45 protein-coding genes (2 of these 45 cut by a window edge) are annotated in these 57671 nt (G+C 59.5%); 17 read left to right on the top strand and 28 right to left on the bottom strand.

Annotated elements, in window-relative coordinates:
- Window positions 1–72, bottom strand: partial view of an MFS transporter gene (locus H7A77_RS10960; RefSeq protein WP_108680707.1) — the beginning only. Its footprint begins 1128 nt before the window's first position; 72 of the gene's 1200 nt are visible here — the first part of the coding sequence; the start codon lies at window positions 70–72; its stop codon lies off the left edge, out of view.
- Window positions 73–169: 97 nt separating this feature from the next.
- Here H7A77_RS10960 and H7A77_RS10955 point away from each other — a divergent pair, with 97 nt between their 5' ends.
- Window positions 170–1111 carry a LysR family transcriptional regulator gene (locus H7A77_RS10955; RefSeq protein ID WP_182074174.1) on the top strand — a complete coding sequence of 314 codons (942 nt, stop codon included), beginning with the start codon at window positions 170–172 and terminating at the stop codon, window positions 1109–1111.
- Between the two features lie 6 nt (window positions 1112–1117).
- Here H7A77_RS10955 and H7A77_RS10950 read toward each other — a convergent pair whose 3' ends face one another.
- Together H7A77_RS10950 and H7A77_RS10945 are read right to left on the bottom strand one after the other, a co-directional pair.
- The gene (locus tag H7A77_RS10950) at window positions 1118–1411 is read right to left on the bottom strand and encodes a SelT/SelW/SelH family protein (protein WP_033643038.1); all 294 of its coding nucleotides are present in this window, start codon (window positions 1409–1411) and stop codon (window positions 1118–1120) included.
- Between the two features lie 127 nt (window positions 1412–1538).
- Window positions 1539–2774 (bottom strand): FAD/NAD(P)-binding oxidoreductase, encoded by a 1236-nt coding sequence (locus H7A77_RS10945; RefSeq protein WP_182074173.1) that lies wholly within the window; start codon window positions 2772–2774, stop codon window positions 1539–1541.
- Window positions 2775–2965: 191 nt separating this feature from the next.
- Between H7A77_RS10945 and H7A77_RS10940 the strand changes: the two genes are divergently transcribed.
- The 3 genes from H7A77_RS10940 to adhP all read left to right on the top strand — a co-directional run bounded on the left by H7A77_RS10940 (window position 2966) and on the right by adhP (window position 6271).
- Window positions 2966–3751 (top strand): sulfite exporter TauE/SafE family protein, encoded by a 786-nt coding sequence (locus H7A77_RS10940; protein WP_033650426.1) that lies wholly within the window; start codon window positions 2966–2968, stop codon window positions 3749–3751.
- 16 nt (window positions 3752–3767) lie between these two features.
- Window positions 3768–5057: a bifunctional sulfur transferase/dioxygenase Blh gene (blh, locus tag H7A77_RS10935; RefSeq protein ID WP_182074172.1), complete on the top strand. Its 1290-nt coding sequence runs from the start codon at window positions 3768–3770 to the stop codon at window positions 5055–5057.
- Window positions 5058–5254: 197 nt separating this feature from the next.
- A complete protein-coding gene (adhP, locus tag H7A77_RS10930; protein ID WP_033643042.1) occupies window positions 5255–6271 on the top strand; it encodes an alcohol dehydrogenase AdhP in 1017 nt (338 codons plus the stop codon).
- A gap of 60 nt (window positions 6272–6331) precedes the next feature.
- On the opposite strand, the gene H7A77_RS10925 is transcribed toward adhP, so the two are convergent.
- The gene (locus tag H7A77_RS10925) at window positions 6332–7852 is read right to left on the bottom strand and encodes an aldehyde dehydrogenase family protein (protein WP_042784478.1); all 1521 of its coding nucleotides are present in this window, start codon (window positions 7850–7852) and stop codon (window positions 6332–6334) included.
- A gap of 275 nt (window positions 7853–8127) precedes the next feature.
- Here H7A77_RS10925 and H7A77_RS10920 point away from each other — a divergent pair, with 275 nt between their 5' ends.
- Complete coding sequence (locus H7A77_RS10920; protein WP_069100347.1) at window positions 8128–9903, top strand: sigma-54-dependent Fis family transcriptional regulator; 1776 nt, start codon at window positions 8128–8130, stop codon at window positions 9901–9903.
- 57 nt (window positions 9904–9960) lie between these two features.
- Here H7A77_RS10920 and H7A77_RS10915 read toward each other — a convergent pair whose 3' ends face one another.
- A complete protein-coding gene (locus H7A77_RS10915) occupies window positions 9961–10878 on the bottom strand; it encodes an ABC transporter substrate-binding protein (RefSeq protein ID WP_182074171.1) in 918 nt (305 codons plus the stop codon).
- Window positions 10879–11027: 149 nt separating this feature from the next.
- On the opposite strand from H7A77_RS10915, the gene H7A77_RS10910 reads away from it, so the two are divergent.
- Window positions 11028–12221 carry an MFS transporter gene (locus tag H7A77_RS10910; RefSeq protein WP_149542910.1) on the top strand — a complete coding sequence of 398 codons (1194 nt, stop codon included), beginning with the start codon at window positions 11028–11030 and terminating at the stop codon, window positions 12219–12221.
- A 30-nt stretch (window positions 12222–12251) separates the two neighbouring features.
- On the opposite strand, the gene H7A77_RS10905 is transcribed toward H7A77_RS10910, so the two are convergent.
- The 7 genes from H7A77_RS10905 to H7A77_RS10875 all read right to left on the bottom strand — a co-directional run bounded on the left by H7A77_RS10905 (window position 12252) and on the right by H7A77_RS10875 (window position 21630).
- Window positions 12252–13064 carry a hypothetical protein gene (locus tag H7A77_RS10905; protein ID WP_072627656.1) on the bottom strand — a complete coding sequence of 271 codons (813 nt, stop codon included), beginning with the start codon at window positions 13062–13064 and terminating at the stop codon, window positions 12252–12254.
- Between the two features lie 22 nt (window positions 13065–13086).
- Window positions 13087–14259 (bottom strand): MFS transporter, encoded by a 1173-nt coding sequence (locus H7A77_RS10900; protein WP_182074170.1) that lies wholly within the window; start codon window positions 14257–14259, stop codon window positions 13087–13089.
- Window positions 14256–15065 (bottom strand): hypothetical protein, encoded by an 810-nt coding sequence (locus tag H7A77_RS10895; RefSeq protein WP_015377860.1) that lies wholly within the window; start codon window positions 15063–15065, stop codon window positions 14256–14258. Before H7A77_RS10895 ends, H7A77_RS10900 begins: the two co-directional genes overlap by 4 nt.
- A gap of 3 nt (window positions 15066–15068) precedes the next feature.
- Window positions 15069–16517, bottom strand: a complete 1449-nt coding sequence (locus H7A77_RS10890; RefSeq protein WP_142075508.1) for a radical SAM protein — start codon at window positions 16515–16517, stop codon at window positions 15069–15071.
- Complete coding sequence (locus H7A77_RS10885; protein WP_042784486.1) at window positions 16517–17794, bottom strand: glycosyltransferase family 2 protein; 1278 nt, start codon at window positions 17792–17794, stop codon at window positions 16517–16519. The genes H7A77_RS10890 and H7A77_RS10885 overlap by 1 nt, the downstream gene beginning before the upstream one ends.
- A gap of 76 nt (window positions 17795–17870) precedes the next feature.
- Window positions 17871–19247, bottom strand: coding sequence for a glycosyl transferase family 2 (locus H7A77_RS10880; protein WP_182074169.1), 1377 nt, complete (start codon window positions 19245–19247; stop codon window positions 17871–17873).
- Between the two features lie 277 nt (window positions 19248–19524).
- A complete protein-coding gene (locus H7A77_RS10875) occupies window positions 19525–21630 on the bottom strand; it encodes a bifunctional diguanylate cyclase/phosphodiesterase (protein WP_033650416.1) in 2106 nt (701 codons plus the stop codon).
- 817 nt (window positions 21631–22447) lie between these two features.
- Between H7A77_RS10875 and H7A77_RS25590 the strand changes: the two genes are divergently transcribed.
- Together H7A77_RS25590 and H7A77_RS10870 are read left to right on the top strand one after the other, a co-directional pair.
- Window positions 22448–22708, top strand: a complete 261-nt coding sequence (locus H7A77_RS25590) for a hypothetical protein (protein WP_255443863.1) — start codon at window positions 22448–22450, stop codon at window positions 22706–22708.
- Window positions 22674–25583, top strand: coding sequence for an autotransporter domain-containing protein (locus tag H7A77_RS10870; protein ID WP_255443862.1), 2910 nt, complete (start codon window positions 22674–22676; stop codon window positions 25581–25583). The genes H7A77_RS25590 and H7A77_RS10870 overlap by 35 nt, the downstream gene beginning before the upstream one ends.
- Before the next feature lie 443 nt (window positions 25584–26026).
- Here the strand turns inward: H7A77_RS10870 and H7A77_RS10865 are convergent, their stop codons facing one another.
- The 9 genes from H7A77_RS10865 to H7A77_RS10825 all read right to left on the bottom strand — a co-directional run bounded on the left by H7A77_RS10865 (window position 26027) and on the right by H7A77_RS10825 (window position 36054).
- Complete coding sequence (locus tag H7A77_RS10865) at window positions 26027–28462, bottom strand: glucose/quinate/shikimate family membrane-bound PQQ-dependent dehydrogenase (RefSeq protein ID WP_182074168.1); 2436 nt, start codon at window positions 28460–28462, stop codon at window positions 26027–26029.
- Between the two features lie 149 nt (window positions 28463–28611).
- On the bottom strand, window positions 28612–30921 hold the full coding sequence (gene pqqF / locus H7A77_RS10860; protein WP_182074167.1) for a pyrroloquinoline quinone biosynthesis protein PqqF: 2310 nt from the start codon (window positions 30919–30921) through the stop codon (window positions 28612–28614).
- 2 nt (window positions 30922–30923) lie between these two features.
- The gene (gene pqqE, locus H7A77_RS10855; RefSeq protein WP_147880521.1) at window positions 30924–32060 is read right to left on the bottom strand and encodes a pyrroloquinoline quinone biosynthesis protein PqqE; all 1137 of its coding nucleotides are present in this window, start codon (window positions 32058–32060) and stop codon (window positions 30924–30926) included.
- Window positions 32053–32331: a pyrroloquinoline quinone biosynthesis peptide chaperone PqqD gene (pqqD, locus tag H7A77_RS10850; RefSeq protein ID WP_033643059.1), complete on the bottom strand. Its 279-nt coding sequence runs from the start codon at window positions 32329–32331 to the stop codon at window positions 32053–32055. Before pqqD ends, pqqE begins: the two co-directional genes overlap by 8 nt.
- On the bottom strand, window positions 32331–33086 hold the full coding sequence (gene pqqC, locus H7A77_RS10845) for a pyrroloquinoline-quinone synthase PqqC (protein WP_042784491.1): 756 nt from the start codon (window positions 33084–33086) through the stop codon (window positions 32331–32333). The genes pqqD and pqqC overlap by 1 nt, the downstream gene beginning before the upstream one ends.
- A gap of 9 nt (window positions 33087–33095) precedes the next feature.
- Complete coding sequence (gene pqqB, locus H7A77_RS10840; RefSeq protein ID WP_042784492.1) at window positions 33096–34007, bottom strand: pyrroloquinoline quinone biosynthesis protein PqqB; 912 nt, start codon at window positions 34005–34007, stop codon at window positions 33096–33098.
- 58 nt (window positions 34008–34065) lie between these two features.
- Window positions 34066–34143, bottom strand: coding sequence for a pyrroloquinoline quinone precursor peptide PqqA (gene pqqA / locus H7A77_RS10835; protein WP_004937827.1), 78 nt, complete (start codon window positions 34141–34143; stop codon window positions 34066–34068).
- Window positions 34144–34260: 117 nt separating this feature from the next.
- Complete coding sequence (locus tag H7A77_RS10830) at window positions 34261–35310, bottom strand: dipeptidase (protein WP_182074166.1); 1050 nt, start codon at window positions 35308–35310, stop codon at window positions 34261–34263.
- 81 nt (window positions 35311–35391) lie between these two features.
- Window positions 35392–36054: an O-methyltransferase gene (locus tag H7A77_RS10825; protein ID WP_033650409.1), complete on the bottom strand. Its 663-nt coding sequence runs from the start codon at window positions 36052–36054 to the stop codon at window positions 35392–35394.
- A gap of 94 nt (window positions 36055–36148) precedes the next feature.
- On the opposite strand from H7A77_RS10825, the gene H7A77_RS10820 reads away from it, so the two are divergent.
- Window positions 36149–36790, top strand: coding sequence for a TetR family transcriptional regulator (locus H7A77_RS10820; protein WP_164106268.1), 642 nt, complete (start codon window positions 36149–36151; stop codon window positions 36788–36790).
- A gap of 40 nt (window positions 36791–36830) precedes the next feature.
- Here the strand turns inward: H7A77_RS10820 and H7A77_RS10815 are convergent, their stop codons facing one another.
- The 4 genes from H7A77_RS10815 to H7A77_RS10800 form a co-directional block, all read right to left on the bottom strand.
- Window positions 36831–37736, bottom strand: coding sequence for a LysR family transcriptional regulator (locus H7A77_RS10815; protein WP_047026114.1), 906 nt, complete (start codon window positions 37734–37736; stop codon window positions 36831–36833).
- 143 nt (window positions 37737–37879) lie between these two features.
- Window positions 37880–39349 (bottom strand): aspartate aminotransferase family protein, encoded by a 1470-nt coding sequence (locus H7A77_RS10810; RefSeq protein WP_182074165.1) that lies wholly within the window; start codon window positions 39347–39349, stop codon window positions 37880–37882.
- Window positions 39350–39367: 18 nt separating this feature from the next.
- A complete protein-coding gene (locus H7A77_RS10805; RefSeq protein ID WP_071845182.1) occupies window positions 39368–40750 on the bottom strand; it encodes a diaminobutyrate--2-oxoglutarate transaminase in 1383 nt (460 codons plus the stop codon).
- A gap of 505 nt (window positions 40751–41255) precedes the next feature.
- On the bottom strand, window positions 41256–42476 hold the full coding sequence (locus H7A77_RS10800) for an NADH:flavin oxidoreductase/NADH oxidase family protein (protein ID WP_103681784.1): 1221 nt from the start codon (window positions 42474–42476) through the stop codon (window positions 41256–41258).
- A 70-nt stretch (window positions 42477–42546) separates the two neighbouring features.
- Between H7A77_RS10800 and H7A77_RS10795 the strand changes: the two genes are divergently transcribed.
- From H7A77_RS10795 to H7A77_RS10760, 8 genes are all read left to right on the top strand, one after another.
- Window positions 42547–42954: a MerR family transcriptional regulator gene (locus H7A77_RS10795; RefSeq protein WP_089194745.1), complete on the top strand. Its 408-nt coding sequence runs from the start codon at window positions 42547–42549 to the stop codon at window positions 42952–42954.
- 301 nt (window positions 42955–43255) lie between these two features.
- Window positions 43256–45697, top strand: coding sequence for a glycogen/starch/alpha-glucan phosphorylase (locus tag H7A77_RS10790; protein WP_182074164.1), 2442 nt, complete (start codon window positions 43256–43258; stop codon window positions 45695–45697).
- 1 nt (window position 45698) lies between these two features.
- Complete coding sequence (locus H7A77_RS10785; protein WP_227414466.1) at window positions 45699–46586, top strand: hypothetical protein; 888 nt, start codon at window positions 45699–45701, stop codon at window positions 46584–46586.
- A gap of 12 nt (window positions 46587–46598) precedes the next feature.
- The gene (locus tag H7A77_RS10780; RefSeq protein WP_255443861.1) at window positions 46599–47834 is read left to right on the top strand and encodes a PP2C family protein-serine/threonine phosphatase; all 1236 of its coding nucleotides are present in this window, start codon (window positions 46599–46601) and stop codon (window positions 47832–47834) included.
- 27 nt (window positions 47835–47861) lie between these two features.
- Window positions 47862–48203, top strand: a complete 342-nt coding sequence (locus H7A77_RS10775) for an STAS domain-containing protein (RefSeq protein ID WP_089194747.1) — start codon at window positions 47862–47864, stop codon at window positions 48201–48203.
- Window positions 48204–48228: 25 nt separating this feature from the next.
- Window positions 48229–48681 carry an ATP-binding protein gene (locus H7A77_RS10770; RefSeq protein ID WP_142075527.1) on the top strand — a complete coding sequence of 151 codons (453 nt, stop codon included), beginning with the start codon at window positions 48229–48231 and terminating at the stop codon, window positions 48679–48681.
- A 40-nt stretch (window positions 48682–48721) separates the two neighbouring features.
- A complete protein-coding gene (locus tag H7A77_RS10765) occupies window positions 48722–50602 on the top strand; it encodes a diguanylate cyclase domain-containing protein (protein ID WP_182074163.1) in 1881 nt (626 codons plus the stop codon).
- A 4-nt stretch (window positions 50603–50606) separates the two neighbouring features.
- Window positions 50607–52385: a sensor domain-containing phosphodiesterase gene (locus tag H7A77_RS10760; RefSeq protein WP_182074162.1), complete on the top strand. Its 1779-nt coding sequence runs from the start codon at window positions 50607–50609 to the stop codon at window positions 52383–52385.
- A gap of 11 nt (window positions 52386–52396) precedes the next feature.
- Here the strand turns inward: H7A77_RS10760 and H7A77_RS10755 are convergent, their stop codons facing one another.
- The 3 genes in view from H7A77_RS10755 to H7A77_RS10745 are tightly spaced (each overlapping or abutting the next) and all read right to left on the bottom strand, a layout consistent with a single transcriptional unit that may run on beyond the window.
- Entirely contained in the window at window positions 52397–54580 is a 2184-nt protein-coding gene (locus H7A77_RS10755) for a sugar-binding domain-containing protein (RefSeq protein WP_182074161.1), read from the bottom strand.
- Window positions 54577–57267 carry a response regulator gene (locus H7A77_RS10750; RefSeq protein ID WP_182074160.1) on the bottom strand — a complete coding sequence of 897 codons (2691 nt, stop codon included), beginning with the start codon at window positions 57265–57267 and terminating at the stop codon, window positions 54577–54579. The genes H7A77_RS10755 and H7A77_RS10750 overlap by 4 nt, the downstream gene beginning before the upstream one ends.
- A protein-coding gene (locus H7A77_RS10745; protein WP_046898354.1) for a hypothetical protein crosses the window boundary here: on the bottom strand, window positions 57264–57671 show its 3' portion. The gene runs 45 nt beyond the window's last position; 408 of the gene's 453 nt are visible here — the last part of the coding sequence; its start codon lies off the right edge, out of view; its stop codon occupies window positions 57264–57266. The genes H7A77_RS10750 and H7A77_RS10745 overlap by 4 nt, the downstream gene beginning before the upstream one ends.

Here is a 57671-nt window from a genome sequence, read left to right as displayed (position 1 = left end):
GAGGCCGGCGCCGGCGGCCAGCAGAAACACGACGTTGGCGGACGGGGCGCCGTTGGTGGCGGTGGTGCTCATGGCAAAGATCCCTGCAAAGTGAATGTGCGGCCATTTTTACCGCTTGCTTCATTCCGCTGTAGCCCCCTCGCAGGTAAAACTGTTATACACTTAACGTATGAATAAAATTAATTTACCCAACGGCGACCGCATAACTTTGCTGCATACGCTGGTGCGCATCGTCGAAAGCGGCAGCCTGTCGGCGGCGGCGCAGCAGCTGGGCACCTCACAACCGACGATCAGTCGGCGTCTGCAGGCGTTGGAGCAGCTGCTGGGCGCCAAACTGATCCAGCGGACGACTCACGCCCTCAAACTGACCGACGACGGCGAGCGCTGTTACCGCCAGGCGCGGGGGCTGATCGAGCAATGGCAAAGCCTGGAAGAAGGGCTGGGCGGCGCGCGCGACGAACCGGTCGGGGTGTTGCGCGTGCGGGCGCCGCACGCTTTCGGCCAGGATCAGCTGATCGGTCCGTTGGGCGAGTACTTGCGGCGCTACCCGCAAACTTACGTTGAGTGGACGCTGAACGATCATTCTCCGGACTTTATTCCCGAAGGCGTGGATTGCGCCATTCACGTCGGTGCGGTGACCGATCCGTCGGTCGTGGCGGTGTTGCTGGCGGAGGTGCCGCGCAGCACGGTAGCGTCGCCGGCGCTGCTGACGAGCCGAGAGCCGGTTCGCTGTCTTGACGATTTGGCGCGGTTGCCGTGGCTGGCGTTGAACAGTTTTTATCGCAATGAAGTGGTGCTGACCCATGTTGAGCGCGGCGAGCAGGGGCGGTTCGATATCACGCCGAGGTTGAGCACCGACAGCCTGTACGCGGTACGCAAGGCGGCGCTGGAGGGGATGGGCGTCGCGATTGTCTCCTCCTGGCTGGTGCGGGACGATGTGGCCGACGGGGCGCTGCAAACCGTGTTGCCGGCCTGGCGCGCCGCGCCGCTGCCTATCTACCTGCTGTATCCCTACGCCAGCTATTACCCGGCTCGCCTGCGCAAGTTCATGGAAATGATGAAAGAAGTGATGCCGCGCATTCTCGGCGCGCGGCCGCCGGCAGCGGGCTGATGCCGTTCAGTGCCGGGCTTTTTTGCCGTCGTTGTGGCCGAGGGAACGCTCGGGAAAGCTGTGATCGCGCAGCCGCTGCTTTAACTGCGCCGCATCGGGGAAGCCGCCGTCAATTTTGCGATCCCAAATCATCACGCCATCGACGCTGATTTGATACACCCCGCCGGTGCCCGGCATCAGGGTGACGGAGGCGAGATCGTCGCCGAAGGTATTGAGCAGCTCTTGCGCCATCCAGCCGGCGCGCAGCAACCAATTGCATTGTGAACAGTAGTGAATCGTAACGGCGGGGGCATTTTTCATCGTTGATCGACCGGTTAGTGGTGACGGCTTGCAATCAGCCTGATGGCTCGCAAGCGATGGTGGCTGTGTATCGCCAAATAGTCAAGCGCCTGCGGAAGCCGCGAGGCGCGGATAACGATGACGGTCGCTATGGCTTGCTTTTGGCAAACCATTCGACCCCGCGCAGCATGCCCGCCCAGTAAAATTTGGGTAAAAACCAGGCCTTCAGCCACCATGCCATACGGCTGGGATGCGTGTTGTCGAACAAAGGAAAGGTGGGGAGCAATTTACTGTCGTAACCAAACTCCGCCAGAACAACCTTGCCTTTCTCTACCGTCAATGGGCAGGAGCCATAACCATCATACCGTGCCGCATCAGGAGCGCCGTTAAGCTGCGCCGCGATGTTCTCTGCCACCACCACCACCTGTTTGCGAGCCGCCGCCAGGGTTTTGGCATTTGGCGTGGCGCAACAGTCGCCAACCGCAAAAATCGTCTGCCACTGCGTATGCCGTAGGGTGAATTTATCCACGTCGCACCAACCTGACTCGTCAGACAACCCACTTTGCGAAATGAACGCCGGCGCAGATTGCGGCGGCACTACGTGCAGCATATCGAAGGGCAGTGTCACTTCGCGTTTGCCTTCTTCATCACCGTCCAGAGAAAAGGTCGCTTGCCGACGCTGCCCATCAACGCGAACTAAATTATGCCGGAAGTTGACCTGTGCGCGGTATTTTTTCAAGTAATCGGTCAGCGGAGGAACAAATTGCGGCACGCCGAATACCGCCGCGCCCGCCAGGCAAAAATTGACGTTAATATTATTAAGGACACCTTGTCGCCGCCAGTGATCGCATGAAAGGTATAAGGCTTTTTGCGGCGCGCCGGCGCATTTTATCGGAATTGGTGGTTGAGAAAATATCGCCTCGCCGCCTTGCATTTCACGAACCAGTTTCCAGGTGTATTCCGCAAGATCAAAACGATAATTAGAGGTGACGCCATTCATTCCCAACGTTTCTTCAAGACCCTCTATTTTATCCCAACGTAAAACGAGGCCGCAGGCAACAATAAGGAAGTCGTAGTTTATTTTCTGCCCTTGGCGAGTCTCGACATATTTTTGGCCGGGCTCCACTCTGACCACGCTATCCTGAATCCATGCGGTTCCTGGGGGGATGACGGCGCGCATGGAACGCCGCGTTTTATTGATATCAAAAAGCCCGCCGCCCACCAAGGTCCATGCCGGTTGATAATAATGACAGTCGCCAGGTTCAATTACCGTTATATCAATGCCTTTAACTCGCTTCCTTATGCTTGCCACGACGCTTATTCCAGATGAACCACCGCCAATAACAACAACTTTTTTCTGGGTGTTTATTTTTTCCGGTTTCATGCAGGCCTCCTTTCATAAGAAAGTAGGGGGTTGGTGCCCAAATTAAAAGGGAATTCATAGAACTTATGGTTATATTGAAAATCACATATTCGATTTAGCTATATGTAATAGCTAAATGTAATAAGTTATTTGACAATCAATGCGAACTGATCGTTAATAAATGCCACAAACACCGTTCAGGAATTAACGCATTGGATTTTTTCCATTTTACTTTTTATACCCTGATGTTATTGGTGATAACCGGAGGAATAGTCGGATTTCTCTTGGCCCTGACAGGCGGAGGCGGCTCCATCGTTTGTGTGCCGCTGCTGCTGTATATGGTGCAAATCCCGGATACGCATTTGGTGATAGGTACCAGCGCCATGGCCGTCGCCGTCAGTGCGCTGCTCAACCTTTTTGCGCACGCCGCCAAAGGAAACGTCCGGTGGCGAACCGGCATTGTCGTGTCGCTGGTCGCGGTGGCCGGGACGCTGGCAGGTTCACAGATGGGAAAAATCACGGACGGGCGCTATCTAACCCTGCCTTTCGCTTTGCTGATGCTGATTGTCGCCGGATTAACGCTGAAAAAAAATCACCGGGCCGGCAACGGGTTGGCTTCCCCGGATGCAACCTTTCATCCCGCCATCGTGTGGCTCAGCGTGTTGGCGCTCGGCGCGGTGGCCGGCTTTCTGGGTATCGGCGGCGGATTTTTAGTGGTGCCGGCGCTGCTCTGGTTTTTCCGCTTTTCGCTGCTTGAAGCGGTGGCCACCTCGCTGGTGGTGGTTTCTGCCATGGGTTTATCGACGAGCGCAAGCTATGCCTTGTCCGGCAAGGTGTCGCTCGTCATCACGTGCTGGCTGATCGTCGGCGGTGTTCTGGGGGGCGTCGTGGGGGTTGCGCTCACCGAACGCCTGAAGAAACGCGAGGACATTATCCGTGTGCTCTACGCCGCCATGCTCTTGGTGCTGGCCCTTTATATGCTTTTTAAAAGCTTATAAGACAGAAGGAAAAAATATGCGCATCCGTACATACCATCATCAGCTCTCCTTTTCGGGGGCGCCCGCAGCGAGTGATTTCGCTACCCTGCATCAACAAGGCTACCGGCTTATCGTCAACAACCGGCCAGATGAAGAACCGGGGGAGCATCTATCCCATCAGCAAGAGAAAACGCTGGCTGAAGGCATGGGCATAGACTACGTCTATCTTCCTTACACGTTCGACACGCTGACCTGGGAGACCGTTTATACCTTCCATTACCTGTTGCGGCGAGGCAAGAAGACCCTGGCGCACTGCCGTAGCGGGGCGCGCTCAGCCTGCCTTGCTCTACTGCATGCGCTGCGCGAAGGGCGGATCGATGAAGCGCGATTCCGCAGCCAATGCGAAGAATATGGCGCGGATGCCGATAAGGCGCTCAGCTGGTATCGCCGGCATCAGTCCGTTCAGTCTCATGCGCAAGTGCACGCATTTTATGAGCCGGAAAGCGGCAGCCTGCAGTATGTCGTCGCCGATCCCGAGGCGCGTCGCTGCGCCATCATCGACCCGGTACTGGATTTTGACCGCCGATCGGGCACGGTATCGCATCAGCAGGCGCACACCATTTTGAGCTTTATCCGGCAGCAAGGGTGGAGCGTGGCCTGGGTGCTGGATACGCACCCGCATGCCGACCATTTTTCTGCCGCAACCTGGCTGGCGCAGAAAACCGGCGCCCTCAGCGGCATAGGCGAAAAAATCACCGCCGTGCAGGGGCTGTGGCAAGACATCTATAATTTGAAGGAACTGCCTCCCGCCGAGACCGTGTGGGATGCGCTGTTTGCGGATGGGGACGTCTTTTTTATCGGCAACCTGCGCGCTGAAGTCTTGCTGTCTCCTGGCCACACCCTGGCTTCCGTCACGTATCACATTGCCGATGCGGCGTTTATTCACGATACGTTTTTCATGCCTGACAGCGGCACCGCAAGGGCCGATTTCCCCGGCGGAAATGCGGAAGCCCTGTGGGATTCGTTGCAGCGGATCTTGAGCCTGCCAGCGGATACCCGCCTGTTTACCGGCCACGATTATCGCCCGGCGGGGCGTGAGGCCCGCTGGGAAAGCACCGTGCGAGAGCAGCGCGAGAACAACCCCTGGGTGGCCAACATGGATAAAGCCCAATTTATCGCGCAAAGAAAGCAGCGAGACGCCACGTTGCCGCATCCGGAATTGATGCTGATGGCGCTGCAGGTCAACATTCGCGGCGGCGTTCTGCCTGATTGCGAAGATGATGGGCGGCACTACCTCAAAATCCCTGTTAATCGCTTCAAGGGGTAAATCAAGCCAGAGAGGCGCGATTGTTCACGGCTGCCAATCTCAAGGCGATCGCGCCGTCTGTTAATGGTTTTTTATGAAATAATCAGACTGATTCATATTTAATTATTTGTTTTTACACAAAACACGCGGCGCTTGCCCTCGCCGAATACAGTCACTACATTAACAACTGTACTTCCCACACTGCTAAGGAAAACACCATGAAAGCTGCCGTAGTGACGAAAAACCATACCGTAGACATTCAGGATAAAGTACTGCGCCCGCTGAAGCACGGCGAAGCGGCGTTGAAAATGGAGTGTTGCGGGGTGTGCCACACCGATTTGCACGTGAAAAACGGCGATTTCGGCGAGGTGCCGGGCATTACGTTGGGGCATGAGGGCATCGGCGTGGTCTCCGCCGTCGGTGAGGGCGTCACCTCGTTAAAAGTGGGTGACCGCGCCAGCGTCGCCTGGTTTTACCAGGGTTGCGGCCACTGCGAATACTGCGTCAGCGGCAACGAGACCCTGTGCCGCTCGGTGAAAAACGCCGGCTACAGCGTTGACGGCGGCATGGCGGAAGAGTGCATCGTGGTGGCGGACTACGCGGTGAAAGTGCCGGACGGGCTCGATTCTTTCGCCGCCAGCAGCATCACCTGCGCCGGCGTCACCACCTACAAGGCGGTGAAGATTTCCGATATCAAGCCGGGGCAGTGGATCGCCATCTATGGCCTGGGCGGGCTGGGCAACCTGGCGTTGCAGTACGCCAAGAACGTGTTTAACGCCAAAGTGATCGCCATCGACGTCAATGATGGCCAGCTGGAGTTCGCCAAACAGATCGGCGCCGATCTGACGATCAACTCCAAAACGCAAAACGCGGAGGAGATCATTCAGCAGCAAACCGGCGGCGCTCACGCGGCGGTGGTGACGGCGGTGGCGAAAGCCGCCTTCAACTCGGCGGTCAATGCGGTGCGCGCCGGCGGTAAAGTGGTGGCCGTGGGGCTGCCGCCGGAGAGTATGGATCTGAGCATTCCACGCCTGGTGCTGGACGGCATTCAGGTGGTGGGTTCGCTGGTGGGCACGCGCGAAGATCTGAAAGAGGCGTTCCAGTTCGCCGCCGAAGGCAAAGTGACGCCGAAAGTGACCAAACGGCCATTGGGCGATATCAACGCCATCTTCGAGGAGATGAAGGCGGGCACCATTCGCGGTCGCATGGTGATCGATCTCGGCATGGCGAAGTAGGCCACGCGAAAAAAGAAGGCCACCTGCGGGTGGCCTTCTTGTTATCTCATTACGCCGGCTTCAGAACAGGCCCAGCGGTTTGGCGTCGTAGCTGACCAGCAGGTTTTTCACCTGCTGATAGTGCGACAGCGCCGCCTTGTGGGTCTCGCGCCCGATGCCGGAGTTTTTGTAGCCGCCGAACGCGGCGTGCGCCGGGTATAGGTGGTAGCAGTTGGTCCATACGCGGCCGGCCTTGATCGCGCGTCCCATGCGGTAGGCGCGGTTGATGTCGCGGGTCCACAGCCCGGCGCCCAGCCCGAACTCGGTGTCGTTGGCCAGCGCCAGGGCTTCGGCCTCATCCTTGAAGGTGGTGACGCCAATCACCGGCCCGAAGATCTCCTCGCGGAAGAAACGCATGCTGTTGTCGCCGGTGATCAGCGTCGGCTGCAGGTAGAAACCGTTTTGCACTTCGTCGCCGCGCTGAGCGGGCTCGCCGCCCGCAACGATTTTGCCGCCCTCGTTTTTAGCGATGTCGATGTAGGACAGGATCTTGTCGTACTGCTGTTTTGACGCCTGGGCGCCGATCATGGTCTCAGTGTCGAAGGGATCGCCCTGGCGGATGGTGGCGATACGCGCCAGCACTTTCTCCATGAACTGCGGGTAGATGGACTCCTGGATCAGCGCGCGTGAAGGGCAGGTGCAAACCTCTCCCTGGTTGAAAAAGCCCAGCACCAACCCCTCAACCGCCTTGTCGATAAACGCCGGCTCCGCCTGCATGATGTCTTCAAAATAAATGTTCGGCGATTTGCCGCCCAGCTCGACGGTGCTGGGGATGATGTTCTCCGCCGCACAGGCGAGAATGTGGCGGCCGACCGGCGTGGAGCCGGTGAAGGCGATTTTTTCGATGCGTTTGCTGCGCGCCAGCGCTTCGCCGGCCTCGGCGCCGAAACCTTGCACCACGTTGAGCACCCCCGGCGGCAGCAGATCGCCGATCTCTTCCATCAGCACGCTGATGCCGAGCGGCGTCTGTTCCGCCGGTTTCAGCACCACGCAGTTACCGCCCGCCAGCGCCGGCGCCAGTTTCCAGGCGGCCATCAGCAGCGGGAAGTTCCACGGGATAATCTGGCCGACCACGCCCAGCGGTTCATAGATATGGTAGGCCACGGTATTTTGGTCGATCTCCGCCGCGGTGCCTTCCTGCGCGCGCAGGCAGCCGGCGAAGTAGCGGAAATGGTCGACCGCCAGCGGCAGATCGGCATTCAGGGTTTCGCGGATCGGTTTGCCGTTGTCCCAGGTTTCGGTCAGCGCCAGCATCTCCAGCCGCGACTCGATGCGATCGGCGATCGCCAACAGCACATTGGCGCGTTCCTGCACGCTGGTTTTACCCCAGGCGTCCGCCGCCGCATGCGCCGCGTCAAGCGCCAGTTCGATGTCTTTGGCGTCGGAACGCGGGAATTCGGCGATCGGCTGGCCGGTCACCGGCGAGGTGTTGGTGAAGTAGTTGCCGGATACCGGTTCGACAAATTTGCCGCCAATGTAGTTGCCATAGCGTGGACGGAACGAAACCAGCGAGCCAGGCAAACCGGGGTGAACATATTTCATGTGAAGCACCTCTCTGCAGATGATAACCGGCGCTATTGCGCTGCGCCTGTGAGTGCGGCCTGTCGCCGCAGCACAGAGAAGCACGCCCCGTGCCAGATTAGCGACGGACGTAGTATTCGTAAAAAAATGGCTATTTATTAAAACGTTAAGCACTGATGTGGGTAAGCCAATCGAGCGGTTCCGCTGCCGCCGATGATTTTTTGTGTTCCGTGTCGCAACGCCTGATACACATCCATGATACATATTTGCAACACTTGCAGCCGGGGGAGAAACGCATGTTGCCTGACGATCGCTTGCTCACTGAGAGCGCCAGTTTGCTGACCCACCCGCTGGCGGAATCCTGGCAGCGCAGCCGCAGTTACGGCCTGACGCGCGCCGATCAACATATCCCGTTTATCAAAGCCGGTCTGCTCGAAGAACTGCGCAGCCGCAACGACTGGGTGCCGCAACGGGTACAGCCGCTGATCGAACAGTTGGGCGCGCAAATTACGCGTCAACCGGCCATCGTGGTGATCGCCGACGCCGACGGGCTGGTGTTGGAAACCCGTGGCAATCACGATTTTCTGCACAAGGCGTCGCGCTTTGCGCTGGCGCCGGGCAACCAGTGGGGAGAAGCGGAGCGGGGCACCAACGCCATCGGCACTGCGCTGGCGCTGGGCGCTTTCTGCGAAGTGCGCGGCGATCAGCATTTTCTCAACCAAAACGCCGGATTGAACTGCACCGCCGCGCCGATCTACCGGCCGGATGGCCATATTGCCGGCATACTGGATCTCTCTGCCCCGGCCCAGCGCCCGTATCCTGATGCGCAGCGCCTGATCATGCAGGCGGTGCGCCATATCGAACACCGCTGGGTCAGAAGCGCGATCGCCGATCGTCACTGGACGCTGCGCTTGCACGCCGACGCTGGCCGCCTGGGCAGCGCGCAGGAACTGCTGCTGGTGTTTCACGACGAAGTGCTGATCGCCGCCAATCGGCTGGCGATGGTCGAGTTCCAACTCTCGCCGGCCGCATTCGGCTCGCTTGAATTCGCTCAGCTGTTCCCCGATCTGTTGCGGCAACCCTCCGGCGCGCCGCGCCAGACGCTGGCCGGCAATCAACGGCACTATTATTCGCTGCTCGAGGCGCCCCAACGCCGCGTTAGCGCTCTGCGTTCGACGCCGCCGGCGGAACGGCACGACGAGCAGCATCAGAAAGCGTTGCGTATTCTCAACGCCGGCCTTTCTCTGTGCGTGACCGGCGAAACCGGCTGCGGCAAGGAGCACTTCAGCCGCCGCCTGTTTCAGGAAAGTCGCTGGCGCAACGGCAACTTTGTGGCGATCAACTGCGCGGCGCTGCCGGAACCGCTGATCGAGTCCGAACTGTTCGGCTATGCGCCGGGGGCGTTTACCGGCGCCAACCCCAAAGGCTATATCGGCAAGATCCGCGAGGCGGACGGCGGCGTGCTGTTCCTCGATGAAATCGGCGACATGCCGGCGGGCCTTCAAACGCGCCTGCTGCGGGTGTTGCAGGAGAAAACGGTCACGCCGCTCGGCAGCCGCAGCGCCTATGCGGTCGATTTCGCGCTGGTTTGCGCGACGCACCACGATCTGCATCGGCAGGTGCAAACGGGGGCGTTTCGCGAAGATTTATTGTATCGCATACAGGAATACAGCCTGCGCATCCCGCCGCTCAGAGAGCGGGCGCAATTGGAGGCGTTCATTCTGCAGCTGTGGCGGGAGCTGGGCGGCGAACGGCGCGACATTCGCCTGTTGCCGGAGGCGCTGGCGATGCTGGCGCGCTATCCGTGGCCCGGCAACGTGCGGCAATTGTTAAGTACGCTCAAGGTGCTGCTGGCGCTGGCGGACGATCGCGCGGTGATCACCCTGGACGATCTGCCGCAGTCGATCGCGGTACTGTCGCCGCGTCAGGCATGCGCCGACGCCGGCGGCGAGGATCTGCAGGCGGCGATCGACAGGGCGGGCGGCAATCTCAGCCGGGCGGCGAAGGCGCTCGGCGTTTCGCGCAGCACGCTGTACCGCAAGCTGGGGAGGCGAAAAGCGGCAGAGGAATGACGCTTATCGATTGACCGGCGATAAGGCCCCGCTGCGCGGGGCCTGTTTGTTGCTCTCTCAATCCCCCAGTCCCGGCGGGTTAATCTCGGAATGGGCAATCTTCTCGTCGCTCTCCGCCCAGCGATCCAACACCTGCAGATAACTGCCGTTGGCGATGGCGCTGTTGAGCGAAGCCTGCACCGCGTCCACCAGGCTGTTGCCTTTCTTCAGCGTGACGGCGATGTTGGCGGTCTTCGGCCAGCCGCCGGGCACGATGCCCACCAGCCGGGTTTTACCGGTCAGCCGCGCCTGATAAGCGCCGGAGACGTTGGGCCCGAAGGTGGCGTCGGCGCGGCCGGACTGAATGGCCAGCGTGGAGGCGGCCTTATCGGTGACGTACACCGGCTGCAGCGGCGCTAATCCCTTGGCGCGGTTCTCCTTGTCCCAGGCCAGCAGCACCGCTTCCTGATTGGTGCCGGAATCGACGATGATCTTTTTACCGGCGATATCCGGCGCCGTTTTGATCTGGGTGATTTTACTGTCGGACTTGACGTAGAAGCCCAGCGTATCCTGCCGATAGGTGGCGAAATCGAATTTGGTTTTGCGTTCGTTGGTCACGGTGATGTTGTAAACCGCGGCGTCATATTTGCCGGAGGCCACCCCCAGCGGCCAGTCTTCCCACGACGTGGGCACCAGCCTGAGTTTCAGCCCCAAACCGTCGGCCAGCAGGCGCGCGATGTCCGCCTCGCTGCCGATCACCGTTTTATTGTCGCGGGCGTACAGGCCGAACGGCGGGCCGCTGCCCAGCAGGGAAATGGCCACCGTCAGCGTGCCGGGTTCCACGAACCGGAAGCCGGCGGGGATTTTGGCCACGGCTTCGGCGCTCTTCACCGTGTGGATCGGCGTTTCGTTGGCGACGAGATCCACGCCCGGTGCGGCGGCGGCGGAAAAACTCAGCAGCGCCGCAATCACTATCATCTTTTTGCTATATATCATTATGTTAATTACCTTCATTATTATGGATGTCACACGGTCGTTGCACTATCTCTAAAGGCTGCAGATCTGTGAACGAACAAAATCAACTAACCAATCTTGGAAAAATCATGAGGCGCCTCTGGCGGCGCTGAATCGATCGAGGATGAACCATGCCGTCGCGTTTCGCTACGTTGGGCCGCATACCGCGCGGCGTGTGGGTATTGGGTGGCGTGAGCCTGCTGATGGACGTTTCCTCGGAAATGATCCATAGCCTGTTGCCGCTGTTTATGGCGACGACGCTCGGCGCCAGCGTGATTGTCATCGGTCTGATCGAAGGGCTGGCGGAGGCGACGGCGTTGATCGTCAAGGTGTTCTCCGGCGTGCTCAGCGATTACCTCGGCAAACGCAAAGGGCTGGCGCTGCTGGGCTACGGGTTGGGCGCCATCAGCAAACCGTTTTTCGCCATCGCGTCGTCGTCCGGCATGGTGATGAGCGCGCGCCTGCTGGATCGCGTGGGCAAAGGCATTCGCGGGGCGCCGCGTGATGCCCTGGTGGCCGACGTGACGCCGCCGGAAATTCGCGGCGCGGCTTTCGGGCTGCGCCAGTCGCTGGATACCGTCGGCGCCTTTTTAGGGCCGCTGCTGGCCGTCGGTCTGATGCTGCTGTGGCACAACGATTTTCGCGCCATCTTCTGGGTGGCGGCGATCCCGGCGGCGCTGGCGATTGCGCTGCTGTTTTTCGGCCTGAAAGAGCCGGCCGCCGCGATAACCCACAAGCGCACCAACCCGATCACTCGCGCCAACCTGCGGCTGCTGGGGCGCAGCTATTGGTGGGTGGTGAGCATCGGCGCGATCTTCACGCTGGCGCGCTTCAGTGAAGCATTCCTGGTGTTGAAGGCGCAGCAGGGCGGCACGCCGCTGGCGCTGATCCCGCTGGTGATGGTCGCCATGAATCTGGTCTACGCCTGCTCGGCCTATCCGTTCGGAAAACTGTCCGACCGCATGAGCCATGAAGGATTGCTGAAAGCCGGGTTGCTGGTGCTGATCGCCGCCGACCTGGTATTGGCGCTGAGCGATCATTGGGGCGGGGTGCTTTTTGGCGTCGCGCTGTGGGGCGTGCACATGGGCATGACCCAGGGGCTATTGGCGGCGATGGTGGCACATACCGCGCCGGCGCACCTGCGCGGCACCGCGTTCGGCATGTTCAATCTGATCAGCGGCGTGGCGCTGCTGCTGGCGAGTCTGGGAGCCGGAACCCTGTGGGAGCTGTTCGGTTCCGCCTCCACCTTCTACGCCGGGGCGCTCATCTGCGTGGTGACGCTTATCGGCATGAAGCTGGCGCCGTTCGGCGAACGGCGGCCGTGAAAGCGGCGGCGCTCAACGCCGCCGTGCGGTTTACGCCGGATGGGCGTCATTTTCGTTGCCGCCAATCGCCAGGTAATCCGTGTAGATTTGCGGCGCGCCGGAGAACGACGCCAGTGTTTTCCACTCGTCGTACATGCGTTCGGTGTCCTGATGCTCGGCCACGAACCTGAGCGCTTGCTCGGTTGAGACATCGAGCTCCGGATGGAACGCGTTGAGCGACGCCAGACTTTCAATGATCAGCATCACCGCGTATTGGTCCAGCCGGTTGCCGCTCTGGCCCTTCAGCAGGTGAAACTTCCAGCCCGGGTAGTCTTCCACGCGGTGGATGTTGTCGGTAATGAACCGTTCAAACCGCTCGGGCGAGACGCCCGCTTTAAGCGCCAGGTTATGAATGCCGATGACACGCTGAATGCTTTCCTTCCCTGGTTCGCTGCGGTAATTGGGGCCGGACGGCAATGAACTGCGGCTATTCTCGGCCACCAGACGGTAACAGGTGTAAAGGGTCGGCAGTTCGGCGAAGGTCGCGAAGGTTTTCCACTCCTCAATCAGCGCGGCGGCCTCCGGACGCTGCCGCCAAAAGGCGTGCGCCTCGTCGGTCAGCTCGCCGTTGCCGTCGATATAGCGCGCGTAGGTGGCGGCGTCTTTAGCCTGATAAACCATCAGGTACTGATTTTCACGCTCGCCGCGCAGGCCGCGCAGCAGCGTCCATCGCCAGCCGGGATAGGCCGGGATGGCGACGCCTTTACGGCGAACGAACGCTTCGAAACGATCCGAGGCGACGCCCCGTTTCAGGTTGATTCCCACGTAGTGCAGGGAGAAAACCGGCGTGGTTGATGCATGCATTAAACGATCCTCGCAAGTTAAGTTAGTGAGATGTGTTCGTCACGGCTTTGGCGCTGATGCTGACCAGCAACAGGCACAGCAACGTGCAGCCGAAAGCCAGGGCCAGGCTGGTGTAATTGGCGATAAAACCGATCAGCGCCGGGCCGGTTAATAAGCCGAGATAGCCGACCAGCGTCACGGCCGGAAACGCCTGGCCGGGCGGCACCTGTTTTTGATTGCCGACGGCGTTGAACAGAATGGGAACGATGTTGGCGATGCCCAGGCCGGCGAGCATCAACCCGCCAAAGGCGGCCGATGCCAGAGGGACGGTGACGGTCAACAGCACGCCTGCCGCGGCGCACAGGCTGCCGAGCAGCAGAGTGCGGTAGCGCCCGATTGCGCCGATCAGCCTGTCGCCATACAGCCGCCCGCAGGCCACGGCGACGGCGTACAGCGTGAACCCGATCCCCGCCTGCGATTTGGCCACGCCGCGCTCGGCATGCAGGAATAATGCCGACCAGTCGAGCATCGCCCCCTCGGTCAGGAACACGAAGAAACAGAGCAGGGCGATAAACAGGATCTTGCCGTGGGCCAGCGCCCACCGCGCGCCGCCCCGTCGCCGCTCGCCGATGCCGCCGTGCGCCAGTAAATCGCCGGCGACGATCAGCAGCAGGATCGCGATGAGGAGGGCGATCAGGCCGATGGCCTGGACCGGGGCGAGGCCCGCCAGCAGCAACAGACTGACGCCGCCGGCGCCGGCAATGCCGCCAAGGCTGTAGAAGCCATGAAAACCGGACATTTTCGCCTGGCCGCTCTCCCGCTCGACGATTATCGCCTGTGAGTTCATCGCCACATCCATGATGCCGTTGACGGCGCCAAATACCCCCAATGCCGCCCCCATCAACAGCGGAGCATCGAGTAACGCCAACAGCGGCAAGTCGATGCACAGCAAGGCGCCAGCGCCCAGCAACACGGCGCGGCACCCCAGTTTGGCGATCAGATACCCGGCGAAGGGCATGATCGCCATGGAGCCGGCGGCGAGGCAAAACAGCAGCAAACCGAGCGCGCCGTCATCGATGCCCAATCGCGCTTTCACGAAAGGGATCAACGGCGCCCAGGCGGCCATGCCCAACCCGGCGAGGAAGAAGATCGCTCGGGTGGCGATTTGCCGGCGATGATTCTCTGCGGCCTCGCCGGTTAGCCAAGGCAGCATCATGACGATCGGCTCTGCGCGACGGACAGATAATCGGTATAAATCTGCGGTGAACCGGAAAATGACGCCAGTTGCTTCCACTCTTCATACATTTGCTTGGTGTCGCGATGCGCTTTGGCGAAGGTTGCCGCTTCGGCGGTGGCGATATCGGGCTCCGGATAGAACACGTCCAGCGCCGCCAGGCTGACGATTTCCATCATCACCGCGTACTGGTCGAGCCGATTGCCGCGCTCTCCCTTCAGCAAGTGAAACTTCCAGCCCGGATAATCCTCAATGCGATGGTGATTTTCGGCGATAAAGCGTTCGAATTGCGCCGGGGTCACGCCTTCGCGCAGCGCCAGATTGTGGATGCCGATAATGCGCGCCTCGGGCGGTTCGCCCGGCCGTTCCCGGTAGCGCGGACCGGGCGGCACGTCGCTTTTTCTGTTCTCAGCCAGCAGGCGATAATCGCTGAACAGCGTCGGCAGCAGGCTGTAGGTGCCCAGTTTTCGCCACTCGGCGAGGATTTCCTGCGCGGCGGCATGCCGCCGCCAGAATTCGTGCGCGTGCGCCGTTCGCTGCCCGGTGGCGGTGACGTAACGATCGCGCTGCTCGGCGCTGTCAATCTCGTACAGCATCAGGTATTGCCCGACGCGTTCGCCGCGCAGGCCGCGCAGCAACGTCCAGCGCCAGCCGGGATAACAGGGGATATGCACGCCTTGTTCGCGCACGAAGGTTTCAAACTGTTGTGGCGTGACGCCGGCTTCGGTATCGATGCCGATGTAATAGAAGCTGAATACCGGTTTGGGATCGGAGACTGTCGTCGTCATCTTTCACTCCTGATTGGCGAATGCGGCGGAAAATTGGGTATTGATAATGGCTTCGACCAGCGTGACGCCGATGGGCGTGAGCGTCACGCACGGGCCATCGACGGTGACCAGCGCTTTATCCACCAGGATTTTCAACGTGCGGCGGATGACCGGGTTAGCAAACAGGCTGTTGCCGTCAAAGCGCCGTTTAAACACCCGATCGTCCACCGGCAGCAAGGTGGAGAGCGCCATTTTGAAGGCGTTCACTTCACGCTGGATCGGGGAGAAACCGCGGCTTTCCTCGATGGGCAGGCGGTCTTGGTTGAGCGCCTCCTTGTACTTCTTGTAACCGGTGATGTTGATGGCTTCGGATCGCGTCGATTTGGAGCTGCCGCCCAAACCGATCGCCACTTCCGGATACTGCTTGTCGAGATCGGTGATGAGCGATTTCCACTTTTCCGGCTGTTGATCATTGCGGTGAAAGTACATGGTGGGGTGTTCGGTATAGCCGCCATTCAGGTAGTTCTCGACCAGCTCGCGCATTTGGTACTGTTTGCCCAGCCCAGGGAAGCGCAGGTTGTTGATGCTGATCAGCCCCTTTTTCTGCCACAGGCTTTCGCGCTCGCCCGAGACACCGGTGCGATTTTTAATAAACTCATCCATGTGCAGCTTGGTGCAGACGACGTGCGACAGATTCAGCTCGAGGGTTTTTTCCATGTCGTATTTCACGTCGTCCACGCTTTGGCCCAGCATGCCGTAAATGAGATCCACGCTGACCCAATCAATGCCGAGCGCGCGCGCATGATGAATGGTCTCCACGCACTCTTCGGCCGAGTGCATGCGCCCGCAGGCGGTGATGATGTCGTCATTGAAGGATTGGGTGCCGAAACTGATTTTGCTGAAGCCGAGCTCTTTCAGCAGCGCCAGATAGGCTTTGTTCAGGGTGCCGGGCTCCCCTTCGAAGCGCAGGGTGGCGTTGGCGAAGTTAAAGTGGCTGAAGTAGAAGGCCATCATGCGGCGCAGTTCCGGCTCCGGCAGCAAGGACGGCGTGCCGCCAAAGACGTTGAATTCACCGATTTCCACTTCGGCCAGGCTGGGCACGCGCGCCAGCCACATTTGCGCCTCCTTGATGTTGAAATCGACCAAATCGCGGAATACCGCCTGAGAGGCGGGCGCCTTGGGATTGAGGATCACCGTGGGGTACTGACAAAAATGGCAGCGATAGCGGCAGGTCGGGATATAGGCCCAGAGGTGGATTTTGCCCGCCTGGCGAATGTCGGCCTCCATATCGGCAAAAAAAGCGGCCAGCGGGTAATCGACGAGATCGCCGGGGAACACGTGACAGCCGAACGGATCCTTATGGACGTACTCCAGAAAGGCCCGGTTTTCCGGTTGCGCCAGGAACGCGTTCACCCGCGGCGTGGGATAGTTTTCATCGATATCCAGCAATGAGTGCAAGGCTTCGTCGTTCATCAGAATACCCCTCCGTTGCCGAAATAGTTGTGGGCTTCGCCGGACTCGCGGTCTTCACAGAAGTAATAAACAAAGCGGGTGAAATCCTCGTCTTTGACCGTATCGAAGCAGGCCGGCAATGCGGGCGGGAAGCCGATATCATCACCGACGGCGCGCCGCATGGCGGCAAACAGCGCATCGCGAAATTCGAGGTAGAGCCGATAGGCGGGGGTTTTATAGGCATGGATCGGTTTGAAATCGATGATGCGCATCTCGTGTTTCAACTCGTGAATGCGGCGGTAGAGGCTGTCGGCCAGCGGGCCGGAGAAGAAATCGCGCACTTCGCTGTTTTCCAACAGCAGATACGGATTGAGCAGCACCGGCAGTAAGATATTCTTTGGCGTGTAGTCCTTGACCGAGTAGTCCCAGGCCTGTTTCGCCTCCGCCGGCGTGGCGTCCGCCAGCGCGGTTTTCTGCCGCTCAACGTCCGGCCGGACATCCTTCATGATAATGATGCCGTCCTTGCCATAGGCGATGCCGTTGATCACCTCATCGAGAATGGTGTCCACCCGGCGGCTGTTGATCTCAACGTAAGCATGGCGAGCGTAAACCGGCTTGCCGCCGTAGGCGATGACCTTAATGCCGAAGTCCCAGTCGTCGGACAGGTGTTCGACAAAGCGGCCATGGTTGAGCTGGTAGAAGATTTCGATGCCGCCTACCGCGTCATACAGGCTGCGCTCCACCCCGAACCCTTTGCCGTCGGGGAAGCCGCCGAACAGGGAGAACGAAAATTCGCGCAGACGCAGCGTTTTTTGGATCTCGCGGAACAGGTTGGGGCGGTGCTCAAACTCTGCGGGAGGGTAGTAATAGTTGCAGGTGCCCAGGTCGCCTTGTTGCTCGATCATGGTATTCACCAGCTCGTAAAGCCAAAATGCATCCACGGTGCAATCGGCATCGGCGGAAACGATATAGTGCTTGCGTTTATTTCCCAGCCGGCTGTCGCGGGCTTTAGAACGCAGCGACGCATAGTCCATGCCGCGTTTTCTGGCCGAGGAGACACCCTGCACCGTTTCGGCGATAACATGAATGGCCATAGCCGGATGCCTTTCACTAAACGCGTTTATTTTAGCGACGGAATCATCGGTGGAGTTGTTATCAACGACAATCAGTTCGTAAGTGTCGTGGGTGATTAATTCATTCTTGGTGTGCTGATTGAACAGCGAAAGTAAAACCGCCTCAATACGGTCGCTTTCATTATAAACGGGCAGTACGACAGACACAAAAACAGTATCACGCATAGATCCTCCAAGGGCTAATGAAAGTCCACAGTTAGAAATGGCTTGTCTGAAAATGAAATGTCACGTCATTCGATGATTAGCTGATATTTAAGAACTCCATGACGTTGTTGGATAAAATCCGCTTGCCCAGCGCGTAATTCTTTTCCGCCACGCGTTTCATCTTCTCCTTATTATTAATGAACCGGTAGACTTGCTGGATGAATTCGTCGTTCGGCGGCCCATCCTGTAACTCGGAGATCGGCATGACGGGCGCTTCAAACCCATGCCGGCCGTAGACCTCGTGATAATATTCGTAGCGAGTGGTGATATAGCAACGGCGGCAACTGATCGCTTCGCCGATAGGATTGCCATAGCTATCATAATCATACGAGGTGAGAAAAGAGACCAGGTCGCAAGAGTGATAGAGGTCCTCTATGCAAAACGCGTCGTTTTCCGAGCGCATATCGACATGGGGAAGCATGCCGACGAATTTGACATAGGGGAGAACATTCAGTTCCTGCGCCAATTTGGCGAGTTGCAGATAACATGACGGATTTTCATATTCATTGCCGGCGATCGCCAAATAGGCGCGTCGCGTGTTGTGGTCGCGGATAAATAAATCGTTAAGCCGGCTGATAAGCACAATATCGCGATCCAATCTTTTCTGAGGGATGATGCGGGTGGTTCTGGCAATGAGAAGATCATTGTCGCGAATATTCATCTGCTTTCTGACATTCGTTCTATCATGACTGTCCGAGAAGTCATAGGTATTTTTCTTTACCTCGACATGGACATCATGATTGCACCAGGCCTCCAGCTTTTGCTTAAGATCGTGATTGAGCGTGACATAGGTAATGTATTTTGAAGGGATAGGTTTGATGGCGTGAGAATAAGGCGGCGGGCCGTATTTGAGCACCTTTTTCTCGCTGTTCCACATCAGGTCGTGATCGCGCCAGATGACGAAACGCGTCAGTCGATAACGTCGGCCATAATCTTCGATCGCCAGATACAGCGCTTTGGTATAGATGATGTTTTCCGGCAGCGTGCCGTTTTCCACCACCACATGGCTGATTGCGAGCGCTTCCCATTGGGCGATGAGGCGATCCGCCAGCTGCCGCGCCGTCAACGCGATGGTATGCAACAAAGCGGTTTTTTCTTGCTCGTCAATGGGCGTTTTCTGGCCGATCAACGCCGCGTGCGCGTAGTCGAGAAAGGCGGGGTGGTAATCTGGAATCGACGTGATGTCGTCCAGGCGGACCAGCGTAAAGACATCGCGGTAGATGTCATGCTCATGCTGATAGGGTTTATTAAAGTTTCCCTTATCAATCTTGATATCGTATCCCAGATCAAGATAAGAGCGAAATCCACAGGCTTGCAGTCGTTTGGCAATCTTCATTGCTTCCACCGTGATCCCCGAGACCGAGACGGCATCGAACGAAATGAACATTGCATTCTTCTCTTGCCTTTCGTGCATCGCAGTACCTCCTGCTATTATTTGTAGTGCATTGATTTAAATTAACTATTTCTTAACAAGTCTCCGGTAACGTTCCCAATTGAGTGGAAAAAAAATCGTTTTGACGCTCTGGAATACACTCAAATCTGACAGAACGGAAGCTTAACCGTTCAAAAATGTAAAGATACGTTTATGCTTTGTGAGGGCTCTCACAAATATTCCGGTGCGGGAGGCGTGAAACAAGCAGAGGAAAAGAGGGGGGATCAAGCCCCCCGAATGTGGGGCATGCGATGCCGATTTAACGATTCGCCGTGCCGCCTTCGGCAGGCTGAAGTATCGCCTGCAGCAGCGTCGGCACCTGCTGGGATCCCACCGCCGGGCTGAACAAAAACCCCTGGCCGATATGGAAACCGGCTTCGCACAGCGTTTGGCGCTGCTGCTCGGTTTCCACGCCTTCGGCGATGATATCGATCGACAGCTTTTGACCGAGAATGCCGATGCTTTCCACGATCGCCAGGATCGCCGGTTCGGTGTTCATGCGTTGAATGAAGTCGCAGTCCAGCTTAATGCAGTCCAGCGGGTAGTCCATGATATGGCTGAACGAGGAGTGGCCGGTGCCGAAGTCGTCCAGCGCGATACGGATACCCATCTCTTTGAGCATGTGCAGCGCGCGCAGTACGTATTTCGAACCGTGCTTGTTGAACGCGTGTTCGGTCACTTCCAGTTCGATCAGGTGGTGGGGAATGTGGAACTTCAGCAGGCGTTGCAGGAAGGTTTCGGCGTAGTTGTCGCGTAAAAACTCGATCGGCGACACGTTCAGCGAAACGGGCCGCACCGCCACGCCGGCCGCGCGCCAGCGGGCGATATCGGCGAAGACTTTCAGCTGCATGGCTTCGCTGATTTTGGTCGCCAGTTCATAGTCGTTGAAGGCCTCGCTGACCGTCGCCGGCAGTTGTATGCCGTTTTGCGGGCAATGCCAGCGCAGCAGCGCTTCGAAGCCGACGATGCTGCCGTCGGCGAGGCTGACCTTCGGCTGGTAGTTGGGGCGAATGCAATTATCGCGCACGATCTGGCGCGCGTAGTTGAGCTGACTGGCGCGGGCGCGGGCTTTGTCCATCATCTTGCTGTCGAACATGTAGACGCCGCCGCGGCCGCCTTCTTTCAGTTCATACAGCGCGGTATCGGCGCACTTCATCAGCTCTGACGCATCGCGGGCATCTTTGGGATAGATGGCGCCACCGATGCTCATGCCGCAATGCAACGTCTTGCCGCCGTGGGTGATCGGCGTCTCCAGCTGCAGCAGAAACTTGTTGGCGATGCGGAAAATATCCTGCTCGTTTTCAACGTCGCTGATCACGACGGCGAACTCGTCGCCGCCGAGGCGAGAGACGAACGAATGGGTATTCATGCAGGCGCTCAGCCTTTTGCCCAGTACCCGCAGCAGATGATCGCCCGCCGCGTGGCCCAGCGTATCGTTCACCAGTTTGAAATGGTCAAGATCCAGCAGCATCAGCCCGAGCGACTTGTTGCCATGCAGGGCGCGCTTCATCTCTTGCTTCAGCTTTTTCTTGAAGAGGCGCCGGTTGGGCAGGCCGGTCAGTTCGTCATACTCGCTGGCAAGCAGCAGGCGTTGCTCCATCACGCGCTGCGACGTCACATCCCGTGAGACGCACAAGATCTCGGCCACGGCCCCGTGCTCATCGCTGACGGGAGAGAGGATGTTGTCCCAATGCTGTTTTTTGCCCTGCGGCGTCACGCTCAATCCCGCGAAGCGCGCATTCTTACCGGCTTTGACGCTGCGCAACGCTTTGCTGCCGCGGCGGCGAACTTCGGGCGACAACAGCCCCAGCCAGGGCATGCCAAACTCTTTTTGCGCCGGATCGAGGCCGAGCGCCAGGCTGCCGGAGCGGTTCATGTGGCGCAGCGTGCCGTCGCGATTGATCACTTTGATGCAGTCAACGCTGGCGTCCAGCATGTCTTGCTGGATAGAGAGCGCCTGAACGTTTTGCTGGCGTTGCAGCATTTGCGGATGGATGTCGGTAGCGGTGAGGTACCAGCTGGGCTCCAGCGCCTTGCCGTCCTGGCGGGCGTTAAACGCCAGCATAAACCACCGGTAGGCGCCGCTGCGCTCGCGCAGACGGGCTTCGCCGGCGAACGAGGAGAGGGCAACGATGGCCTGGCGCCATTGCGCGGCCAGGCGTTCGCGATCGTCAGGGTGCAGGGCCTCGAGCCAGTCTGCGGCGCCGTGCTCACCGGCGATTGCGCCGGTATAGTCGCGCCACTGCTTGTTGAAGTAACCGCCAAGGCGGTTGCCGAAGCAGATCAGACCCGGCAAGTCGTCTACGATTTCGCTGTAGAGGTCGATCGGATTTTTGTTATTGGTCTGCTCGGGCAACAGGCTCATGCGGTATTTCCTCGGAAAATTACCCATATTCTTGCTCTATAGCAGAGCCTCTTTCAATATAGTCTTGCCAATGAAAATGGGAATAGCCAGCGGGCGCGGCTAAAAATCGGCCTGGTAGCATGAAATAGATTACGCAAGAACGCATTAGGAATACTCCTGTTATTTATAAGCCCCTCTTATATTGCATCGAAAAATAAGTGCTCCGACCAGGCGGTTTAATAACCGCAAAAAAGTAATCAAACCTGATGTTTCTTTTTGAGAAAATGTTCAGTCTTTCTGCTGTTCTTTCACTCGTCATACCGCCTCTCTTATGCATCATGACTGACAAAATCCGCATGCCGGGCGGTAAAAAGCGCCATGTTATGCCCGGTTCAGCGGTGGCCGACGCACCTGTCGCCGACGTTTGCGGTGAAAGTTATGATGCAAATCAAGAAATGTTTTGTTTCATCTGTTGACACTTTGCTTACGTATAAGATAGCCTTGCGAATGAAAATCATTAACAAAACTGGATGATTTAGCGGGATGCACTCACAGCCTGATTCTCGCGCTTCGGCCGGATGGCCGAGCCGTGCCGGTATAACGGCGCCGGGTTTATCGCCGGCAAACGTACATTCGCCACCTGTCTGCACTTCTGCGCCCTAAGCGTATGGGGTGGTGACATCTTCATGTCCGCACGCCCGAATTTTTATCACTCAGCCTGTTTTATGCGGCCCGCGTCGGGCAGGCATGCGTTATCTGTCGTTTCACGATCATAGGAGGTTTCAGCGCGGTTAAAACGTCAGTTTTCTTCTGGGTATAAATAAACATGGAGCGTAAAATGATACTTAATAAAAAATTGAAGTTAGCGTATTGCGTGTTTCTGGGTTGTTATGGCTTGTCTCTTCATTCATCTCTTGCCGCTTATCGGGAACCAGGACAATTAGGTTCACCCGACAGTTGGAAAACCGCAGAATTTAATCGCCAATGGGGGATTGAGGCTATTTCCGCCGAGTTCGCCTATGCCAGAGGCTATACCGGAAAAGGCGTGACGATTGGCGTTATTGATGATGCCATTCTCTCATCCGGAATTCGCCGGTAAACTGACGCGGCTGGATAACGGCAGCTATAATTTCTCGTATGATAAACAAGATAATATGTCATTCGGCACGCATGGCACGCATGTCGCCGGTATTGCAGCCGCCAAAAGAGACGGCTCCGGTATGCATGGCGTCGCCTACGACGCGGACATTATCGGCGCCAAGTTGAACGACTTCGGCAATCGCAACGGCCGCGAAGAACTGCTCCAGAGCCCAGCCCGGGTTATCAATAACAGCTGGGGGATCCCACCGGCGGTCAGAAAGGATGCCAATGGCAACACCATTTGGCTGCCGAACGGGAGGCCTGACTATGTGGCGTGGGTGAAAACCGACGTCATCAATGAAGTGATGCGCAATAAGTCCAACCTGGAATGGGGCAGCGAGCAACCCGTGCCCACCGGCGGGCACAGCGCCATGGCGACGCTGCTGCGCGCCGCCAAGCATGGCAAACTGATCGTTTTCTCGGCAGGCAATTACAATAACTACAATATTCCTGAGGCGCAAAAGTCACTTCCCTATGCTTTCCCTGAGGTATTAAACAATTATCTGATCGTGACCAATCTGAGTAATAACGATAAGTTAAGCGTTTCCTCAACCAGCTGCGGACATACGGCCAGTTTTTGCGTGTCAGCGCCGGGCAGCAGTATTTACAGCAGCGTAGGGGAGCTGGTTTCCAATACCGGCGGGGCGGTTAACCGCGAAGCCTATAATAAGGGCGAGCTGACGGTTAAACCCGATTACGGAAATATGTCGGGCACCTCAATGGCGGCGCCGCACGTCACCGGATTTGCCGCCGTATTGATGCAGCGCTTCCCTTATATGAGCGCCGCTCAAATATCCGCGGTCATCAAAACCACCGCCACCGATTTAGGTGAGGCCGGCATTGATCATTTATTCGGCTGGGGCCGCGTCAATTTACGCGATGCGATCAACGGGCCGAAGATGTTTATCACCCAAGAGGATATTCCGCAGGAATTCTATGTGCCGGGTTCCTACAGTGAAAAACAGTTTGTGGTGAATATCCCCGGTCTGGGGAATATCGTCGAAGCCGGAACCCCGGTTGAGCGGCGTTGCACGTCGGCCGAATGCGACTTCGATTCGTGGAGCAATGACATCCGCGGCCACGGCGGGTTGACCAAAACGGGCGCCGGTACGCTGGCGCTGTTGGGCAATAATACTTACAGCGGTGACACCTGGGTGAAACAGGGCGTACTGGCGATCAACGGTTCGGTGGCGTCCAATGTCTATATCGAAAATAGCGGCACGCTGGCTGGCGACGGCACGGTGGGGGCGTTCAGAGCGGTTCGGGGCGGCAGCGTGACGCCGGGAAATGGCATCGGTACGCTGCACGTGTTGCATGACGCCGTGTTTGATCGCGGCTCGCAGTATAACGTCGAGGTCGCAGACAATGGCCGCAGCGATAAAATCGAAGCGCGGCGCGCTTTCCTCTACGGCGGCAGTGTGAACGTCAGCCTGGAGCACAGCAAAAACCTGCTGTCGCAAAATGAGGCGCAAAGCCTGCTGGGCAACAAATACACCATCCTGACGACGACGGATGGCGTGACCGGCCGCTTCGAAAACGCCAATCCTTCGTATCCGTTTGTCAATGTGACGCTGGACTATCAGGGCAATGACGTCGGCCTTGGGATCACGCGCACCGCCGCCCGTTTTGACAGCCTGGCCAGCACCGAGAACGAGAAAGCGGTCGCCCGTGCGGTGGAAACGCTCAACGCCACGGAACCGGTCACGGAAACGGCCAAACGCAGCGTCGCGGCGCCTACCGCTGAAGCGCTAACCGCACTGCAGGGTGTTGAAGGCGAGGCGACAGCCGTTACCGAAGCGACGAGCCCCGTGGCCGGCCATCCGGTTTATGAAAGCTTCCTCGGCTTCACTTCGGCCAGAGAATTGCAGCAGGCGACCCGTCAACTGTCCGGCCAGATCCACGCGGATATGGCTTCCACCCAGATCAACGAAAGCCGTAATCTGCGCGATACCGCCACCGAGCGTTTGCGCCAGGCTGAAGGCCGCCGCACCGCTTCCGATATCAAAGCGGATGATAATGGCGCATGGGCGAAACTGCTGGGCAACTGGGGGCATGCTTCCGGCAACAACAACGCCACCGGTTACCAGACATCCACCTATGGCGTGCTGTTGGGTCTGGACAGTGAACTGTTTGACGACGGCCGGCTGGGCGTGATGACCGGGTATACCCGCACGTCGCTGGATGGCGGCTATCAGTCAGATGCTCACAGCGACAACTACCATCTGGGGCTGTACGGCGACAAACGTTTCGGCGCGTTGGCGCTGCGAGCGGGCGGCACCTATACCTGGCATCGCATCGACACGTCGCGCTCGGTAAACTACGGCGCGCAGGCGGATCGCGAAAAGGCCCGCTATAACGCGCGCACCGGTCAGCTGTTTATCGAAAGCGGTTACGATTGGAGCAACGACGTGGTCAATCTTGAGCCGTTCGTCAACCTGGCGTACACCCACTATCGCAACGAGGGGATCAACGAGCAAGGCGGGGCGGCGGCGCTGCGCGGCGATAAGCAAAGTCAGTCCGCCACCGCTTCGACGCTGGGCCTGCGCGCCGATACGCAATGGCAGACCGACAGCGTGGCGATCGCGCTGCGCGGCGAGCTGGGTTGGCAACATCAGTACGGCAAGCTGGAGCGTAAAACACAGCTGATGTTCAAACGCAGCGATGCGGCGTTCGACGTGAACAGCGTCCCCGTTTCCCGTGACGGGGCGGTTCTGAAGGCGGGCGTCGATGTTTGGGTTAACAAAAACGCCGTGTTGTCCCTCGGTTACGGCGGGCAATTGTCGTCCAACCATCAGGACAATAGCGTCAATGCCGGTCTGACCTGGCGCTTCTGATAGCCGTTGATCCGTTTCACGCTACTCAGCCCCCATCGCAACGATGGGGGCTTTTTATGGGGCGCGCGGAAGCGACAGGCCGGGCGGCGGTGTCTTCACAGGATAAAGGCGCGTTAGAACAGGATGTTTCTAATTCTTTTGGTTAGAAAAATTGATGATAATCATCTGAAATGACTAAAAGGATTTAGGCCGAAACATGGAATTTCTCTTCATTTTATTATTTTTTACCTTATACATATCAATTGCCTGTGAGTATCACCGGCGCCGGTGGCGCGCGCTGTATCGCCGTAAGAGAAATAAAAGAAAAGGCATGAAAATGAAACGGATGGTTAATATTCTGCTGTTCAGGCAATAAACCCAAAAAAAGGAGACGTCATGCAACGTCTCCCTCTAAATGCCCATTGAGCGCGGTGCGCCGCTTTATTTAACCGGCGTTCCGGCGATTATTTATCCAGCGCGTAGGCGATGACGTAATCACCGCGATCCGGCGACTGACGTGCGCCGCCGGCGGAAATGACGACATACTGCTTACCGGTGGTCGGCGAGACGTAACTCATCGGCGTGCCGCCGCTGCCGACCGGCAAGCGCGCTTTCCACAGCTCTTGCCCGGTGGACGAATCAAAGGCGCGCAGATAATAATCCTGCGTACCGGCGATAAACACCAGGCCGCCTTGAGTCGCCAGCGTGCCGCCCAGCGTCGGCATGCCGACCGGCATCTGCGCGCGCATTTTGATGCCGAACGGCCCGGTATCCTGCACCGTTCCTACCGGAACCTGCCACACCACTTTGCGCGTCTGCAAATCGATGGCGGAGAGGGTGCCGAACGGCGGTTTTTGGCAAGGAATGCCCAGCGGCGACATGAAGCGATTCTTATTGACGGCATACGGCGTGCCTTTGAGCGGGACCGCGCCCATGCCGGTATTCACGGCTTCACCGCCGTTGCCGGCCGGCGCGCCTGTGTCGGCTTTCTGCGGGATCATCTGCACCCACAGGCCCAGACGCATATCGTTGGCGAAAATATAACGGTTGTTCGGGTCGGTAGAGAGACCGCCCCAGTTCATGCCGCCCAGCGAGCCGGGGAAGCTGAGGGAAACGTCGGTGTCCGGCGCGGTGAACAGGCCGTCATAACGCATCGATTTAAAGCTGATGCGGCACATCAATTGATCGAATGGCGTAGCGCCCCACATGTCGGACTCGCTGAGCTTCTGCGCGCCAATCTGCGGCATGCCGACGGAGAACGGCTGCGTGGCGGAATATTGCTCGCCCGGAATGGTGCGGGTCTTCACCGGCAGTTCTTTCACTTCGGTCAGCGGTTTGCCGGTATGGCGATCCAGCACGAAGATCTGCCCGCTTTTGGTGCCGATAACCAGCGCAGGGCGGGTGGTGCCGTCCTGCATCGGGAAATCGAGCAGGCTGGGCTGCATCGGCAGATCGAAGTCCCACAGATCGTTATGCACGGTCTGATAGACCCATTTCTCTTTGCCGGTGGTCGCGTCGAGCGCCAGCACCGAGGCGCCGTATCGGTGATCCAGCGCGTTGCGGTTGGCGCCCCACAGATCGACGGAGGAGCTGCCCATCGGCAGGAAGACCGTGTTCATCGCCGGATCGTACGACATCGGCGCCCAAGAGTTCGGGGTGCTGCGCACGAAGTGTTGATCCGGTTTCAGGGCAGCGTTCGGCTGCGGATTGCCCGGGTCAAACGCCCAGCGCATTTCGCCGGTGATCACGTTGAAGCCGCGCAGCACGCCGCCGGGCATATCGGTTTGCACGTTATCGGCAACGCGCCCGCCGACCACCACGGTGGTGCCGGCCAGCGTCGGCGCCGACGTCAGTTGATATTTCGGATCGGCGGCGTCGCCCAGACCGGCCTTCAGGTCCACCACGCCCTGGTTGCCGAAGTGTTGGCAGAATTCGCCGTTGTCGGCGTTAATCGCCATCAGGCGCGCGTCGATGGTGTTCATCAATATGCGTCGTTGGCAGCTGTCACCGGCCGCCAGCGCGACGGGCGCGGCGGGGGTTGAACTCGGCACGCTCGGCGCGGGCAACGGCTTGTTGACGTCGAAGTAGGCCAGGCCGCGACAGCGGTTCCATACCTGCGACTTGGCGTTGACTTCTCGCCGCCAAATTTCTTTGCCGCTGTCGGCGTCGACGGCGATCACATTGTTATGCGGCGTGCACAGGAAAATGCGGTTGCCGATTTGCAGCGGCGTTTGCTGATCTTCCGCGCCGTTGCCATCGGGACTGATAGGGATGTCACCCGTATGGAACGTCCAGGCGACTTTCAGCTCCCGCACGTTATCGCGGGTGATCTGATCCAGCGCGACGAAACGGCTGCCGCCCGGCGTATTGCCGTAGTTATCCCAATCTTTCTGCTGTTGCGCTTTATCAACCGGGATCAGCGGCAGCGGCTGGCCGCTGAAGGCAACGGTGGGATGCGGCTGGAACATTTGGACAAAGGCGCCGACCATGCCGACCGCCAGCAAGGCGGAGAGCAGGTAAGCCGGCTTGGCCAACGGCGCTTTGCCTTCGCGCTTGCGCAGCGCCGGCCAGGTGAGGAAGGCCAGCAGCATCAGGCCGGTCGGCACCATCAGACGGGAAATCAACGGCCAAAAATCAAAACCGGCGTCCAACGGCGCCCAAATGACGGTGCCGATGAACACCGCCAGGAACAGCCAAACCGCTGAGGACTTGCGGCGGAAAAACTGAATGGCCGACAGCAGGATGACGAGGCCGGCAATCAGGAAGTAGGCGCTGCCGCCCAGCGAGAGCAGTTTGCCGCCGGCGACAGTGAAGAACAGGCCGGTGGCGGCCAGGATGATGCCTAACAGGCAACACCACAGCGTAAGTTTTATGCCCGAACGTGCATTGGCATCTGACATTGAATAATCTCCAATAACATACTGATTCTTAAAGGTGAAAAGGTCGTTATTGGCGACTATTGTAACATTGATGGAGGTGCGCTTGTTAAGGATATGTAACTGTTTTTATGAGGGAAAAGCCGACGTTATCGGCACAACCTCGGTTTGGCTTAGAGGAATATCCGTTTCTGCCAGTGTACGAGCTGCGCGGCAGGCAGAGAGGCAACCTGCGCCACCCGGTGGCGATTTTCCAGGGCGATTTCCCGGGCGCGTTGCAACGGCTCGTCGCTGAGGCGCTGCACGCTTTGCCGCAGCGCCTGTTGCGCCAGCTCCAGTTCGCCGGTGCCGAGATGCGCCAGTTCATGGCGCATCTGCAGCAAGAATTCGTCGGTTAACTGCCGCAGCTGCTCAACGGCGAACGTCGGGGATTGCAGCGCAAACAGCAGGCCTTCGGCATCGGCGCTGCGATGAAAGGCGCATTGCACCACGTAACCCACGTTGCGCTCGACGCGCAACTGCTGGAAGTAACGCGGCGCGTAAAGCCGGGCCAGCACGCGCAGCGCCCAACGGCCTTCGGCTTCGTCGTTTGGCAGCGGGTAAAATTGCAGCAAGGCGTGTTCTGCGCCGCTTTCCGTCAGGGTGACGGGGTGGCGATGCAGAGGCGTCGGCCGCTGAGCCTCGTCGGTTATGGGAAAAGGAAAGTCATACAGCAAATGCGACAGCCGCCGCTTTAACTCGCCGTCGCCGCCGACCAGGGTGGCATGCCAGAGTGGGGCCGTTGCCGTTGATACGCTCAACGCCGCCGGCAATTGGGCTAACAGGCGGCGAATGGCGATATCGTTTTGCGCTTTGAGCTGCGCGTGGCGCAGGTTTCTCGCCGCCTCGTTGATGACGGCCGGCGGCAGCGCCGCCAGGGCTCGATTCACGACGTTCAGACCGTGGCAGATCAGCGCTGCGCTGCCCGCCAGCTGTAACAACCACACGCCCTGGTGGCGATCGAAGCTTAAATGTCCCTCCCGATGCGCTAACTCGGCCGCTCCAGGGCGCAATGCCGCCTGCAAACCACAGGCCTGTTCTTCGCTGAGAGCGCCATGCGGCGATGGGCGCAGCAGCAGCACCGGCTGCGCTTCGTCGGGGTGCAGATGCCGCAGCGGCGCCTGGCCGGCCGGCAGGGGCGGGATCGGCAGCGCCGCCGAGGTGGAGAAAAAGCGGAAAGGATCTATCGTGGGCGTCGGCACGGTGCGGACGAAGGGCGCGAGCGCCAACGGCAGCCCTTGAATTTCACGCGTTTCACCGCCTCCCTCGGGCAGCACGGCCAGACGGCGATGCGGCGCGCTAATCAGCGCCGAAATATGCCGTGGCCAATCGTCGTTCGGCTCCACCGGCGGCAGCCCAAATGCTCTGGCGCGCAACTGATCGAGCGGCGCCAAACGGTGGAAATCGCGGTTTGCCAGTTGCCCGAAATGCGCAAGCTGAGCCGGTGTCAGCGCGATCAGCGCCTGCAACCAGGCCAGCAAGGCGCTTTCGATGTGGGCGGCTTCAGACGCCGCGCCGTGATTGACGGTAAAAATAAAACTCAGCAGGGCGCTGTTTTCAGCGCAGCGGGCGTAATCCAGCCTAACGGCGTCGGCCCACGCGTGAGCGCGCAGCCGTGCCAGCAGCCCGCCAGGGGCTTCGTCCAGCAATAAACGCTCCAGCCGCCGCAGCCAGCCGCGTGAACGGGAGTGCGGCAGGGCAAACACCAACCGCAGCTGCGGCGCGCCGGGGAGAAACAGCGTGTAATCTTGCCCGGCGGCCAGCGGCGTCAATGCCTCGGGCGGCGCGACGCTGCCCGGCGGCAAGGCGCCGCCGTAGCGCTGCGCCAGCGCATGCAACTGCTCGAGCGATTGCGGGCCTTGCAGCCACAGCGTGATGTTCGGCGCGCGGTAATAGTGGTGGTGAAACTGCCGCAGCGCCCGTTGCAACGCGGGAATATCGCTGCCGAAAGCGGTGCGGCTGCCGATATGAAAGCGGTGCAACGCGTCAATGCCGCTGAACATCTGCCGCTGCGCCGCTTCGCAGCGGGTTTCATCGTCGGCGCGCAGCAGGCGATATTCGGCGTCGATGACCTCGATCTCCTGGGCGATTGACTCAGCCGTCAGCTGTGGGACGGCGAGCATATCGATCAGCCTGGCCAACCCCTCCGCCAGCTGTTCGGCGCCCACCTCAAAGAAAAACGCGGTTTGCGTGGCCTGGGTCGTGGCGTTTAACCGGCCGCCGACCGCCAGCGTCCAGCCCATCAGCCCATCCTGCGCGCTAAAGTTCATGCTGCCGCGAAACAGCATATGCTCCAGCAGATGCGCCAGGCCCGGCCAGGCGGCAGGCGCCTGAAAGCTGCCCGCCTCGATGCGCACCAGCGCGGCGGCGGCCTCGGCGTCAGGGGTGCTTATCGCCCTGACGGCCAAACCGTTATCGAGCTGCCACGAGGCGGGGAGTGTCATCGTCAGCCCTTGAAGATCAGTCGGGAGTTGGTCTGATTGCGAAAACGCAGCTGATCGATGCCGATCTGCGAGCGATTCGCCGCTTCACGCGCCGCCAGAATGGTGCCATGGTGCGGCGACTTGCCGCACACCGGATCGGCGTTGTCGGCGTCGCCGGTCAGCATGAACGCCTGGCAGCGGCAGCCGCCGTAGTCTTTCTCTTTCTCCGAACAGGAACGGCAGGGCTCCGGCATCCAGTCATAGCCGCGATAGCGGTTAAAGCCGAAGGAGTGATACCAGATATGCTGCAGATCGTGCTCCAGCACCGACGGAAAGGCGATCGGCAACTGGCGGGCGCTGTGACAGGGTAATGCCATGCCTTCCGGCGTCACGCTCATGAAAATAGCCCCCCAACCGCCCATGCAGCCTTTGGGGCGTTCCTCATAGTAATCCGGCGTGACGAACAGCAGGTTGGCCAGCTTGCCGTCGGCAGCCATGCGCTCGCGATAGCGTTTCACCACGGCTTCCGCCTCGGCGATCTGTTCGCGGGTCGGCAGCAGGCCTTCACGGTTCAGGTGCGCCCAGCCGTAGAACTGGCAGGTCGCCAGCTCGACGTCGTCGGCATCCAGCTGGATCGCCAGTTCGATGATGCGGTCGATCTGGTCGATATTATGGCGATGCAAGACGAAGTTAAGCACCATCGGATAGCCGAGCGCCTTGACCGCCTTGGCCATCGCCAGCTTCTGCTGAAACGCCTTGGCGGAGCCCGCCAGTGCAGCGTTCAGCGTTTCATCGCTGGCCTGAAAACTGATCTGAATATGATCCAGCCCGGCGTCGGCGAAGGTCTGCAGCTTTTTCTCGGTCAGGCCGATGCCGGAGGTGATCAGGTTGGTGTAAAACCCGAGATCGCGCGCGGCGGCGATCAGCTCGGGCAGGTCTTTACGCACCAACGGCTCGCCGCCGGAGAAACCGAGCTGTACGCTGCCCATCGCCCGCGCCTGGCGAAACACCGCGATCCATTGCTCGGTCGTCAGCTCTTTTTCCTGCGCGGCAAAGTCGAGCGGGTTGGAGCAATAGGGGCACTGCAGCGGGCAGCGATAGGTCAGCTCCGCCAGCAGCCAGAGCGGCGGATTTACCGCCGGCGCGCGTGGCTCAGTCACGGAAGGTCACCCATTTTTGTTCGTAGGCGCGCTGGAAAAACGCCAGCACGTCGTCCGCCAGCCCCTCGGCGCCGGGGAAGCGGGCGTTCAGCTGCGCGATGATGCCGTTCAGCGTGGTGTTGCCGTCAACCAGCTGCAGGATGGCGGCGGCGCTGTCGTTCAGTTTGGCCATGCCTTCCGGGTAGAGGATCACGTGGCTGTTTTGCACCTGCTCCCATTGCAGGCGGTAGCCGCGGCGGAAGACGGGGGTGTGTTCAGGATTCAGTGTCATTACACCAGCCTCTGATTGTGCCAGACCCGCGCGGCGGTCACGCTGTGGTAAGGCGGGCGGTTCAGGGTATAGGCCATGCTCATGGCGTCCAGCATGCTCCACAAAATATCCAGCTTGAACTGCAGGATTTCCAGCATGCGCTGCTGTTTTTCAACGGTATCGCAATAGTCCAGCGCCAGCGCCAGCCCGTGCTCCACGTCGCGGTTGGCCTGGCCGAGGCGACTGCGGAAATAGTCGTAGCCGGCGGCGTCGATCCACGGGTAGTGCTGCGGCCAGCTGTCGAGGCGCGACTGGTGGATCTGCGGCGCGAACAGTTCGGTCAGCGAGCTGCAGGCCGCTTCCTGCCAACAGGCGCGGCGCGCGAAGTTGACGTAGGCATCCACCGCGAAACGCACGCCGGGCAGCACCAGCTGCTCGGATAGCAGGGTGTCGCGCTGCAGCCCAACCGCCTCGCCGAGGCGCAGCCAGGCCTCGATGCCGCCTTCGCTGCCGCCGTAACCGTCGTGATCCAGAATGCGCTGCACCCATTTGCGACGGGTTTCCGGCTGCGGGCAGTTGGCCATGATCGCCGCATCCTTGATCGGAATGCTGGTCTGATAGTAGAAACGGTTGGCCACCCAGCCCTGGATCTGCTCACGGGTCGCTTCGCCGTTGTGCATCGCGATGTGATACGGGTGGTGGATATGATAATAAGCGCCTTTGGCGCGCAGTGCCGCTTCAAATGCCTGCGGAGTCAGGGGGAGTGGTTGCGTCATGGCGATTCCCTACAGTTCGATATTCATGCCGTCCCAGCTCACTTCGATGCCGGCGGCGCTCAGGCTCTGCCGTTCCGCGGAGTCTTCATTGAGGATCGGGTTGGTATTGTTAATGTGGATCAAGATCTTGCGTTTGGCGGGCAAGGTGCTGAGCAGGGCCGCCAGCCCGTGCTCTTCCGCCAGCGCCAGGTGCCCCATGTCTTTGCCGGTATTGCGCCCCACGCCGGCGTTGGCCAGCTCATTGTCGCGCCAGAGCGTGCCGTCGATCAGCAGGCAATCCGCCCGGCGCAGCCAGGGCATCAAAGCCTCGTCCGGCTCACCCAGGCCCGGCGCGTACAGCAGACCGACCCCGCGCGCGGTATCTTCGATAAACAGCGCCACGTTGTGGCCCGGCAGCGGGCGATCGCGGTACGGCGAATAGGGCGGCGCGTTGCTGAGCAGCGGAATGGCGGTGAAGCGCACGTTTGGGCAGACCGCCGTGTGGAACGGCTCGGCGGGCGTCACCGGGTGATGGATTAACCCGCCGTTCCAGTGAGAGAGCATGGGAAACACCGGGAAACCGGTGCTGAGATCGTCGTGCACTTCGGGGGTGCACCAGACCTGATGCGGGCAGCCCTCACGCAAATTGAGCAAGCCCGCGCTGTGATCGATCTGGCTGTCGGTCAGCACGATCGCGCCGATGCCGGTGCCGCGCAGCACGTCGGGATTGTTCAATTCGGGCGAGGCCAGCAGCTGATGGCAAATGTCCGGGGAAACGTTGCACAGCACCCAGTTTTTACCGTCGTCGCTGACGGCGATGGAAGACTGCGTGCGGCGCGTGGCGTTGATGCTGTGGCTGCGAACGCCCCGGCAGTTGTCGCAGTTGCAATTCCACTGGGGAAAGCCGCCGCCCGCTGCCGAGCCGAGAACTTTTATCTGCATGTCTGAACCAGAAAAAGAAGGAAAGAAATGCCCGCGCGAAAGGCGGGCAGACAGGCGATTAACGGTTGGAAATGTACAGCGTCACTTCCAGCCCCAGACGCAGGTCAACAAACTCAGGTTTGGTCCAGGTAGTCATAGCGGTGCTCCTTTGCATGCATCGTGATAGTTCGAAGCCAATGAGAAAAATTCGCATTCGGCTGGCTCAATGTTGACGAAATGTGACGGAGATCGCAACCGTTAAAGCGTAACCGGGTTATTCACCCCAGGTGGCGGAGAGCACGTTCAGCCAGTTGCGCCAGGTCAGCTTCTCCAGCAGCCGGTCGTCAAACCCCGCCTGCTTGAGCGCTTGCGTCAGGCGCGGCAGGCCTGCGGCGTCCTCCAACGGTTGCGGTACGTTAACCCCGTCAAAATCAGAGCCAAATCCCACGCGATCTTCACCAAGTTTAGCGATCAAATACTCAACGTGTTTAACAATTTCTGTTAAGCCTGTCGTTGCACTGTCACGTTTTCCGTCAGCCCGCAGGAAGGCGGTGCCGAAATTGACGCCGACCATACCGTCGCTCTGGGCGATAGCGTCCAGCTGCGCGTCGGTCAGGTTGCGCGGCTGCGGGCAGAGGGCGTGGGCATTGGAATGGGTGGCGACCAGCGGTGCGGTGCTCAACGCGGCGGTTTGCCAGAAGGTTTTCTCGTTCATGTGCGAGACGTCAATCATGATGCGGCGCTGGTTGCAGGCGCGGAGCAGCGCTTCACCGGCCGGCGTCAGGCCGGGGCCGGTATCGGGTGAGCCGGGGAACGGCCCGCTGACGCCGGTGCCGAAGGCGTTCGGCAGATTCCAGAACGGCCCGATGCTGCGCACGCCCAGCCGATAGAAGGCCGCCAGCTGCGTCAGCGCCGCATCGATCATGCCGGCGCCTTCGATATGCAGCACCGCGGCGATTTGCCCGTCGAGGCGGCACTGTTCTATCTCGGTAGCCGTGCGGCAGAGGCGCAACTGCCCCTGAGAGGCGCGTTCCAACTGGTGCAGGATGGCTATCTGCCGTTCGGCTATCGCCAGCGGATCGAACGCGGCCTGCGCCTCCTCCAGCGTTTGATTACGCATCTGGGCGATATAGCTGACCGGAGGAATAAACACCGCGAACAGCCCGCCGCAGAATCCGCCGCGCCGCATGCGTGGAAAGTCGAGGTGGCCCGGCGTGACGTGCGAATAAAAGGCGGTGACCGGATCGTCATCGTGCTGCAGCCACAGGTTGAGCAGCAGGTCGTTATGGCCGTCGAACACCGGCCAAAGGGGGGGAAGCGTCATGGGCGTTTCACTGTGTCAGGCATCATGCACGCTATGTTGTACGATCGCGCGAGGGGGAACAACCCCCGCGCGATGAGGGATTTAAAGGCGTATCGACAGCTCGACGTCATCCGCGAACGGCGTGGAGAGATAACCCGACGCCGGAGAACGCACGCGCGCCAGATAATCCGGGCTGTAATCGGCGTTGTCGGCGACGATCAGCGCGCCGGGGCGCAGACGATTTTCCAGCAGCGCGAGGATATCGGGGTAAAGCCCCTTGGCGCCGTCCAGCAATAGCAGGTCGACAGTGGCCGGCAGATCGTCGCGCAGCGTTTCCAGGGCATCGCCCACGCGGATCTCCACCAGATCGACGACGCCGCCTTCGGTCAGGTTGTGGCGCGCCTGCGCCGCTTTGCTCGGTTCAAATTCGCAGGTGATCAACCGGCCGCCGCCGTTGTCGCGCAGCGCGGCGGCCAGGTGCAGCGTTGAAATACCGAACGACGTGCCGAATTCGACGATGTTTTGCGCCCGACAACCGCGCGCCAGCATGTACAGCAATGCGCCGGTTTCCGGCGACACCGCCAGGGGGAAATCCTTCAGGCGATGGTAGAGTTCACGATAGTCGGTTTTACTCTGCATCAGTCGATTTTGCTCTTCGTCAGGCACGTCGCGGAACAGGGCGGCGAGCGCCGGTGAACGGCCGGCGGCCTGCTGGAACAGGGTGCTTAGCAGCGGCGCCAACGGCGCGGTGGTCAGGGTACTCATGGCAAAACTCCCGTAGAAAAAGTGAGCGCGAAAGCGCGTGCCGCTATAATATGACGAACTATTCGCATTTCACTATTCGCATTGGCCGCCCGCTATGACTGAACGCCGCAGTAAGCAAATTTCCTCTAGAAAACAACCGCAACAGGCGCGATCCGCCGAATTGGTCTCCGCCATTTTGACCGCCGCTATTCAGGTTTTGGCGCAGGAGGGCGCCGCGCGTTTCACTACCGCCAGAGTGGCTGAACGCGCCGGCGTCAGTATCGGTTCGCTTTATCAGTATTTTCCCAACAAAGCGGCGATCCTGTTTCGTTTGCAAAGCGACGAATGGCGGCAGACCACCACCATGCTGAGCGGTATTCTGGCCGATCGAGAGACTGCGCCGTTCGAGCGTTTACGGTTGCTGGTGCAGACATTTATCCGTTCGGAATGTGAAGAGGCGCAGATGCGTGTGGCGCTGAACGATGCGGCGCCGTTGTACCGCGATGCGCCGGAGGCGCAGGCGGCGAAGGCCACCGGCAAAGACATCGTGCAGGTGTTTATGGGCGAAACGTTGCCCGATGCGGCGGAAGGCGTCCGTAAGTTGGCAGGCGAGCTGATCGTCGGCACGCTGGGAGCGGCGGGCAAGCAATTCTCCGAAACGCCGCGCAGCGATGCGGAAATTGTGGCTTATGCCGATGCGATGGCGGACATGTTTTGCGCCTATCTGGCCGATTTAAACGGGCGAGAGGCGCCGTAAGGGAATGTTTGGTGACATTGTCACTTGAGGTGCGCGGTGCCTACGCCCGTTGGCGGCAGACGGCCAACACCAACTGCCGCAGCCAGCGGTGCTCCGCTTCAGCGTCCAGGCGCGGATGCCACATTTGCGAGACGGTAATAGGCGGCGTTTTCACCGGCAGCTCGAACATGCGCAGCGGGCCGTCGTCCGGATGAGCATGCAGAAAGGAGGCGGGCAACAGCGCCAGCAGGTCTGAGGCTTGCGCCACCGCCAGCGCGGCCGGAAAGCTCGGCACCACGGCGGCAATCTGGCGCGTCAGCCCCAGCTCCGCCAACGCGGCGTCTACCGGCCCGAGTATGCGCCCGCTGCGCGAAGCCACCACGTGGCCGCAGGCGGCGTACTCGGCGGCGCCTATCTTGGGCCGCTGCGCCAGCGGGTGCGCGCTTCTCATCACGCCGACGAAGCGGTCGCGAAACAGCGCCTGCAGGCGGATTTCCGGCCCCATTTCGCCCAGCACGCCAATCTCCAGATCGACCAGGCCTTCACGCAGGGGGCGGTCGCTTTTCTCCGGCTTGGGCGCAAAGCGCAGCCGCGCCCGTGGCGCCTGTTGCGCAGCGGCGGCGATCAGCGCCGGGCCGAAGGCCTCGACGAAGCCGTCGTTGGCGCGCAGCGTAAAGGTCCGGTCGAGCGTGGCGGGATCCAGCGCGTTCGGCGTCGGACGCAGCAGCGCCCTGGCTTCGAATGCCGCGTTTCGCGCCCGTTCGCGCAGCGTTTCGGCATAAGGCGTCAGCACCATATGACGCCCGGCGCGCACCAACAGCGGATCGCCGGTGGCCGTGCGCAGTCGGCTGAGGGTGCGGCTCATCGCCGAGGCGCTTAAACCGAGACGTCGCGCCGCGCCGGCAACGCTGCCCGTCGACAGCAGCGCGTCGAGCGCGGTCAGCAGGTTAAAATCAGGGTCGGTCATGCGTTTATCCTGTGGCGCCGGAAATAAGAGAAGGCGTTTACTGCAGTATATCAGCGTAAGCGCTGTGTCACTTGCTCTCTGATGGGCAATAAAAAAGCCGATAACCAGGGGGTTATCGGCTTTTAATGCGCAGTGGCGGAGGGTTACGCCGGCAGCTGCTGCGCGGTTTTCTCGACCAGCGCCAGCAGCAGCTTGATGTCTTCCAGCGTCACGATCGGGTTCAGCAGCGTCATCTTCAGGCAGGTCACGCCATCGAACTCGGTCACGCCGACGTTGGCGCGGCCCGACTCCAGCAAGGCGTCACCGATGCGCTGGTTGAACAGCGCGACGGCCGCGTCGCCTTTCGCCGCCAGCTGCGCCGGACGGTAGCGGAACAGCACGCTGGCCAGCTGCGGCTGCATCACCAGTTCCAGCGATTCCTGATCGGCGATGTAACGCGCCACCTGTTGCGCCAGCGAGACGCCATGATCGATGATCTCGGCATACTGCTTCTGCCCCAGCGCTTCCAGCCCCATCCACAGCTTCAACGCATCGAAGCGGCGGGTGGTCTGCAGCGATTTGGAGACCAGGTTCGGCACGCCTTGCGCTTCGTCGAATTCGGAGTTCAGGTAGGCCGCCTGATAGCGCATCAGCTCGTAGTGGCGCTCGTCTTTCAGCAGGAAGGCGCCGCAGCTGATGGTCTGGAAGAACTGCTTATGGAAGTCCAGGGTGATGGAGTCCACCAGCTCCAGGCCGTCCAGGTAGTCGCGGTACTGCTCGGAGAGCAGCAGCGCGCCGCCCCAGGCCGCATCCACGTGCACCCAAATTTTCTGCTCCGCCGCCAGCCGCGCGATATCGCGCAGTGGGTCAATGGCACCGGCATCGGTGGTGCCGGCGGTGGCGACGAGCGCCATCACCTGCTCGCCGTTAGCCTTGGCCTGCGCCAGTTTTTCCGCCAGATCGTTCACGTCCATGCGGGCGAAGCGATCGGTTTTCACCAGCGTGACGGACTGGTAGCCGAGGCCCATCAGCGCCATGTTCTTCTGCACCGAGAAGTGGGCGTTTTCAGAACAGAACACTTTCAGCTTGCACAGATCGCCCACCAGACCGTCCTGCTGCACGGAGTGGCCCTGACGCGCGAAGAATGCATCGCGCGCCAGCATCAGCCCCATCAGGTTGCTCTGGGTGCCGCCGCTGGTGAACACCCCGGCGTCGCCGGGCTGGTAACCGACCTGGGCGCGCAGCCACTCGATCAGCTTCATTTCGATCAGCGTGGCCGACGGGCTCTGATCCCAGGAGTCCATGCTCTGGTTGGTGGCGTTGATCAGCACTTCAGCGGCCTGGCTAATCACCAGGCTCGGGCAGTGCAGGTGCGCCACGCACTGCGGGTGGTGCACCGACAGGCTGTCTTTCAAAAAGTACTCGATGGCGCGCTCGATCGCCGCCTGGTTGCCCAGGCCTTGCGGGGTAAAGTCGAGTTGGATGCGCTCGCGCAGTTCGGCAACGCTTTTGCCCTGATACATCTCGGGCTGTTGCAGCCACTGCACGACGGCTTCACTGCTCTGTGCGATCGCCTGGCGGTAAGCCTCGGCGCTGTGCGCCGAGGAAGCCAGAATCGGGTTTAACTTGGACATCGCGGTCATTCGCTCCAATCAGACTGGCTTGACGCCGGCGGCCAACAGCGCCTGCTCAAATTTATCCAGGAAAATACCCAGCTCATCATTGGTGATCAGCAGGGAAGGCAACAGGCGCAGCACACAGCCATTGCGCCCGCCGCGCTCCAGGATCAAGCCGGATTCGAAGCATTTTTTCTGCAGCAGCGCGGACAGCTCGCCATCGGCCGGGTAGCAGCCCATGTGATCCTGCGCTTCGTTCGGCTTGACGATCTCGATGCCGATCATCAGGCCCAGACCGCGGACGTGGCCGATCACCGGATAACGTTTCTGCAGCTCGGCCAGCTTGCCTTTGAGCCATTCGCCCTGAGCGGCCACTTTGTCGGCGACCTTATGCTCCTTCAGGTACTGCAGGGTGGTCAGGCCGGTGGCCATCGCCAGCTGGTTGCCGCGGAAGGTGCCGGTGTGGTGGCCCGGTTCCCAGGCGTCGAACTCTTTTTTGATGCCCAGCACCGCGAGCGGCAAGCCGCCGCCGACCGCTTTCGACATCACGATGATGTCCGGCTCGATGCCGGCGTGTTCGAAGGCGAACAGCTTGCCCGTACGGGCGAAACCGGCCTGAACTTCGTCGATGATCAGCAGAATGCCGTGTTCCTGCGTCACTTTGCGAATGCGCTGCAGCCACTCGGCCGGGGCCGGGTTAACCCCGCCTTCGCCCTGAACGGCTTCCAGGATCACCGCCGCCGGTTTACGCACGCCGCTTTCCACGTCGTTAATCAGATTATCGAAGTAGTAGGTCAGCGCCTTGACGCCGGCTTCACCGCCGATGCCCAGCGGGCAGCGGTATTCATGCGGGTAAGGCATGAATTGCACTTCCGGCATCATGCCGTTGATGGCCGCTTTCGGCGACAGGTTGCCGGTGACCGACAGCGCGCCGTGGGTCATGCCGTGGTAGCCGCCGGAGAAGCTGATCACGCCGGAACGGCCGGTGTGTTTTTTCGCCAGCTTCAGCGCGGCTTCCACCGCATCGGCGCCGGACGGGCCGCAGAACTGCAGGCAGTACCCTTTGCCTTCGCCAGGCAACAGAGAGAGCAGGTAGTCGGAGAAACGATCTTTCAACGGGGTCGTGAGATCGAGAGTATGTAACGGCAAGCCGCTGGTAATGACATTTTGGATGCTTTGCAGGACGTCGGGGTGATTATGTCCAAGAGCCAACGTTCCCGCCCCGGCCAGGCAATCAAGATATTGATTATTCTCAACATCAGTGATCCAAACGCCCTGGGCTTTCGCAATTGCCAACGGCAATTTGCGCGGATAACTCCTAACATTCGACTCAAATTCGGCTTGACGCGCCAAATAGGTTTCATTGTTTCCGTTTAATGAGTTTGCAACTAAAGTATCAATACGGACTTTATCCGTCATCATATCTCTCCTACAACCGAAGGTCTCAAGACGCAACGATTGAATTAATGAATTAGAAAAGTAACTGCCTTGTGAAAAGCGCGACCAATATATGGCTTTTTCGCCTGGGACTCAATAGCCGATTTTGTTTTGAATTGTTTAGTTTTTTCTTAGGCTCATCAATATGTTGTTGATTTGTTGACCGTTGGTTTTGCCGGCAAAAAACAACATTTCTTTAACATTGCGTAAAAATCCTTTTCTGCTTTCCTTTGGCTGCTTCTTTAATGCATTTATTATTAAGGTGAATTTCCGATTAATAACATAAATAGAAAATAGCGGCTTATTTTCATCTATTCACCACCTTAAGTCCTATAGCGGTTATATACACAAAATTTGTGATGAATATAAGCAGTCGAGCGTTAAAAGCGCAGTAGCCAGAGTGGTGATTTCTTGCAGATTTTACGTAGCGCGATCAAAATAGCGGGATTTTTGTGCGGCGCCGGCGTGTCTGCCGGCGCCTCGGTCATTAACGTTGCCGTAACCAGGCATGATAGCGCCGCAGGGTGCGGCGGGTGCGCCACCGATCAATGAGCAGCGACCACAGCGGGGAGTAGCGCACGTTGCGCGTCCGATCGCGGCTCAGGGCGTGCATGCGGCGCTTGATCAGCGCCATGCGGGCGAGCAGCGTCAGCGTTTTGTCGCGCCATTTTACCGGTGCGGGCAGCGCATGAGGGGCTTCGCCGGTTTGCCAGCGGCGCGGCAGATCGGGAATTTCCGCCATGGCGGTGGCGATGCCGACCACCGCGACGCCGCTGTTCAGCACCCGTTGCGCCACCGACGGGCGGGCGATGCCGCCGGTGGTCATCACCGGCATGCGCGCTACTGCGGCGAGATCGCGGGCGAAGGTCAGAAAATAGGCTTCGCGCGCCAGGGTGCTGTCGTCTGCGGCTTCCCCCTGCATCGCCGGGCTTTCATAACTCCCGCCCGACAACTCCACCAGATCGACCGGCAGTTCGTTGAGCATCAACAATACCTGTCGGGCCTCGTCCGGCGAAAAGCCGCCGCGCTGAAAATCGGCTGAATTGAGCTTCACCGCCACGCAAAAGTCTGGCGAGACACGCTGGCGCACCGCGCGCACCACCTCCAGCAGCAGACGGGCGCGATTCGCCAGTTCGCCCCCCCAACGATCGCTGCGCTGGTTGGCCAACGGCGACAAAAACTGGGAGATCAGGTAGCCGTGCGCCGCATGGATCTGCACGCCGGTAAACCCGGCCTTTTCGGCGGCGTGCGCGCTGGCGGCGAAGCGGGCGATCACCTCGGCAATCTGCGTTTCACTCATGGCCTCCGGCTGTGCGAACGCCTTGCTGTACTTGCCCATCGCCATCGGGATGGCGGAGGGCGCCCAGGCGTTGCCGCCCATGTTGGCCATCACCTGACGGCCCGGGTGGCTGAGCTGCATCCATACCTGCGCGCCTTCCTGGCGCGAGGCCGCCGCCCAGGTTTTGAACGCCTCGAGCGGCGTATCCTGTTCCAGCACCACGCCGCCGGGGCCGGTCATGGCGCGTCCGTCGATCATCACGTTGCCGGTGATGATGAGGCCGGCGCCGCCGATACCCCAGTGGCGATACAGACGCCATAGCGCGGGGCCGGGCAGTTGGCCTTCATCGGCCAGATTTTCTTCCAACGCGGCTTTGGCCAAACGGTTGGGTAAGCGGCTGCCGTTGGGCAGAATAAGCGGGGTAAACATCGGGTACGTTCCTGTCGCAGGGGGAATGGCGCTATACTAGGTTTAAAGTTAACTTTAAGGTCAATAGGGCATGAAAATCGGAGAGTTGGCGGAGCGCGCCGGCATGGCCGCCTCGGCGATACGTTACTACGAACAGCAGGGTCTGCTGCCCAAAGCGGTGCGCGGCGTTAACGGATATCGGGTGTATAGCGAAAGCGCGCTGGAGCGGCTGCATCTGATCCAAATCGGCCAGAATCTGGGGTTCTCGCTGCAGGCGATCCGCGGGGTATTGGCGCTGCAGGGCAGCGCCTATCAGGATGGTTTGATACAAGGCGTCGACAGCCGGCTGGCGGAAATCGAGCGGATGATGGCGACGCTGAACGAGCAGCGTGAGACGTTGATGGCGACGCGGCGCATTCTGTTGGAATCCGGCGTGGCGGGGTTGTGCCAGGTCAAAAATGAAAAGCTGGCCGGCGGGCTGCCGCCCTGCAAGGCTTAGCGGCGTTTAAAGGCGGAGCGCCCGGCCTGTGCGGTGAGCACCTTTCGCCCCGGATGCCGGGCGGGTTCAGTTTTAACCGCCATGTTTCCTATATCCGCAGCCGCGCCCACATCCCCTTGGCTTTCCCCATTTAAATAGCGGGAACCGCCTTAATATAATTAACATACATACCATTTCATTTTGAATTAAAAATAAATCCGGTAAAAAAAAAGACATTATAAAAAAAGGCGCTAGAATTTATCTGATACTTATTGCCGTTTAACGAATATATCGTTAAACATCATTCCTGAAAGGAAGTGCAATGAAATCCAAGCAGCCTGTAGCCAATGCGCCAAGCGTTAGCGAATTGAGTGCGCAAATTGAAAATAACCTTAAATATCAACTATGTGTTACCTTGCCTGCGGCAACTGAAAGCGACGTTTTCAATGCGGTGGCGCTGACCGTCCGTCATTATCAATATGATGACTTTCTAATTTCACAACAAAGACAGCGGGCGGAGAAAAAGAAACGCCTTTATTATTTGTCGATGGAGTTTTTATTAGGCCAGTCATTGCGCAATAACCTGATCAATACCGGCTTGTTGAAGAATATGCAGCGTGCGGTCACCGAACTGGGATTCGATTTCGAGCGCATTGTGGATGAGGAACCCGACGCGGCTTTAGGCAATGGCGGTCTGGGCCGTTTGGCCGCCTGTTTCATCGACTCGATGGCCACATTGGATATCGCCGCCTCCGGGCACGGCATCAAATACGAGTATGGGCTTTTCAAACAGGCAATCCACGACGGCAGGCAAATAGAACAGCCGGATGACTGGCACTCTACGCGCTCGCCGTGGCTGGTAGAGCATCATGCCCAACAAATGCTGATCCCGATCGGCGGCCGCGTTGAACATGGCGAAGACACCGAAGGCAACTATAACCCGATGTGGATGGACTGGCGGATCCTCGTCGGGATCCCGCACGACTATTTCGTTTCCGGTTATCAGGGCTCGGCGACCAATAAGCTGCGCCTTTACAGCGCGCTGGCTTCAGACTCCTTCAATATTCATATCTTCAACCGGGGCGACTATATCAAGGCGGTAAGCGAGAAAATCGCCTCGGAGAACATTTCGAAGATTCTCTATCCGGCCGATGAAGCTCTGACCGGCAAGGAGCTTCGTCTCACGCAGGAGTATTTCCTGGTCGCTTGCACTCTGCGCGATGTGCTGGCCGATTATGCGGGGGAAGAGGCATCTATCACGGCACTGCCGGAGCGGGTGGCGATCCAGCTCAATGACACCCATCCGGCTCTGGCGGTGGCGGAACTGATGCGTCTGTTGGTCGATGAGCACCAACTGCCGTGGGAGCAGGCTTGGGACATCACGCAGCGAACCTGCGCTTTCACCAACCACACGCTGATGCCGGAGGCGCTGGAAACCTGGTCGGTGAGCCTGTTTGAAAAACTGCTGCCGCGTCATCTGCAGATCGTTTATGAGATCAACCGACGTTTTCTGGCGCACGTCGCCGCGCGATGGCCCGATAAGCCGCAGTTATTGCCGTCGCTTTCCCTGTTCGCGGGCGATAACGACAAGAAGATGCGGATGGCTAACCTGGCGATCGTCGGCAGTCATCGGGTTAACGGCGTGGCGAAACTGCATTCGGAGTTGATCAAGAAAAGCCTGGTGCCGGACTTTTATTTTATCTCGCCGGAAAAATTCATTAACCAGACCAACGGCGTAACGCCGCGTCGCTGGGTGCAGCAGGCTAACCCGCCGCTGGCGGCGTTTTTGCATCAGCATCTGGGTGACGAATGGCCGACGGATCTGCAGCAGTTGGCGGGGCTCGAGAAATTGGCCGACGATATTGGCGCGATCGACGAGATACGCGCGATAAAACGTGCGAATAAGGGCGCCTTATGTCGATTAATCGCACAGCGTCACGGCATACAACTCGATCCGATGGCGATGTTCGACTGTCAGGTGAAGCGGATCCACGAATATAAACGCCAGCTGTTGAATATTCTGCACGTCATAGATCTTTATCTGGAGATCAAAGAGGGCGGTAAGACTATCGCGCCCAAAGTGCATCTGTTCGCCGGCAAAGCGGCGCCCAGTTATGCGGTGGCCAAGCTGATCATTCAGCTGATAGGCGCCGTGGCGCAGCGCATTAATCAGGACTCTCGCGTCGGCGGCCAGCTGAAAGTGGCTTTCCTCGAAGACTATAAGGTTTCACTGGCCGAACATATCATCCCCGCGACCGACCTGTCCGAGCAGATATCGACCGCCGGCACCGAGGCCTCGGGCACCAGCAACATGAAATTTGCCCTCAATGGCGCACTGACCATCGGCACACTGGATGGAGCGAACATCGAAATCCGCGATGCGGTTGGGGCGGATAATTTCTATCTGTTCGGCGCCACCGCCGAGGAAATCGACGATATCAGACGCCATGGCTATCACGGCGGCGATCATTATCTCAACAACCCGCGCATTGCGCGCGTGGTGGATTCGCTGACTTCGGGCCTGTTCGCGGCCGATAACGAGCTGTTCGCGCCGTTACGCAATATCCTGCTCACCGGCGACTATTTCTGCCATCTTCAGGACTTCGAGAGTTATCGGCTGGCCCAGCAGCGGGCGGCGGCCGATTTCGATGAGCCGGGGCAGTGGCACCGTCGCGCACTGTTGACCATCGCGCGCATGGGCGGTTTTTCCAGCGATCGCACCATTCGCGGCTACGCCAGGGATATTTGGGGGATGAATTACTGACATGACCACCCGTTTATTTCGGCGCCTGTCCCCGCTTGCCGGCTGTTTGTTCAGCGTTTGCGGCTGGGCGGCGGACACCGTGCCTAACCAGCCGGCGGTAAGGGTATTCACCAGCCCCTGGGCGCGTCTGTTTTCGGGCAGCGAGTCATCTTTTTCCACGGCGCTGACCTACAACTCGGATTTGGCTCGTCATCCGGTTTATGTGCCGACGGGACGGGACGCTTCCGAGATCCATGATAAATACAACCAGCGCCTGTTGCTGAGCATGCAGTATTCACCGATGAGCTATTTTTTTGCCAACATGACGGTGCGTGTGCCGCTGCAGGACACCAATAAATACAGCACCGACTTCGTGTACAGCTTTGGCTACGATGACTGGCATCCGGGCACCTTCAGCCTGGTGTACGGCAACTACAGCGAGGATAACCATTTTTATCCCGCTAGCGGCGCCAGACATACCTACTTCGAGCGGGGAGCCTGGACTTTCGCTTATAAATTCAGCTTGCCGGGCAGCCTCGAAAAACACTTGCTGATCAACAAAGAGGACGCGCTGATTTGCCAGGTGGGGTATAGCTATGTCCCGCGTTACTATTCTCTGGCCGACAGCGGCATCAAGCGCAATAAAAGCTCGCTGTTGGCCAGCTGCGGTTACACGCTGCTGCAACACTATTTCCTGCGCGTGTCGTCGTTTTATTATCCCGATAGCCGGCAACAGCAGCCGTGGGATTACGATTACACCTACAGTATCGGCTATGTGTCCAGCTATTTGCCGGGCGCGGTTTCCGTGCATTACGACAACTATTCCGGCACGCGCTACCCGTGGCGCAGCGATGCCAATGCCAATTTTCGTCGCGGGACGATCAACCTGAGCTGGACGCTCCCGTTTTAAGCGAGTGTGACTGTGGAACCGACGGACAAAGACAGCGCGTTCTCTCTGACTATCCTGATCGTCGATGACTCCAGGAGTTACCGACACCTGCTGGGCAGCATGCTGAGCAAATGGGGCTACCGGGTGCTGGAGGCGCAGGACGGCGTACACGCGCTGGCAATGTTGGAAACGCAGAACATCAACGCCGTCATCAGCGATTGGGAAATGCCGCAAATGGACGGTGTGGCGCTGTGCCGTCAAATTCGCCAGCGTGACTTCGGCCATTACATTTATGCCATTTTGGTGACCGCGCGCCAATCGATCGACGATCTGGTGCAGGGGCTGGAGTCCGGCGCTGACGATTTCCTTTCCAAGCCGGTCAATCAGAGCCAGCTGCGCGCCCGGCTGCATGCCGCGGAACGCGTCCTGACGCTGGAAAGCACGCTGGCGGTGCGCAACCAGCGCCTGAGCAGCGCCTACCAACAGATTGAGCAGGATCTGCAGGCCGCCGCGCGATTGCAGCGCAGCGTGTTGCCGTCGGCATCGCTAGCGTTCAGCAGTTATCAGGCGGACTGGATGTTTTTGCCTTCCGCGTACGTTTCCGGCGATCTGCTGAACTATTTTGCGCTCGATAGCCGTCATCTGGCGTTCTATTGTATTGATGTCGCCGGCCATGGCGTCAGCGCGGCGATGCTGTCGCTGGCGGTGGCCAGAGAGTTTCTCACCGGACGGATCGATGAGCGATTGCTGATCGTCGACGGGAACATCGTCGCGCCACATCAGGTGGTCGCTGCGCTCAACCGGCGTTTTTGCCTGGATAACGAAGAGATCACCAGCTATTTCACGCTCATCTACGGTTTTATCGACACGCAAACCGGGTTGGGCGCGCTCTGTCAGGCCGGGCACCCGACGCCGTTCATTATCCGTCAGGACGGCGAGCTGCGCACCGTCGGCCTCGGCGGCGTGCCCGTAGGGCTGTTTCCGCAGTCGGAATATCAGAGCAGCGAGTTTTGCCTGGCGCCCGGCGAACGGCTCTATCTTTACAGCGACGGCATCAGCGAATGTGAGAACCGCGCAGGCGAGCTTTATGGGGAAACGCGGCTGCAGCAGTTGCTGATCGCGCAGCGTAGGCAGCCGCGCTCGGCCGTTTTCCAATGCGTTGAGCGCGAGCTGGTGAGTTGGAGCCAGCCGGAGTCCGACGGGCTCGCAGAGTACGGCCGTTTCTTTAATGACGATATTTCGCTGGTGGCGATAGAGCGCACCGCATAACTCCCGACAACATCGATGAGGAAGACTATGAATTTTGAAATGCACACCGAAAATGACATTGAGATCGTGGTGCCGCTGGTGCGTCGTCTCGACGCCTCCGTCGCGCTGGCGTTCAAGCAACAGGTGCTGGAAGTGATCGAGCGTCATGGCCATCACGTACTGCTCGACTTCAGCCGGGTCGATTTCATCGACAGCAGCTGTTTGGGCGCCCTGGTATCAATACTCAAAACGTTGAACGGCAAAGGGGAGCTGGTGCTGTGTTCGTTGAACGGCAATATCCAGCATCTGTTCAAACTGACCCGCATGGACCGTATTTTTACCATCGGCGCCACGCGTCAGGACGCGATGAACATCCTCGCCCGCGAATAGTGCGGCGCTTTGCCGGGAGGCCTTGATGGAGACTGCCACCACTGCGCTGCGCCTGGGCGCGACGCTTGAGAACCTCGAGACGTTGAGCCGCGCCTTCCAACGTTTCGTGGCGCCGTTCGCGCTTGATCCCGCGGCGATATATCAGCTGGATTTGGCGGCCAGCGAGGCATTCAGCAACATCGTCCGGCACGGCGTCGATTACGACGCTCGGCAAACGATTGAGGTGACTATGTCACTTTCTTCCGGCGCAATCACTCTCACGCTCATCGATACGGGGCGTCCGATACCGGCCGACATTCTGCAGGCGGTGGCGGATAAGCAACGGTCGTTCCCCGAGCCCGGCGCCCTGGAAAATTGGCCAGAAAGCGGAATCGGATTGATACTGATTTATTCCATGATGGACAAAGTTCGTTACCGTACCGCCGACGGACGCAACGAGCTGATTCTGACTAAAAATACGATGGGCGAGCGAACCTGAAAGGCGGGACGCGCCCGTTGGAGACGCTACAGGAGTCAACATGCTCGAGCCATGCTTCCCCGAAAACGAAGCCGAACGCCTGTCGGTATTGGATTCGCTGAACGTGCTGGATTCGAACTCAGTAGAAAAGCTGGATCGCATCACGCGACTGGCTGCGAAATATTTCGGCGTCACCATTGCGCTGGTGTCACTGATCGACCGCGATCGTCAATGGTTTTTATCACGCTATGGCCTGGATGTCCGGGAAACGCCGCGCAACATCTCTTTCTGCGGCCATGCCATCCTGCAACGCGAAGCGCTGGTGGTGCCCGATACCGCGCAGGATCCGCGCTTTTTCGATAACCCACTGGTGGTCGGTGGCCCGCGCATCGGCTTCTACGTCGGGCAACAGCTGCTGTCCCTCGACGGGTTGCCGCTCGGCACGCTATGCATTATCGACAGTCACCCGCAGTCGTTTCCTCAAGATAAACTGGCCGACCTGCGTGACTTCGCCGCGGTGGTGGAAGAGTATCTGCAGAGCATCGAACGCAACGTCTATACCGAAAACCTGAAATCCGATCTGCAGCGCACGGAGGCGTTATTCGAACAGACTTTCTCTCAGGCGGCGGTGGGCATGGCGCTGGTTTCGCTGCAGGGGTATTGGCTGCGGGTCAATCCGCGCATCTGTGAAATGCTGCAATACTCCGAGCGCGAGCTGATGGATCGCACCTTTCAGGACATTACCTATCCGCTCGATCTCAACACCGATCTGGAAAAACTGCAGCAGTTGCTGAGAAACGAGATCGACACCTACTCGCTGGAGAAACGCTATTTCCGCGCCGATGGCACGATCGTATGGGTGGAACTGACGGTGGCGCTCAATCGGCTGCCGAACGGCAAGCCGGATCATTTCATCTCGGTCATCGTCGACATCAGCGAGCGCAAGGCGGCGGAGGCCGACCTGTATGCCTTGCAGCATGAGCTGGAAGAACGCGTCGAAATTCGTACGCATGAGCTTAACGCGGTGGTCAAACAGCTTAACGAAGAGATAGAAACCCGGGTGCTCGCCGAATCTCAGCTCAGTGCGGAAAAAGAACGCCTGCGCGCCATTACCGACAATATGCCGGCGTTAATCAGCCAAATCGACGCCAATGAACGCTACCTGTTCGCCAATAGCGCCTATAAGACCTGGTTTGGTCTGGAAGAGGCCAGCCTGCAGGGCATGACGGTGCGCGAGTTCATGGGGGAAAGCGTGTATCAGATGGCCCGGCCGATGATCGCGCGGGCTTTGGCGGGCGAAATGGTCAGCTTCGAAAACGAATTGCAGACCCAGCAGGGGCTGCTGATGATCCATACCACGCTGGTGCCGTGCGAGGCTCAGGGCTTTTACATTCTCTCCATGGATATCACCGAGTTGAAGCGACTGCAGCAACGATTGGAATATGACGCCACGCACGACATGCTGACCGGGTTGACCAACCGACGCGCATTTCTGCGCCGGTTGTCGGGCACGTTGCAAGCCTGCTGTCATCAGCGGCAGATGGCCCTGTTGTTCATCGATCTCGATGGTTTTAAGGGCATGAACGACAGTTACGGCCATGACTTCGGCGATCTGATCCTGAAGACGTTCGCCAAATTGCTCAGCGCTTGCGCCGACGAACGGCACAGCGTCTCGCGCCTGGCCGGCGACGAGTTCACGGTGATCCTGTGGCCGCTGACAGCGCCGCGGCCTGAGGTCAGCGCGTTTTGCGAAAAGGTGTTGGCGGAGCTGGCCGGTATTTCGCAGATCGGTCAGCAGAAGGTCTGCCTGTCCGCCAGCATTGGCGCCGCTATCTCTGCGAGTGGGGACGTGACGCCGGAAATGCTGCTGGCCAGCGCCGACGGCGCGATGTATCAGGCGAAATCCGCCGGCAAAGGCACTTACGCCATCTGTGAGCTATGAGCCAATGTTACGACATCTCAGTAAGAACGAAGACGAGCGCCTGGCGGCCATCGATGCGCTGGCGGGGTTGGGCGCCGGCCATGACGACGCGATCCATCAGGTGCTGACGATCACCCGCAAGCTGTTACAGGCCGAGGGTTGCCTCATTTACCTGCACGGAACGCGCAAGATTTGGATCCGCGAGCACATTGACGTCGGGTTCGAGGAGATCGATTTCGTCAGCCCCTTGTTCAATTTCGTTCGTCTGAGCGGCGAGGCGTTGATTTGTCCGGACACCCATGCGGATGAACGCTTTGCCTCGGATCCCATGGTCAACGGCGCCGCGGCGATCCGCCACTGCGCCGCCATCCCGCTGTGCACCCGCGAAGGCTATACGATCGGCGCGTTCTGCCTCGTGGGTTCGCAGCCAAAGCATCTGACTCGCCGTCAGGTCGAACTGCTGCGCAGCATGGCCACCATCGTCGGCGAGTTGATTGAAGCGCAGAGTGAGATCGGCCTGGTCGATGCCATCACTCGCTTGCCCAATCGACAACGGCTGATGGGTGAACTCGGCAATTTACCGGACACGGGCAAATACGCGTTATTGCTGTTCGATACGATAGATATCCAATACGCCTACGAGATGGCGCGTTCCTTCGGCCTGTCTACGGTAGAGTTACTGCTGGGGGATATCAGCCATTTCCTGAAAGAGACGTTTCTCAGTGAGCGCATGCTGTACAGCATCGCGCCCGGACGTTTCGCCGTCATTATCGAGGCGCAGCACATGCTGCAGGCGAAGCGCGATCTGTTGCGTTGCGCCGACCGTTTGCATCACGAAGTGAGAGGCGCCGTGCCGCTGCGCCTGGAGCTTAATGCCGGTTATGCGTTGTTTTCCGCGCCGCATGCCGATCCTCCCGAGATTTTGCGCCAGGCGACCAGCGCGCTGCATGATTCGATTGACGAGGGGCGAGCCGTCTCCCTCTATAGCGAGCCGAAGGATGCGGCGCGCAAGCATAATTTCAATATTTTTAATGAGTTGGCGCAGAGTCTGAAGGAAGATAATCGCGAGCTATTTTTGGAATACCAACCGCAGATTGATTTGGCGAGCGGCAGGATCGTCGGCGCGGAAGCATTGCTGCGTTGGCGGCATGAACGTTGGGGGGCGATCCCGACGGGGGAGTTCATTCCGCTGGTGGAAAATACCTCGCTGATCAAACCGTTGACCGAGTTTGTCATCGCGCAGTCGATTGAACAGTTGTTGTTGATGCGTGAAGCGGGGATCGCGTTTCCCATCTCGATCAACGTGACGGCCGGCAATCTGGCCGAGCGGCACTTTGCGGCGCGGTTGAATGAAGCCATCACCCGGCGCGGGCTGCAGGCGGGGGACATTGAGATAGAGTGTCTGGAGTCGCAACGCATTCAGGAAAGCAGCGCGGCGTTGGCCTGTCTGCATGCGCTCAAGGCCAACGGGCATCGCATCGCGCTGGATGATTTCGGCGCCGGCTACAGCAATTTAAACTATCTGCGCCATATCCCCGCCGACGTCGTCAAACTGGACGCCTCCCTGATAAGACTGCTGAAGAGCGATGCGGACAGCCGCATCATCGTGCAAAGCATCATCGATATGCTGCATAAACTCAACTATGAAGTCTTGGCGGAAGGGGTGGAAGACCTGGAGTCGCTCCACTACCTGACCGAGTATCGGTGCGATGTCGTACAGGGCTTCTATTTTTCACCGGCGGTGACGTTGGAAAAGCTGTGCGCGCTCGTCGACATTCACGGGCAGCAGCGGCGAAATGCCTGAGGCAACGCCGCTCATGGCGCGCCAACCGGAAATCGCCGGCGATTCTCACCCAGGCGCAGGCCATTACTGTCCGTCAATTCCGTCACCACCTGCAGAGGCAGCGTCGAGCGCGGCGTGAGGTTGAGCTCCTTCAATTTACGGCTGCTGTCCGCCGGCAGGTCGAGCGTTGTCTCGCCGCGAGCCAATTCGTGCTCCCCCTGCGTCACTCGCCAACGCAGCGTGGCGGCGGGGTAATCTTGCCAGCGATCGTTGATCGCCCACAGGCCTATCTTGCCGCTTTCTCCCGTTCGCCAGTTGAGCGAGAGAGGCTCAATGGAGGGCAGTACCGGCTGATAGGCGCGTTGCAAGGCGTAGTAACCTGTTTTTGGATGGCGCTGATAGTCGATGACCGCCCAGTTGATTGAAGGCCAGGTTTCGCTGAACATGAACTGGAACAGGGCGACGACCGGCTGATAGCGTTGACGCCGATAGCTTTCCGCCGCCAGCTGAATGCCTTCCGCCTGATAGCGCTGGGTGTTGGCGATAAAACTCTCGATCGTGGCGCCGCGCGACAGCTTGGCCAGCCCGAAAGCCTGCTCGGGCTGGAAATTGTGATACTGCCAAACCTTCCAGCCCGGGTCGTCTGGCGAGGTGCTGGCGGGCCACAGGTGCGCCGCCGGAATGATAGTGCGCAACGTGGCGAGACGAGGCAGCGCCTGCGCGCCAAATTCGCTGATGATCGGACTGGTCGCCGGCTTGAGGAAATCGGCAATCGTGCCGAAATACCAGCCCTGCCAATAATGCTCCGCCACGGTAGACCAACGGTGCACGATGCGGCTGCGATCTTCGCTCAGTGCGTCCGCCACGCGGTGCGCCAACCGACGGTTGAGCGTGGGCGTCCAGTCGGTAAACCGCTGTTTCATCCACGGCGCGTCGAAAGGCGGCTCATTTTGCCCGGCCCACACGATCACCGAAGGGTGGTTGCCCCGTTGTTTCAGCAGGTCGCCGGCCTGGCGCGCCGCTTCGGCGGCGAAGGCTTCGCTGTCGTCATACCCCCATTGCAGCGGCATGTCTTGCCACAACAACATGCCCAGCGCGTCGGCCTCGCGATACAATGCCCGGCCTGCCACGTGCCCATGCACCCGCACCGCGTTGATGTTCGCCGCGCGCATCAGCAGCAGATCCCGGCGATAAAGCGCGGCGGTCATGCTGCCGAGCCACGGTGAACCGATATAGTTGGTGCCGCGAATAAACAGGCGGCGGCCATTGATCGTCCAGCCGTGGCCTGAGGCCAGCTCACGGACTTCTCTCAAGCCGGTCTGTACGGTGCGCCGATCCAATATCCCTTCGGTATCGGACAGCGTTGCCTCGATGCGATACAGATTTTGCGCCCCATGGCCGTACGGCCACCAGAGCGCGGCGCCCGGCATCGGCAGCGAAACGGCGAGCGGCGCGCCGCCGGTCAACACCACGCGGCGGGAAAGGTGATAGCTTTTGCCGGTGAAGTTAAGCGGCGTCAGGCGCAGGGTCAGGCGCGCTTTTCTTGGCCGATTGACCCGATAATCGAGGCGGATGTCCAGCGCCGGCTTCTCCAGTCCCTGGCGCCAATCGGGCAGCGCCGTGAGGTTGTCGATCGCTGCGCCGCGGCTGAGGCGAAGCGTGACGGGTTGCCAAATGCCGCCTGAATTGGCGTCCTGGCCCTGCGGCGACCAGGCGCCGCCGGGGCGGGTATCGTGCTGCGACAGCACGCCTTTAATCGCGCGCTTGTGCAAGGGCCAAACGCTGCCGGGACGCTCGAATGGGCTATCCACCCTGACCAGCAGGTGGTTTTCGCGGCGAGCCGCGTGGGTCACATCGAACTGGAAACGTTGAAAATAGCCCTGATGCTGGCCGACAAAGCGTTGGTTGAGCCATACGTCAGCGCGATAATCGACGCCGTCGAAAGTGAGCGTAGCCAACCGATCTCGGGTGAGATGCGGCAGAGTGAATGTCGTGCGGTACCACAGCGCGCCCTGATGATCGACGCCGTCGCTGTACCAGTTCGCCGGTACTCGCAAGGGGCGCCAGTTCGGCGTCAGGCGCTGCCGGTCGTCATGGGGCGGGTTGGCGTTCTGGTATTGCCAGATGCCGTCGAGTGAAACGCTACGCGGTGTCTGGGCAAGGGGGCTTGACGCGCAAACCAACAGCCCCAGCGAGAGCCAGATTCTTGTCTTCATGTTGCCTCCACGATGGCGAGCAGCGCGTCGCGTAACTGCCGGCTCAGCGGCGTCAGCTGCGACTGCAGCGGGGGAATCGACGCGAGATCGCGGGCGCCGGCGGCCTGCTCAATGGCTTGCAGACAGGGCGCCAGCGTCGAACCGGCAAAGTGCAGCGTTTCTCCTTTGAGGCGATGCGCACAGCGTTTGATCTCGTCGCATGCCTGATCGTCGATCGCCGTTTGCAGGGCTTGCAGCAGCCCAGGCAGTTCGTCGATAAACATCGTCGCCAGTTCGTTGAACAGGGCCGGATCGTTGTCCAACTGCGCGAGCGCGAGCGGATAGTCGAAGGCGGCTTCCGGCGCGGGCGCCGCGGCGACGACCTGCGTAATTTCTTCGGCCAGTTTGTCCAGCAGGATAGGCTTGGCGATATAGCCGTCAAAGCCGAGCTGCAGGCATTTCTCTCTGTCGCCTTTCATGGCGTGAGCCGTCATGGCGATGATCCGCTGTGTCGGTTCGCCCGGCGGTTGCCGCCGCTCCGCCTGACGAATCGCTTGCACCGCTTCGATGCCGCCCATCTCCGGCATCTGCAAATCCATTAAAATGACGTCGTAGCGCGCGGTTTTCAGCCGAGCCAGCGCCTCGACGCCGTTGCCGGCCAGCTCGGCGCTGTGCCCCAGCTTGCCGATAAAGCTGAGCGCCAGCTTTTGGTTGACCGGATTATCTTCGGCGATCAGCAAATGATAATGGGGCGACTTGGCGCTCACCGCCGGCGTGCGGGCAACTGGCGCGATGAGGGCCGTTTTCGGCAGCATCGGCACCAGCGCTTGTTCCATGGCGGCAAACAGTTCCCCGGCGTCGATGGGTTTGGTCAGGAAAAAGGAAACGCCCACTTTTTGCAGCACCGCCTTGTCGATACGGCTTCCCGTCGAGCTCAGCATGATCAGCGTGCAGTGCCGCAACGACGGGGTGGACATGATTTCCAGCGCCAGCGCCATGCCGTCCATTTCCGGCATTTGCGCATCCAGTAGCACCAGCGGGAAGGGCGCGCGGCTGTTCATCAGCGCCAGCGCCTCTTTCCCCGAACCGACGGTGACGGGCTTCAGGCCCATATTGCGCAGCAGATCGGACAGCAGCCGCAGGTTGGTGGCATTGTCGTCCACCACCAGCACCTCGATGCCCGCCAGCGTCTGCGGCCAGCCGACGCTTTCTCTGCGCGCGCCTGACAACACCGGCAGTGAAAAATAGAAACAGCTGCCGCGTCCGGCGTCGCTGTCTACCTGCAATTCTCCCCCCATCATCGCGACCAGCCTGGCGGAGATCGTCAGCCCGAGACCGGTGCCGCCGTATTTTCTCGTCGTCGAGTTATCCGCCTGGCTGAACGATTCGAAAATGACTTTCTGCTTGTCTTTAGCGATGCCGATACCGCTGTCGCGGATGCTGAACAACAAACGGTGCGCATCGTTGACCACCGGTTCGATACGCAGCACCACTTCGCCTGCAGGCGTAAATTTGAGCGCATTGCCAATCAGGTTGGTCAAAACCTGGCGCAACCGCAGCGGATCGCCAAAGATCTTGTCGGCGACGTCAGGGTGGATATCCACCAGCAGCTCGACGTTCTTTTCGGAGAACTTGGGCGTCAGCGGGCGGGTGATCTCCTGCACCAACGGCCGCAGAGAGAAGTCCTCCGGATCCAGGCTGATCTTGCCCGCTTCGATTTTGGAGAAGTCCAAAATATCATCGATAATTTTCAACAGCGCGCGCGCGGAACTGTAAGCCATTGAGATGTAGTCGCGCTGCTCCTGATTCAACTCGGTCTCAAGACAGAGTTGGGTCATGCCGAGAATGCCGTTCATGGGCGTGCGAATTTCGTGGCTCATATTGGCGAGAAATTCGCTTTTCGCCAGGCTGGCCGCTTTGGCCATCTCAACCGATTGGCGGGATGAGGCTTCCGCTTCTTTGTATTCCGTAATGTCTTGCAGGGTGCCGATCGCCCGTTGTACTTCGCCTTTAAGCCCTTGTTGCACGATCTGGCCCTGCAGCGATACCCAACCGTACCGCTCGTCTGCGCGCTGCACTTTCACTTCGCAGGCGAAAATCGGCAAGATAGCCTGGTTCGCCTGACGGATACACTGAGTGAAATGCGCCAGATCGTCGGCCGGAAAGGCCTGCGCCCACAGTGAGCCGGAAAGCGTCGAATGCGTGCGAGGAATTTCCAGCAATAGCAGTAACGCGTCGTTGACCTGCAATTCGTCGGTCGCCAAATCCCACTCCCAAATGCCGATGCGCGAGGTCTCCGCCGCCAGGATAAAATCGCTGTGCAGCCGCTGTTCGGCCTTGATGACGTCGGCATAGCGGCTGATATCGGTGTGGGAGCTGATCACGCCGCCTTCCGGCGTTCGCTGGTGCTGGATATACAGGGTGCGATCGGTTATCCGTCTCACCTCGTAATGGTCTGGCCGGCGGTAGTTGGCCAGTAAGGAAGCCGCCATGCGCTTTTGGGCTTCGTCATGCAGCGCCGGATAGCTGATATCGATCATCTTGCGCAAGACGTCGGCGAGCGTAAGCCCGACGCTCAGCCAAGGTTCCAGCCCCGGATAATAATCGTTCACGCGCCGGTTCCAGTAGACCAACCGCTCTTCGGCGTCATAAATGGCCAGCGCGATAGGCGGGGCGTTGAGCGCGGAAAGCAGCGTCGGCTTGTTCATCCCGGTAGCCCCGACTGCGCGGCGGGATTGTGATGCAGTTCGGCCTGACGCCGCATGAACTCGAGCCCCGGCGCCAGCACGATGGCCCACGCGGTCAGGATCTCTTCATCGCATTCAGGATCGAGGTCCCGCACGGTTTGCAGCACGGCTTTGCGCCACAGCGCATAAATCGACGGCGGCAGGTTGAGGCCCTGTGGGCTGCCTTCCTGCGTTACCTGTACCAGGTAATCCGCCACGATATGCGTGTTGGCGACCGAGAGCATGTAGAAAAAGGTTTTATAGATGATTTTCTGCTTTTCCAGCCGCTGGGCGATGCTGCCTGGTGAATTGAGATCCTCGGTGCTGCCGATAAACAACGCGTAGAAATGGGCGAAGAACCGATCGCCTTTATCGCCCTGAGTGAT

The sequence above is a fragment of the Serratia sp. ME47 genome, from assembly GCF_903970925.1.
GTDB lineage: Bacteria > Pseudomonadota > Gammaproteobacteria > Enterobacterales > Enterobacteriaceae > Serratia > Serratia ureilytica.
This window is presented reverse-complemented; position numbering and strand designations above follow the sequence as displayed.

Coding starts and splice junctions, on each gene's coding strand:
- H7A77_RS10955 (WP_182074174.1), top strand. CDS start 170: ATGAATAAAATTAATTTACCCAACGGCGACCGCATAACTTTGCTGCAT.
- H7A77_RS10950 (WP_033643038.1), bottom strand. CDS start 1,411: ATGAAAAATGCCCCCGCCGTTACGATTCACTACTGTTCACAATGCAAT.
- H7A77_RS10945 (WP_182074173.1), bottom strand. CDS start 2,774: ATGAAACCGGAAAAAATAAACACCCAGAAAAAAGTTGTTGTTATTGGC.
- blh (WP_182074172.1), top strand. CDS start 3,768: ATGCGCATCCGTACATACCATCATCAGCTCTCCTTTTCGGGGGCGCCC.
- adhP (WP_033643042.1), top strand. CDS start 5,255: ATGAAAGCTGCCGTAGTGACGAAAAACCATACCGTAGACATTCAGGAT.
- H7A77_RS10925 (WP_042784478.1), bottom strand. CDS start 7,852: ATGAAATATGTTCACCCCGGTTTGCCTGGCTCGCTGGTTTCGTTCCGT.
- H7A77_RS10920 (WP_069100347.1), top strand. CDS start 8,128: ATGTTGCCTGACGATCGCTTGCTCACTGAGAGCGCCAGTTTGCTGACC.
- H7A77_RS10915 (WP_182074171.1), bottom strand. CDS start 10,878: ATGATATATAGCAAAAAGATGATAGTGATTGCGGCGCTGCTGAGTTTT.
- H7A77_RS10910 (WP_149542910.1), top strand. CDS start 11,028: ATGCCGTCGCGTTTCGCTACGTTGGGCCGCATACCGCGCGGCGTGTGG.
- H7A77_RS10905 (WP_072627656.1), bottom strand. CDS start 13,064: ATGCATGCATCAACCACGCCGGTTTTCTCCCTGCACTACGTGGGAATC.
- H7A77_RS10900 (WP_182074170.1), bottom strand. CDS start 14,259: ATGATGCTGCCTTGGCTAACCGGCGAGGCCGCAGAGAATCATCGCCGG.
- H7A77_RS10895 (WP_015377860.1), bottom strand. CDS start 15,065: ATGACGACGACAGTCTCCGATCCCAAACCGGTATTCAGCTTCTATTAC.
- H7A77_RS10890 (WP_142075508.1), bottom strand. CDS start 16,517: ATGAACGACGAAGCCTTGCACTCATTGCTGGATATCGATGAAAACTAT.
- H7A77_RS10885 (WP_042784486.1), bottom strand. CDS start 17,794: ATGCGTGATACTGTTTTTGTGTCTGTCGTACTGCCCGTTTATAATGAA.
- H7A77_RS10880 (WP_182074169.1), bottom strand. CDS start 19,247: ATGCACGAAAGGCAAGAGAAGAATGCAATGTTCATTTCGTTCGATGCC.
- H7A77_RS10875 (WP_033650416.1), bottom strand. CDS start 21,630: ATGAGCCTGTTGCCCGAGCAGACCAATAACAAAAATCCGATCGACCTC.
- H7A77_RS25590 (WP_255443863.1), top strand. CDS start 22,448: ATGATACTTAATAAAAAATTGAAGTTAGCGTATTGCGTGTTTCTGGGT.
- H7A77_RS10870 (WP_255443862.1), top strand. CDS start 22,674: ATGATGCCATTCTCTCATCCGGAATTCGCCGGTAAACTGACGCGGCTG.
- H7A77_RS10865 (WP_182074168.1), bottom strand. CDS start 28,462: ATGTCAGATGCCAATGCACGTTCGGGCATAAAACTTACGCTGTGGTGT.
- pqqF (WP_182074167.1), bottom strand. CDS start 30,921: ATGACACTCCCCGCCTCGTGGCAGCTCGATAACGGTTTGGCCGTCAGG.
- pqqD (WP_033643059.1), bottom strand. CDS start 32,331: ATGACACTGAATCCTGAACACACCCCCGTCTTCCGCCGCGGCTACCGC.
- pqqC (WP_042784491.1), bottom strand. CDS start 33,086: ATGACGCAACCACTCCCCCTGACTCCGCAGGCATTTGAAGCGGCACTG.
- pqqB (WP_042784492.1), bottom strand. CDS start 34,007: ATGCAGATAAAAGTTCTCGGCTCGGCAGCGGGCGGCGGCTTTCCCCAG.
- pqqA (WP_004937827.1), bottom strand. CDS start 34,143: ATGACTACCTGGACCAAACCTGAGTTTGTTGACCTGCGTCTGGGGCTG.
- H7A77_RS10830 (WP_182074166.1), bottom strand. CDS start 35,310: ATGACGCTTCCCCCCCTTTGGCCGGTGTTCGACGGCCATAACGACCTG.
- H7A77_RS10825 (WP_033650409.1), bottom strand. CDS start 36,054: ATGAGTACCCTGACCACCGCGCCGTTGGCGCCGCTGCTAAGCACCCTG.
- H7A77_RS10820 (WP_164106268.1), top strand. CDS start 36,149: ATGACTGAACGCCGCAGTAAGCAAATTTCCTCTAGAAAACAACCGCAA.
- H7A77_RS10815 (WP_047026114.1), bottom strand. CDS start 37,736: ATGACCGACCCTGATTTTAACCTGCTGACCGCGCTCGACGCGCTGCTG.
- H7A77_RS10810 (WP_182074165.1), bottom strand. CDS start 39,349: ATGTCCAAGTTAAACCCGATTCTGGCTTCCTCGGCGCACAGCGCCGAG.
- H7A77_RS10805 (WP_071845182.1), bottom strand. CDS start 40,750: ATGACGGATAAAGTCCGTATTGATACTTTAGTTGCAAACTCATTAAAC.
- H7A77_RS10800 (WP_103681784.1), bottom strand. CDS start 42,476: ATGTTTACCCCGCTTATTCTGCCCAACGGCAGCCGCTTACCCAACCGT.
- H7A77_RS10795 (WP_089194745.1), top strand. CDS start 42,547: ATGAAAATCGGAGAGTTGGCGGAGCGCGCCGGCATGGCCGCCTCGGCG.
- H7A77_RS10790 (WP_182074164.1), top strand. CDS start 43,256: ATGAAATCCAAGCAGCCTGTAGCCAATGCGCCAAGCGTTAGCGAATTG.
- H7A77_RS10785 (WP_227414466.1), top strand. CDS start 45,699: ATGACCACCCGTTTATTTCGGCGCCTGTCCCCGCTTGCCGGCTGTTTG.
- H7A77_RS10775 (WP_089194747.1), top strand. CDS start 47,862: ATGAATTTTGAAATGCACACCGAAAATGACATTGAGATCGTGGTGCCG.
- H7A77_RS10770 (WP_142075527.1), top strand. CDS start 48,229: ATGGAGACTGCCACCACTGCGCTGCGCCTGGGCGCGACGCTTGAGAAC.
- H7A77_RS10765 (WP_182074163.1), top strand. CDS start 48,722: ATGCTCGAGCCATGCTTCCCCGAAAACGAAGCCGAACGCCTGTCGGTA.
- H7A77_RS10760 (WP_182074162.1), top strand. CDS start 50,607: ATGTTACGACATCTCAGTAAGAACGAAGACGAGCGCCTGGCGGCCATC.
- H7A77_RS10755 (WP_182074161.1), bottom strand. CDS start 54,580: ATGAAGACAAGAATCTGGCTCTCGCTGGGGCTGTTGGTTTGCGCGTCA.
- H7A77_RS10750 (WP_182074160.1), bottom strand. CDS start 57,267: ATGAACAAGCCGACGCTGCTTTCCGCGCTCAACGCCCCGCCTATCGCG.